The 42,759-nt window shown below is 64.1% G+C and carries 46 protein-coding genes; 20 read left to right on the plus strand and 26 right to left on the minus strand.

Translation table 11 applies throughout. From position 1 onward, the window contains the following. The 5 genes from ACOJSJ_RS03605 to ACOJSJ_RS03625 form a co-directional block, all read left to right on the plus strand. The coding region (locus ACOJSJ_RS03605; RefSeq protein WP_420143623.1) for a class I tRNA ligase family protein at nucleotides 1-928 on the plus strand (928 nt) is incomplete at its 5' end. Nucleotides 929-991: 63 nt separating this feature from the next. After that, the gene (gene lptE / locus ACOJSJ_RS03610; protein ID WP_420143624.1) at nucleotides 992-1,492 is read left to right on the plus strand and encodes an LPS assembly lipoprotein LptE; all 501 of its coding nucleotides are present in this window, start codon (nucleotides 992-994) and stop codon (nucleotides 1,490-1,492) included. Then, entirely contained in the window at nucleotides 1,489-2,529 is a 1,041-nt protein-coding gene (gene holA / locus ACOJSJ_RS03615) for a DNA polymerase III subunit delta (protein WP_420143625.1), read from the plus strand. Before lptE ends, holA begins: the two co-directional genes overlap by 4 nt. 57 nt (nucleotides 2,530-2,586) lie before the next feature. After that, on the plus strand, nucleotides 2,587-2,991 hold the full coding sequence (gene msrB / locus ACOJSJ_RS03620) for a peptide-methionine (R)-S-oxide reductase MsrB (protein ID WP_420143665.1): 405 nt from the start codon (nucleotides 2,587-2,589) through the stop codon (nucleotides 2,989-2,991). Between the two features lie 132 nt (nucleotides 2,992-3,123). Then, the gene (locus ACOJSJ_RS03625; RefSeq protein WP_420143626.1) at nucleotides 3,124-5,244 is read left to right on the plus strand and encodes a transglycosylase domain-containing protein; all 2,121 of its coding nucleotides are present in this window, start codon (nucleotides 3,124-3,126) and stop codon (nucleotides 5,242-5,244) included. 226 nt (nucleotides 5,245-5,470) lie between these two features. On the opposite strand, the gene ACOJSJ_RS03630 is transcribed toward ACOJSJ_RS03625, so the two are convergent. Then, the gene (locus tag ACOJSJ_RS03630) at nucleotides 5,471-5,734 is read right to left on the minus strand and encodes a hypothetical protein (protein WP_420143627.1); all 264 of its coding nucleotides are present in this window, start codon (nucleotides 5,732-5,734) and stop codon (nucleotides 5,471-5,473) included. A 192-nt stretch (nucleotides 5,735-5,926) separates the two neighbouring features. Continuing rightward, a complete protein-coding gene (locus ACOJSJ_RS03635; RefSeq protein ID WP_420143666.1) occupies nucleotides 5,927-6,934 on the minus strand; it encodes an aspartyl protease family protein in 1,008 nt (335 codons plus the stop codon). A gap of 316 nt (nucleotides 6,935-7,250) precedes the next feature. On the opposite strand from ACOJSJ_RS03635, the gene rho reads away from it, so the two are divergent. Then, nucleotides 7,251-8,507, plus strand: a complete 1,257-nt coding sequence (rho, locus tag ACOJSJ_RS03640) for a transcription termination factor Rho (protein WP_420143628.1) — start codon at nucleotides 7,251-7,253, stop codon at nucleotides 8,505-8,507. Between the two features lie 119 nt (nucleotides 8,508-8,626). After that, entirely contained in the window at nucleotides 8,627-9,349 is a 723-nt protein-coding gene (locus ACOJSJ_RS03645) for a YjbE family putative metal transport protein (RefSeq protein WP_420143629.1), read from the plus strand. A gap of 73 nt (nucleotides 9,350-9,422) precedes the next feature. Here the strand turns inward: ACOJSJ_RS03645 and ACOJSJ_RS03650 are convergent, their stop codons facing one another. Then, nucleotides 9,423-10,391, minus strand: coding sequence for a quinone oxidoreductase family protein (locus tag ACOJSJ_RS03650; RefSeq protein ID WP_420143630.1), 969 nt, complete (start codon nucleotides 10,389-10,391; stop codon nucleotides 9,423-9,425). Further along, complete coding sequence (locus tag ACOJSJ_RS03655; RefSeq protein ID WP_420143631.1) at nucleotides 10,391-11,092, minus strand: dienelactone hydrolase family protein; 702 nt, start codon at nucleotides 11,090-11,092, stop codon at nucleotides 10,391-10,393. Before ACOJSJ_RS03655 ends, ACOJSJ_RS03650 begins: the two co-directional genes overlap by 1 nt. A gap of 155 nt (nucleotides 11,093-11,247) precedes the next feature. Here ACOJSJ_RS03655 and ACOJSJ_RS03660 point away from each other — a divergent pair, with 155 nt between their 5' ends. From ACOJSJ_RS03660 to pepN, 7 genes are all read left to right on the plus strand, one after another. Then, on the plus strand, nucleotides 11,248-11,499 hold the full coding sequence (locus ACOJSJ_RS03660) for a DUF6489 family protein (protein WP_420143632.1): 252 nt from the start codon (nucleotides 11,248-11,250) through the stop codon (nucleotides 11,497-11,499). Nucleotides 11,500-11,504: 5 nt separating this feature from the next. Then, a complete protein-coding gene (gene mnmE, locus ACOJSJ_RS03665) occupies nucleotides 11,505-12,797 on the plus strand; it encodes a tRNA uridine-5-carboxymethylaminomethyl(34) synthesis GTPase MnmE (RefSeq protein WP_420143633.1) in 1,293 nt (430 codons plus the stop codon). A 59-nt stretch (nucleotides 12,798-12,856) separates the two neighbouring features. Further along, nucleotides 12,857-14,707, plus strand: a complete 1,851-nt coding sequence (gene mnmG / locus ACOJSJ_RS03670) for a tRNA uridine-5-carboxymethylaminomethyl(34) synthesis enzyme MnmG (RefSeq protein WP_420143634.1) — start codon at nucleotides 12,857-12,859, stop codon at nucleotides 14,705-14,707. Further along, a complete protein-coding gene (rsmG, locus tag ACOJSJ_RS03675) occupies nucleotides 14,704-15,351 on the plus strand; it encodes a 16S rRNA (guanine(527)-N(7))-methyltransferase RsmG (RefSeq protein ID WP_420143635.1) in 648 nt (215 codons plus the stop codon). The genes mnmG and rsmG overlap by 4 nt, the downstream gene beginning before the upstream one ends. Next, nucleotides 15,348-16,130 (plus strand): ParA family protein, encoded by a 783-nt coding sequence (locus ACOJSJ_RS03680; protein WP_420143636.1) that lies wholly within the window; start codon nucleotides 15,348-15,350, stop codon nucleotides 16,128-16,130. The genes rsmG and ACOJSJ_RS03680 overlap by 4 nt, the downstream gene beginning before the upstream one ends. After that, nucleotides 16,127-17,065 (plus strand): ParB/RepB/Spo0J family partition protein, encoded by a 939-nt coding sequence (locus ACOJSJ_RS03685; RefSeq protein WP_420143637.1) that lies wholly within the window; start codon nucleotides 16,127-16,129, stop codon nucleotides 17,063-17,065. Before ACOJSJ_RS03680 ends, ACOJSJ_RS03685 begins: the two co-directional genes overlap by 4 nt. 88 nt (nucleotides 17,066-17,153) lie before the next feature. After that, nucleotides 17,154-19,754, plus strand: a complete 2,601-nt coding sequence (gene pepN / locus ACOJSJ_RS03690) for an aminopeptidase N (RefSeq protein WP_420143638.1) — start codon at nucleotides 17,154-17,156, stop codon at nucleotides 19,752-19,754. A 243-nt stretch (nucleotides 19,755-19,997) separates the two neighbouring features. On the opposite strand, the gene ACOJSJ_RS03695 is transcribed toward pepN, so the two are convergent. From ACOJSJ_RS03695 to ACOJSJ_RS03710, 4 genes are read right to left on the minus strand one after another with little or no spacing between them, the layout of a single operon-like run. Further along, complete coding sequence (locus tag ACOJSJ_RS03695; RefSeq protein WP_420143667.1) at nucleotides 19,998-20,609, minus strand: ABC-type transport auxiliary lipoprotein family protein; 612 nt, start codon at nucleotides 20,607-20,609, stop codon at nucleotides 19,998-20,000. A gap of 17 nt (nucleotides 20,610-20,626) precedes the next feature. Then, a complete protein-coding gene (locus ACOJSJ_RS03700) occupies nucleotides 20,627-21,589 on the minus strand; it encodes an MlaD family protein (RefSeq protein WP_420143639.1) in 963 nt (320 codons plus the stop codon). Between the two features lie 3 nt (nucleotides 21,590-21,592). Beyond that, nucleotides 21,593-22,471, minus strand: a complete 879-nt coding sequence (locus ACOJSJ_RS03705; RefSeq protein WP_420143640.1) for an ABC transporter ATP-binding protein — start codon at nucleotides 22,469-22,471, stop codon at nucleotides 21,593-21,595. Then, nucleotides 22,471-23,580, minus strand: a complete 1,110-nt coding sequence (locus ACOJSJ_RS03710; protein ID WP_420143641.1) for an MlaE family lipid ABC transporter permease subunit — start codon at nucleotides 23,578-23,580, stop codon at nucleotides 22,471-22,473. Before ACOJSJ_RS03710 ends, ACOJSJ_RS03705 begins: the two co-directional genes overlap by 1 nt. Nucleotides 23,581-23,678: 98 nt before the next feature. Here ACOJSJ_RS03710 and ACOJSJ_RS03715 point away from each other — a divergent pair, with 98 nt between their 5' ends. Then, a complete protein-coding gene (locus ACOJSJ_RS03715) occupies nucleotides 23,679-24,356 on the plus strand; it encodes an HAD family hydrolase (protein WP_420143642.1) in 678 nt (225 codons plus the stop codon). A 49-nt stretch (nucleotides 24,357-24,405) separates the two neighbouring features. Here the strand turns inward: ACOJSJ_RS03715 and ACOJSJ_RS03720 are convergent, their stop codons facing one another. Continuing rightward, complete coding sequence (locus ACOJSJ_RS03720; protein WP_420143643.1) at nucleotides 24,406-24,984, minus strand: thiamine phosphate synthase; 579 nt, start codon at nucleotides 24,982-24,984, stop codon at nucleotides 24,406-24,408. Nucleotides 24,985-25,007: 23 nt separating this feature from the next. Between ACOJSJ_RS03720 and ACOJSJ_RS03725 the strand changes: the two genes are divergently transcribed. Continuing rightward, nucleotides 25,008-25,742 (plus strand): YggS family pyridoxal phosphate-dependent enzyme, encoded by a 735-nt coding sequence (locus ACOJSJ_RS03725; RefSeq protein WP_420143644.1) that lies wholly within the window; start codon nucleotides 25,008-25,010, stop codon nucleotides 25,740-25,742. Between the two features lie 139 nt (nucleotides 25,743-25,881). On the opposite strand, the gene ACOJSJ_RS03730 is transcribed toward ACOJSJ_RS03725, so the two are convergent. Both ACOJSJ_RS03730 and pdeM read right to left on the minus strand, forming a co-directional pair. Beyond that, nucleotides 25,882-28,698 (minus strand): TonB-dependent receptor, encoded by a 2,817-nt coding sequence (locus ACOJSJ_RS03730; protein ID WP_420143668.1) that lies wholly within the window; start codon nucleotides 28,696-28,698, stop codon nucleotides 25,882-25,884. Between the two features lie 189 nt (nucleotides 28,699-28,887). Continuing rightward, nucleotides 28,888-29,547, minus strand: a complete 660-nt coding sequence (pdeM, locus tag ACOJSJ_RS03735) for a ligase-associated DNA damage response endonuclease PdeM (protein WP_420143645.1) — start codon at nucleotides 29,545-29,547, stop codon at nucleotides 28,888-28,890. A 67-nt stretch (nucleotides 29,548-29,614) separates the two neighbouring features. On the opposite strand from pdeM, the gene ACOJSJ_RS03740 reads away from it, so the two are divergent. Further along, nucleotides 29,615-30,454 (plus strand): rhodanese-related sulfurtransferase, encoded by an 840-nt coding sequence (locus ACOJSJ_RS03740; protein ID WP_420143646.1) that lies wholly within the window; start codon nucleotides 29,615-29,617, stop codon nucleotides 30,452-30,454. A gap of 61 nt (nucleotides 30,455-30,515) precedes the next feature. On the opposite strand, the gene ACOJSJ_RS03745 is transcribed toward ACOJSJ_RS03740, so the two are convergent. Genes ACOJSJ_RS03745 through ACOJSJ_RS03760 form a run of 4 tightly spaced genes read right to left on the minus strand, consistent with a single transcriptional unit; the run spans nucleotide 30,516 to nucleotide 32,567 of the window. After that, on the minus strand, nucleotides 30,516-30,779 hold the full coding sequence (locus ACOJSJ_RS03745) for a hypothetical protein (protein WP_420143647.1): 264 nt from the start codon (nucleotides 30,777-30,779) through the stop codon (nucleotides 30,516-30,518). A 3-nt stretch (nucleotides 30,780-30,782) separates the two neighbouring features. Further along, nucleotides 30,783-31,517 carry a M48 family metallopeptidase gene (locus ACOJSJ_RS03750; protein ID WP_420143648.1) on the minus strand — a complete coding sequence of 245 codons (735 nt, stop codon included), beginning with the start codon at nucleotides 31,515-31,517 and terminating at the stop codon, nucleotides 30,783-30,785. Then, a complete protein-coding gene (locus ACOJSJ_RS03755) occupies nucleotides 31,474-31,911 on the minus strand; it encodes a YcgN family cysteine cluster protein (RefSeq protein WP_420143649.1) in 438 nt (145 codons plus the stop codon). Before ACOJSJ_RS03755 ends, ACOJSJ_RS03750 begins: the two co-directional genes overlap by 44 nt. Further along, nucleotides 31,899-32,567 (minus strand): SCO family protein, encoded by a 669-nt coding sequence (locus ACOJSJ_RS03760; RefSeq protein WP_420143650.1) that lies wholly within the window; start codon nucleotides 32,565-32,567, stop codon nucleotides 31,899-31,901. Before ACOJSJ_RS03760 ends, ACOJSJ_RS03755 begins: the two co-directional genes overlap by 13 nt. Nucleotides 32,568-32,605: 38 nt before the next feature. On the opposite strand from ACOJSJ_RS03760, the gene ACOJSJ_RS03765 reads away from it, so the two are divergent. Next, nucleotides 32,606-33,220 (plus strand): ankyrin repeat domain-containing protein, encoded by a 615-nt coding sequence (locus ACOJSJ_RS03765; protein WP_420143651.1) that lies wholly within the window; start codon nucleotides 32,606-32,608, stop codon nucleotides 33,218-33,220. 625 nt (nucleotides 33,221-33,845) lie between these two features. On the opposite strand, the gene ACOJSJ_RS03770 is transcribed toward ACOJSJ_RS03765, so the two are convergent. From ACOJSJ_RS03770 to ACOJSJ_RS03820, 11 genes are all read right to left on the minus strand, one after another. After that, nucleotides 33,846-34,340: an MmcB family DNA repair protein gene (locus tag ACOJSJ_RS03770; RefSeq protein WP_420143652.1), complete on the minus strand. Its 495-nt coding sequence runs from the start codon at nucleotides 34,338-34,340 to the stop codon at nucleotides 33,846-33,848. Between the two features lie 113 nt (nucleotides 34,341-34,453). Next, complete coding sequence (locus tag ACOJSJ_RS03775) at nucleotides 34,454-35,116, minus strand: cell wall hydrolase (RefSeq protein ID WP_420143653.1); 663 nt, start codon at nucleotides 35,114-35,116, stop codon at nucleotides 34,454-34,456. A gap of 172 nt (nucleotides 35,117-35,288) precedes the next feature. After that, a complete protein-coding gene (locus tag ACOJSJ_RS03780) occupies nucleotides 35,289-35,642 on the minus strand; it encodes a DUF1491 family protein (protein WP_420143654.1) in 354 nt (117 codons plus the stop codon). After that, on the minus strand, nucleotides 35,632-36,135 hold the full coding sequence (locus ACOJSJ_RS03785; protein WP_420143655.1) for a PaaI family thioesterase: 504 nt from the start codon (nucleotides 36,133-36,135) through the stop codon (nucleotides 35,632-35,634). The genes ACOJSJ_RS03780 and ACOJSJ_RS03785 overlap by 11 nt, the downstream gene beginning before the upstream one ends. Then, nucleotides 36,095-36,562: a PTS sugar transporter subunit IIA gene (locus tag ACOJSJ_RS03790; RefSeq protein ID WP_420143656.1), complete on the minus strand. Its 468-nt coding sequence runs from the start codon at nucleotides 36,560-36,562 to the stop codon at nucleotides 36,095-36,097. The genes ACOJSJ_RS03785 and ACOJSJ_RS03790 overlap by 41 nt, the downstream gene beginning before the upstream one ends. 290 nt (nucleotides 36,563-36,852) lie before the next feature. Next, nucleotides 36,853-37,449 (minus strand): ribosome hibernation-promoting factor, HPF/YfiA family, encoded by a 597-nt coding sequence (gene hpf, locus ACOJSJ_RS03795; RefSeq protein WP_420143657.1) that lies wholly within the window; start codon nucleotides 37,447-37,449, stop codon nucleotides 36,853-36,855. A 71-nt stretch (nucleotides 37,450-37,520) separates the two neighbouring features. Then, nucleotides 37,521-38,213, minus strand: a complete 693-nt coding sequence (gene dnaQ, locus ACOJSJ_RS03800) for a DNA polymerase III subunit epsilon (RefSeq protein ID WP_420143658.1) — start codon at nucleotides 38,211-38,213, stop codon at nucleotides 37,521-37,523. A gap of 32 nt (nucleotides 38,214-38,245) precedes the next feature. Beyond that, a complete protein-coding gene (coaE, locus tag ACOJSJ_RS03805; protein WP_420143659.1) occupies nucleotides 38,246-38,839 on the minus strand; it encodes a dephospho-CoA kinase in 594 nt (197 codons plus the stop codon). Beyond that, nucleotides 38,839-39,678, minus strand: coding sequence for a shikimate dehydrogenase family protein (locus tag ACOJSJ_RS03810; protein WP_420143660.1), 840 nt, complete (start codon nucleotides 39,676-39,678; stop codon nucleotides 38,839-38,841). The genes coaE and ACOJSJ_RS03810 overlap by 1 nt, the downstream gene beginning before the upstream one ends. Next, nucleotides 39,675-40,292: a Maf family protein gene (locus ACOJSJ_RS03815; protein WP_420143661.1), complete on the minus strand. Its 618-nt coding sequence runs from the start codon at nucleotides 40,290-40,292 to the stop codon at nucleotides 39,675-39,677. Before ACOJSJ_RS03815 ends, ACOJSJ_RS03810 begins: the two co-directional genes overlap by 4 nt. Next, entirely contained in the window at nucleotides 40,289-41,116 is an 828-nt protein-coding gene (locus tag ACOJSJ_RS03820; RefSeq protein WP_420143662.1) for a pyruvate, water dikinase regulatory protein, read from the minus strand. Before ACOJSJ_RS03820 ends, ACOJSJ_RS03815 begins: the two co-directional genes overlap by 4 nt. A 289-nt stretch (nucleotides 41,117-41,405) precedes the next feature. On the opposite strand from ACOJSJ_RS03820, the gene hemE reads away from it, so the two are divergent. Both hemE and ACOJSJ_RS03830 read left to right on the plus strand, forming a co-directional pair. Then, nucleotides 41,406-42,476 carry a uroporphyrinogen decarboxylase gene (hemE, locus tag ACOJSJ_RS03825; protein WP_420143663.1) on the plus strand — a complete coding sequence of 357 codons (1,071 nt, stop codon included), beginning with the start codon at nucleotides 41,406-41,408 and terminating at the stop codon, nucleotides 42,474-42,476. Beyond that, a partial coding sequence (locus tag ACOJSJ_RS03830) for a CopD family protein (protein WP_420143664.1) occupies nucleotides 42,476-42,759 on the plus strand: 284 nt, incomplete at its 3' end. The genes hemE and ACOJSJ_RS03830, both read left to right, overlap by 1 nt.

The following is a 42,759-nucleotide window of genomic DNA, read 5'->3' on the forward strand; positions in this document are numbered from 1 at the left end:
ATATATTGGCGGCGTGGAACATGCGATCCTGCATCTGCTCTACGCCCGTTTCTGGACCCGTGCGCTCCAGCATATGGGGCAGCTGGACTTTGCCGAACCCTTCACCGGCCTGTTCACGCAGGGCATGGTGACGCATGAGACCTACAAATCGCCCGAAGGCGCATGGCTCGCCCCGCAGGATGTGGTGCGCCAGGGCGACAGCCTGATCATGGTCGAAGGCGGCGCGCCCGTCACCATCGGCCGGGTCGAGAAAATGTCCAAGTCCAAGAAGAATGTCGTCGATCCCGACGACATCATCGCCCAATATGGCGCGGACGCGGTGCGCTGGTTCATGCTGTCGGACAGCCCGCCCGAACGCGACCTGCCCTGGACAGAAGCGGGGATCGAAGGATCGTGGCGCTTCGTCAACCGCGTCTGGCGCCTGTTCGGCGAAGCGGATGCGTCGGCCGAGGGGCAAGACAAGGTGCTCGACCGCAAGCTGCACCAGACCATCGACGGCGTGGCGAAGGATATCGAGGCGCTGGGCTTCAACAAGGCCGTCGCCAAGATATATGAATTGGTGAACGCCATCGAAAAGGCAAAGCCGTCCGCATCGCGCACCGCCGCCATCCGTGGCCTTGCCCTGCTGGTCGCGCCGATGACGCCGCATCTGGCCGAAGAAGGCTGGGCGGAAATCGGCGGGGAAGGGCTGATCGCCGATGCCGCTTGGCCTGCGGTCGACCCGGCGCTGCTGGTGGAGGATGAAGTGACCATCGCCTGTCAGGTGATGGGCAAGCTGCGTGACACCATCACCGTGGCAAAGGATACGCCCAAGGACGAGCTGGAGAAACTCGCTCTGGCCGCGCCCAATGTCGTGCGCACGCTGGACGGGGCAACGCCTAAGAAGATCATCGTGGTTCCCGGCCGTCTGGTGAACATCGTCATCTAAATCCGTCGGAGGGGCGGGAAGGGGCTTCGACAAGCGCGGCCCGAACCGCTAAAGGTCTGATCCATGAAGCGCATCCTGCCCCTCCTCGCTGTTCCGTTGCTCCTCACCGCCTGCGGGCTGCGCCCCGTCTATGGCGGCGGTGGGCATGGCGCGGTGGCGCAGGCGCTGGGTAATGTCACGGTCGAACCGATCGAGGGCAAGGCGGGCTGGCTGATGCGCAATGCGCTCAACGATCGCCTTGCCGCCATGCAGGGCGGCTCCGGCCCGCGTTACAAACTGGTGGTGAAGCTGGACGATAATATCAGCGGCTTTGGCCTGCGCGCCGACGCCGCCATCACCCGCGAGCGGCGCACGCTGCGCGCCCGTTACCAGCTGGTCGACGAAAGCACCGGCACGCAGTTGCTGGACGACACCGCCGGGTCGGACGCCGGCATCGACGTTACCTCCAGCGAATATGCCACCATCGCGGCCGAAGACACGGCGCTCGAACGGCTGTCGCAAACGGTCGCGGATCAGATCGTCACCCGGCTGGCGCTCTATTCGCGCAAGGCGGCCAATCCTTGAAGGCCAATCGCGGCCAGATCGAACGGGCGCTGGACGCCCCAGGTCAAGGCGCTTCGGCTGACATCCGTTTCTTCCTGCTCTACGGTCCTGACGAAGCGGGCAGCCAGTCGCTGGCCAAGCGCCTGGAACGCGCCATGGGACCGCAGGCGGAACGGGTGGACCTGGACGGCGCGACGCTGAAGGATGATCCTGCCCGCCTGTCCGACGAAGCGGCGTCCTTTTCCATGTTCGGCGACAGGCGCTGGATTCGCATCAGCGGCATGGGCGATGAATCGGTGCCCGCGCTCACCGCGCTGCTGGAAGCGGAAACGGCGGGCAATCCCGCCATCGCGGTGGCGGGCGCGCTCAAGGCCACATCGAAACTGGTCAAGCTGGCGCTGGAGCATAAGGGCGTCATGGCCTGTATCTCCTATCAGCCTGATGCCCGGGAATCGGAACAGATCGCCATCGGCATCGCCCGCGACGGCGGCCTGCGCCTGTCCACCGATCTGGCCCGGCGGATCGTGGCGCTGGCCAATGGCGACCGGGCGCTGATGACGGGCGAGATCGAAAAGCTGATCCTCTATCTGGACGCCGCGCCCGACCGTCCACGCGAAGCGACCGCCGAAGCGCTGGACGCGCTGTCCGCCGACAATCCGGATACCGAAGTCGCCCCGCTGGTCAATGCCGTGCTGGGCGGCGACCTTAAGGGCATGCATCGCGAACTGACCGGCATGGCGGAAACCGGCGCGGCGATGGCATCGGTCATCCGCCCGCTGCTGACCCGCGCCATGCTGATCGCCAATATCCGCACCGATTTCGACACCAGCGGTCGATTGGAAGGCGCGGTGGAGGCCGCGGGCAAAGCCGTGTTCTGGAAGGAAAAGGGGCTGGTGTCGCGCCAGGTACGGACATGGGATGCGCCGGGCATAGCCCGCGTGATCCAGCGCCTGCTGGAGGCGGAACGGGCCACGCGCTCCGGCCGGGGCACAGGCGACCTGATGGTGCGCCACGAACTGCTCGCCATCGCCCGGCAGGCGGCGCGCGAACGGGCGTGAAAAACGGGCATGGACCACGGACTTGATACGGCCGTCGCGCAACGCCATATTGCGCCCATGGACAAGCTGACCCTGAGCGAAGCCGAATGGCGCGATCGCCTTTCCCCCGAACAATATCATGTGCTGCGCGAAGCGGGCACCGAACGGGCCTTCACCGGCAAGTATAACGGGAACAAGGCCGACGGCGTCTATTATTGCGCCGGATGCGGCGCCGAACTGTTCGATGCAGACGAAAAATATGACAGCGGGTCGGGCTGGCCCAGCTTCACCGCCCCGGTGGACATCGACGCGGTGGAAGAAATTCGGGACGCCAGCCACGGCATGATCCGCACCGAAGTCCGCTGCGCCACCTGCGAGGGGCATCTGGGCCATGTCTTTCCCGATGGTCCCGGCGTCAATGGCATGCGCTATTGCATGAACAGCGCCAGCCTGGACTTCAAGCCACGCGACGGGGCGGAATAAGGCGCGGGACAGCCCCTGTTCATCGCCGGTAAAGCGCCGTTCCGCATGGACGGCGCGACGGTCTTTTTCCGCGCCGATTGCATGATTTGCGCTGGCCGGGGCCGGGAATAGCGCGTATCCGGGGCGGCACAGATGGCAGGATCAAGCAAGAAAAAGAGCGCGCCGCGTGGCCGCGCGAAAATATGGGCGCTGCGTGGGCTGAAGATCGGCCTGGCGGCGGCGGTGGCGGGCCTTCTGGCGGTGGTGATCGCCGTCGTGATCGCGCTGCAATCGCTGCCCGATTATGACAGCCTGAAATCGTCCCCCAATGGTCAGATGATCCGCGTCCACGCCGCCGACGGCAGCGTGATCGTGTCCTTGGGGCCAAGCTTTGGCCAGTGGCTGAGCTACGACCAGATTCCCGAAGTCATGGTCGACGCGATGGTGTCGACCGAAGACAAACGCTTCTACCTTCATCCCGGCGTCGATCCCATCGGCATGCTACGCGCCGCATGGGTCGCGTTGGAACGGCGCGGCACCGGCCGCCGCTGGCAGGGCGCGTCCACCATCACGCAACAGGTAACGCGCAACATCTTCCTCAACAACAGCTACAGTTTCGGGCGCAAGATCCGCGAAATGGTGCTGGCGATGGCGCTGGAACGCAAATTTTCCAAGCGCCAGATCCTCGAACTTTACCTTAACAAGGTCTATTTTGGCGGCGGCGCCTATGGCATCGATGCCGCCAGCCGCAAATTTTTCGGCCATCCCGCCACGCGGCTAAGCCTGCCCGAAGCGGCGATCATCGCGGGTCTGGTCAAGGCCCCGTCCAGCTATTCCCCCACCGCCGACGCTGATGCCGCCATCGGCCGCGCGGGCGTGGTGCTGGACCTGATGCAGGAAAATGAGGCGATTTCGGCGTCCGAACATGCGGCGGCCGACCTGTCGAGCGTCAGGATGGCGCCCGAACCGCCGCAGAACAGCGTGCGTTACTTCACCGACTGGGCCTTGCCGCAGCTCGACCTGCTGATCGATGAGCCGAACGAACCGCTGGAAGTCTATACCACCATCGACCTTGGCATGCAGAATGCCGCGACCGCCGCGATCAAGGCCAATGTGCCCGGCGGCACGCAGGGCGCTCTGGTCAGCCTCGACCGCGATGGCGCGGTGCGGGCGATGGTCGGCGGTCTCGATTATGTGACGTCCAACTATAATCGCGCCACCACCGCCACGCGCCAGCCGGGTTCGGCATGGAAGATCTTCGTCTACATGGCCGCGCTGGAGGCGGGCTACACGCCTGATACCGGCGTCACCGACGAACCGGTGACGATCAATGGATGGTCGCCGCGCAACGCCAATGGCCGGTTCGCCGGGGACATCGACGTGCGCACCGCCTTTGCCTATTCGATCAACACCGTCGCGGCCAAGCTGGGCGTGGAGGTCGGCTTCCCGACCGTTGCCGACATGGCGCGCCGGTTCGGCATCACCACGCCGGTCAACACCCATCCTTCGATGGTGTTGGGCCCGTCGGACGTGCGCCTGATCGACATGACCCGCGCCGCCGCCTCGATCGCGCGCAAGGGCATCGCCGTCACGCCCTATGGCATTACGAAGGTCACGACGGCGGACGGCCGGATGCTTTACCAGCATCAGGATGACACCAGCCGCGTGCTGGTCGCCCCATGGGTCGCGGCGGGCATGACCGATCTGATGCAGACGGCGGTCAGTACCGGCACGGGCAAGGCCGCGCAGATCGGCCGCCCGGTCGCGGGCAAAACCGGCACGACGACCAGCAACAAGGATGGCTATTTCCTCGGCTTTTCCAGCGGCATCACCACTGGCGTGTGGATGGGCCGCGACGATGCGAAGGCCGTTGGCGGGTTGCAGGGCGGTCGCGCCCCGGCCCGCGCCTTCGCCGATTATATGAAGGTGGCGGTGTCCAAACGCCCGGTCGAACAATTCGAAACGCAGGTGACCCTGCCCGAATGGCAGTTGGAACCGGATGAGGAAAGCTATTATGGCAGCCCGGACAGCGGCGCCGATCCGGGCATGATGGTCGATGAAAATGGCCTGCCGATCGAACGGCCCCGGCCCCAGGCCAATGATGGATCGTCACCCGACGATCAGCAGATGGAGGTCGATCCCGACGACCGGCCGCAACAGGACCGGCCACAACCGCCGCGTATCGACCAGCAATGGATCGACAATGTGCTGGGCCGCGATCGCAATCGTCAGCAGCAACAACAGCCTGCAACGCGCCCCACGCCCAATCCCTAGAGCATGATGAAGTCGGCTGGGACAGCCGACGGCTCGCATCGTCCCAAAAACAAAGGACGTTTAAAGCCTGATCCGATTCGATCCAACCGGATCAGGCTCTAACGGCGATCGGGGTTGCCGGACGGATCAGGCCGCGCCTTCGCCGCCCCCATCTCCATCCCGCTCCCCGATGCGGCCCGGCTGGACCGACAGGGAAGGGGACGGAAAGCCGGGCCAGCCCATGGCATCAGCGGCGGGCCAGCTGAACAGCGAGCTTGTCGTGGTGGATGGTCAGGCCATTCTGCGCCCATTCGTCCTTCGACTGGCACTGGGTGACGGGCACGAGCGATCCGGTGACGGTTTCACGGAAGCAATAGCGGTCGGTCTTGTCGTCATAGGTCACCTTGGCGCTGCCAAACTTGCCCTGGGGCTGCGCGAAAGCGGGCGTGCTGGATGCCGAAACGGCGACGGTGGCAACGGCGACGGCGGCGATGAAAGCGATGGTCTTCATGATGTTGGTCGTTCCCTTGGATGTCAGCGATGACCCGTCATGGATCATGCTGACAACATTGCAGGGGGCGTGCCAACTCTCGAAAAGCCTAGAAATCCGTGGCTATTCCAACATCATGTCAAATGATACCGCGCGGATATTCCATTCATTTGGCGTTAATCACCAAATCATGTGAATTAATTCGCATCAAATTCAACCCTCGCTCTGCCTTTTCCCAGCGAAGCGCATTTTTTCGATCGCGCTGGCATCCGGCAGCAGGAAATCGACCTTTCCCCGTCCAAAATCGATCGCCACCCGATCGAACAGCCGCAACGCGCTGATCCCCAGCAACAGCGCCGGTTTGTCCCGCATGCCCAGTTCCGCAAAGGGGCTGGCATCGGCAAACAGCACCGGCACCTGCGTCAGGTTGACGCGCCCCATGCGCACCGCCTCTATCCGCCCCACCTGTCCCGTCAGGGCGCCGCCGGTCACGCTGGTCACCGTCGCCTCCAGCATCGCGGGCGCGCGCTTCTTCGTCATCAGCCGGTCGCGCAGCGCCAAATTGCCGATGCTGAAATTGGTGCCGGTATCCAGCATGACATTGACCCGCATGCCGTTGACCTCGCAATCCAGCAGGATCAGCTGGCCCCGTCGGCGCCGCGCCTCCACCACGATGGCGTCGGGATCGGTTGTCAGGCGACGCCGCGCTCCGCTGCGGGCGATTTCCATTTGCCCTGTCCGGAAATTCAGCGTCACCCGCTTGGCATGCAGGCTGTCCAGCCCCAACAGCCCCGGCCCGCCCAGATCCTCGCCCTCCAGCACCGGCGCTTCGATGTCGTCGATCATCGTCCCGCCGAAACCCAGCCGGGGCAGGGCGACCGTCGTCGCTTCCGCCCGGCCGGTCATGCTGATGATGGTGACGCTGGACCACGACGGCAGCGCCAGCCGCTGCGCCAGATCGCGGGCGATGACGGTGCGCTGCGCCCCGGTATCGATGATGAAGTTCCACGGCCCCTTGCCGTCGATCATGATGGGAATGGTCACCCGGTCGTCCAGCGCCGGTCCCGTCCGCACCAGCACCGGCGGCACATCCGGATCGAGCGAAGGGGGGAGGAACGAGGGCGGGTCGGTCGCGCTGTCATCGCCCGCAACCCTCTGCGCGACGCCCGCTGGCGTCTGTCCCTGCATCATCGTCTGCACGGTCGAAGGTGGCGCGCCCATCGCCAGCGCAAAGCCAAGCACGGGCGCCCATGAGACGACAAGCGGTCCCATATCCTCATCCTTACATTATAGGCGCATGTTATAGCATGAAAGGCCATCGTCGCACCAGCGGCACAGCCCGTCCTGCGGGGGTGGACGACCCGCGATTTTCCGCCATGATTGCTGCTGTTCCCGCCTTGACTTGAGCATAGTCCCATCGCTAAACGCGCAATATCTGCACCCGCCCGTCCGGAGCGGGATTCGACCGGCAAAGCGGCCGGTTTCCTTCCTTCCTTTTCCGGCGCACTTCACCCTCTCGCCATCGGACCGACTCGCAATGCATCTTAAGGACCTCAAAAAGACAGCCCCTGCCGACCTCGTACAGCTGGCGGAAGAACTGGGCGTCGAAAGCGCATCGACCTTGCGCAAGCAGGACCTGATGTTCGCGATCCTCAAGGCGGAGGCGGAAAATGGCGAACAGATCATGGGCGAAGGCACGATCGAGGTGCTGCCGGACGGTTTCGGTTTCCTGCGCAGCCCCGAAGCGAATTTTCTCGCCGGCCCTGACGACATCTACGTCTCCCCCAATCAGGTCCGCAAATTCGGCCTGCGCACCGGCGATACGGTGGACGGCGAAATCCGCGCGCCCAAGGATGGCGAACGCTATTTCGCCCTCACCAAGCTGGTGTCGGTCAATTTCGACGATCCCGAAGCCGTCCGCCATCGCGTCAATTTCGACAATCTGACGCCGCTCTATCCCGAACAGAAGCTGACGCTCGATCCGGGCGACCCGACCCAGAAGGACAAGTCGGCCCGCGTCATCGACATCGTATCGCCGCAGGGCAAGGGCCAGCGCACGCTGATCGTCGCGCCGCCCCGCGTCGGCAAGACGGTGATGCTCCAGAATATCGCCAAGGCGATCACCGACAATCATCCCGAAGTCTTCCTGATCGTCCTGCTGATCGACGAACGGCCGGAAGAAGTCACCGACATGCAGCGCAGCGTGAAGGGTGAGGTCGTTTCGTCCACCTTCGACGAGCCTGCCACCCGCCACGTTCAGGTCGCCGAAATGGTGATCGAAAAGGCCAAGCGCCTGGTCGAGCACAAGAAGGACGTCGTCATCCTGCTCGACTCCATCACACGCCTCGGCCGCGCCTACAACACCGTCGTCCCTTCGTCGGGCAAGGTGCTGACCGGCGGTGTGGACGCCAATGCGCTCCAGCGGCCCAAGCGCTTCTTCGGCGCGGCGCGTAATATTGAGGAAGGCGGTTCGCTGTCCATCATCGCCACCGCGCTGATCGACACCGGCAGCCGCATGGACGAAGTCATTTTCGAAGAATTCAAGGGCACCGGCAACTCGGAAATCGTGTTGGACCGCAAGGTCGCGGACAAGCGCATCTTCCCGGCGCTGGACGTCGGCAAGTCCGGCACCCGCAAGGAAGAATTGCTGGTCGACAAGCCCAAGCTCAGCAAGATGTGGGTGCTGCGCCGCATCCTGATGCAGATGGGCACCATCGACGCCATGGAATTCCTGCTGGACAAGATGAAGGACAGCAAGACCAACGAAGATTTCTTCGATTCCATGAATCAGTGACAGGGGTGGCGATCCTTCCGGTCGCCCGTCCATCCATCATAAATTTTGCCGCGACAGCCGGGCCATGTATATGGTCCGGCTTTCTTCTTTCCTACACATAGGGACGCTCGCAGCCCGCCATGTTCGATTTACTCGCCACCGCCGCCTCGGCCGCGCACAGTATCGGCTCTCCGGCTGAAATCTGGCAGCATATCATCAATGATTTCAGCAATATAGGATCGGCCAGCGCCCTTTCCGCCTTCGGTCAGGTGCTGATGATCGACATATTGCTGGCGGGCGACAATGCCATCGTCGTCGGCGCGCTGGCGGCGGGCCTGCCCGCGGCCCAGCGTCAAAAGGTCATTCTGATCGGCATTCTCGCCGCGCTGGTGCTGCGCATCGGCTTTGCGCTGGTGGTCAGTCAACTGATGCAGATCGTCGGCCTGATCCTCGCCGGTGGCCTGCTACTGCTGTGGGTCAGCTGGAAAATGTGGCGGGAACTGCACCCCGCGCGCGGTGCCGACACGCCCGACGATCCGACCGACGATGACGTATCGGGCGTGCGCCCGGCCAAAAGCTTCGCAGCCGCCGCCTGGGCCGTCGCCGTCGCCGACGTGTCGATGAGCCTCGACAATGTGCTGGCCGTCGCGGGCGCGGCGCGGGAACATCCCGGCATCCTCATCATCGGGCTGATCCTGTCGGTCGCACTGATGGGTATCGCCGCCAACATCATCGCCAAATATATCGAACGCTATCGCTGGATCGCCTATATCGGCCTTGCCGTCATCGTCTATGTCGCGATCAAGATGATCTATGAAGGCGTGATCGATCAACAGGTGGGCATTCTCACCCTGTTCGGCTGAACCGGCACAGCGACACGAAAAGGGGAGCGGAACCGCATGGTTCCGCTCCCCTTTTTCATGCCGGACATTGCCGTCACGGTATCAGGATCGTCGATCCCGTCGTCTTGCGCGCCTCCAGCGCCCGGTGCGCGTCGGCCGCATCCGCCAGTGCGAACCGCTGCCCGATCACCGCCTTCACCACGCCGCGCTGCATCCGGTCGAACAGTCGTTCGGCCGTATGCGCCAGATCATCCGCCGTCGCGATATAGTCGAACAGGGTGGGGCGGCTGACATAGAGCGACCCATTGCGGCTGAGGTCCAGCAGGCTGATCGGCGGCACCGCGCCCGACGCATTGCCATAGCTGATCAGCAGGCCGCGCCGCTTCAGGCTCGCCAGCGACGCGGCCCAGCTATCCTTGCCCACGCCGTCATAGACCACTTCGACCCCCGCGCCGTCGGTCAGGTCGCGTACCGCCTTTGCCAGATCGTCGAACGATCCGTGCAGGCTATGGTCGGCCTCCACGCTGGCTGCCTTCTCCGCCGATCCGCTGTGCGCGATCACGATCACGCCCTTGTCGCGCAGCCATGGGACCAGCACCGAACCCACGCCACCCGCCGCCGCATGGACCAGCGCGACCTGCCCGGCCTTCAGCGCGATCATGTCTTCCGCCAGATAGCAGGCGGTCATGCCCTTCAGCATCATGGCTGCGGCATCCTGCGTCGACACGCCTTGCGGAATCCGCACCACCCGGTCGGCGGGCACGATCCTGTGCGTGGCATAGGAACCAAGCCCGCTGGCGCATCCCACCACATCGCCCACGGCGAAATCGGTCACGCCCGGTCCCACCGCCTCGACCCGGCCAGCGCCCTCCGACCCCAATGGCGTCGGGAGCGGCGCAGGGTACAGGCCGGTGCGATAATAGGTGTCGATAAAGTTCAGGCCGATCGCATCCTGCGCGATCAGGATTTCGCCTTCACCCGGTCGGCCCGGATCGAAATCCTCCCGCGCGATAACCTCCGGCCCGCCATGGCTCTGGGCCACCATCCGCCATGCGCCCGACATCAGGCAAGATGCTCGGCAAAGAAATCGGCGGTGCGCCGGTCTGCCAGCTGTGCGGCATCCTCGACCCGGCGATTGCCCATTTCAGCGGCAAAGCCATGGTCCAGCCCCTCATAATCATACAAGGTGACATGGGCATTATCCTTCAGCCCCTCATGCATCTTCGCCTGTGTTTCGGCGGGCACGAATCCGTCCTGCGTCGGGATATGCAACATGGTCGGCTTGCCGATCGCATGTTGTTCGTTCAGCAGCCCGTCGATGCCCACGCCATAATAGCCGACAAAGGCGTCGCCATCGGTCCGGCATGCGGTCATGAAAGCCACCCGGCCACCCAGACAATAGCCGACCAGCCCGACCTTCGCCCCGCCGGTCAGCTTCGCCCGCGCCGCCTTGATGGTGGCTTCCAGATCGCGAACACCCTGATCCTGATCGAAGCGGGGAATATAATCCAGCGCCTGCTGCATCTCTTCGGGCACGTCGGCATCCAGTTCGATATGCGGCGCGATCCGCCAGAACAGGTCCGGCGCGATCGCCAGATAGCCTGCCTTGGCCCAGCTGTCGCACTTGCGGCGAATGCCTTCATTCACGCCGAAGATTTCCTGGATAACGATGATGGCCGCGGTCGCTTCGCCCTCTGGCTGCGCGACATAGGCGTCGAACCGCCCGTCGCCCTCTAACGTGTTGATAGGGGTGAAATCGCCCATGCCGGATTCCTTTTTGCTGGAAAGATGTTGCGCATATTGGCCGTTCCCAGACGGGGTGCAACCGCTTGTGTCGTTTAAAAATTTGCGTTTCGACGGCCATTTGCGGCATGACGACGCAAGCCAGCATGGATATGCCGAACAGGGAAGGCCAGGACATGAAAGTAACCGTCGATGTGGACTGCACCCCGGCCGAAGCGCGCGCCTTTCTAGGCCTGCCCGACGTCACGCCCATCCATGACAAATATATCAAGACCATGCTCGACAGCTTCGATGGGGTGGGCAGCGTCGAGCAGATGGAAACCCTGTTCAAGAGCTTCTCGCCCCTTGGCGATGCTGGCATGCGCCTGTTCCAGCAAATGATGAATGTCGGCCTGTCCGGCATGTCCGGCGGCAGCGACAAGAAATAAGCTGCGTGACCGACCTGCGCGGCGATACGATCTTCGCCCTTTCCAGCGGCGCGCCGCCCGCCGGGATCGGCGTGATAAGAGTCAGCGGTCCGGCCGCTGGTTCGGCGCTGCATGCGCTGGCCCGCCGCCTGCCCGCGCCGCGCACCGCCAGCCTCGCCCTGTTGAAAGATCCGCGCGACGGCGGTCCGCTCGACCGTGCTCTGCTGCTATGGCTGCCCGGACCCGCGACCGTGACGGGGGAGGATATGGCCGAACTCCATTGCCATGGCGGCCGCGCCGTGATCGCCGCGGTGGAGGATGCGCTGGCCGCGATGCCGGGTCTGCGCCGCGCCGAAGCGGGGGAATTCACCCGTCGCGCCTTCGCCTTTGGCCGCATGGATCTGAACGCGGTGGAGGGGCTGTCCGATCTGCTCGCCGCCGAAACGCAGGGACAGCGGCGGGCCGCTCTGTTGATGGCGGAGGGGCATTTTTCCCGTCGCATTGATGGCTGGCGCGACACGCTCTTGAGCCTATCCGCCATGGCCGAAGCGGCCCTCGATTTCTCCGATGAGGATGACGTCCCCGACGCCGCGATAGAAGGGCGGATCGGCACGGGCATAGCCGACCTCGCCCGCGACGTGGCGACCATCCTGTCCGCGCCGGCGGCCGAACGGTTGCGCGATGGCGTCCGCGTCGTGCTGGCCGGGCCGCCCAATGCGGGCAAATCGACCCTGCTCAACGCGCTGGTTGGCAGAGATGCCGCTATCGTATCCGACATTGCGGGCACGACCCGCGATCGGATTGAGGTGCCGGCGGCGATCGGCGGCACAGCTTTCCTCTTCACGGACACGGCGGGCCTGCGTGACGACACTGCCGACGCCATCGAAGCCATCGGTATGGATCGCGCCCGCGCGGCGCTGGATGCCGCCGACATCATATTATGGCTGGGCGACCCCGACGATCTGCCGCGCGCCGACGCCATATTGATCGCGGCTCAGAGTGATCGCGCGGATGCCGATCGGCCCGGCCTTGCTCTGTCCGCCCGGACGGGGCAGGGCATCGGCGCCCTCATCGCCCTGTTGCAGGATCGCGCCGCGTCGCGGCTGCCGGGGGAGGGCGACTATGCCCTTCACGCCCGGCAACGGCATCATGTGGGCCAGCTGCTCACCCATCTTCAGGCCGCCGGTTCGACCACCGACCTGCTCGTCATTGCCGAAGATCTGCGCCTTGCCCGCCACGCCATCGACGCGCTCACCGGACAGGCCGGGACGGAGGATATGCTCGACCGTCTCTTTTCGGGCTTCTGCATCGGCAAATAGCCGCTGTTCCACGTGGAACGCTTTTGACCACACCCCCCTGAATCTGTTAAGGGGCGGCCATGCAAAAACGCTATGATGTGATCGTGGTCGGTGGCGGCCATGCCGGCTGCGAGGCCGCAGCGGCGGCTGCGCGCAAGGGCGCGTCGGTCGCGCTCCTGACCTTCGCGCGCGACACGGTCGGCGCCATGTCCTGCAACCCGGCGATCGGCGGTCTGGGCAAGGGGCATCTCGTCCGCGAGGTCGATGCGCTGGACGGACTGATCGGCCGCGCCGCCGATGCCGCTGCCATCCATTATCGCATGCTCAACAGCAGCAAGGGCGCCGCCGTTCAGGGGCCACGCGTCCAGGCCGACCGCAAACGCTATCGCGCCGCCATCCATCGGATGCTGGATGCGCAATCCGGCCTCGACATCGTAGAGGGCGAAGCCGCCAGCCTGTTGATCGAACAGGGCGCCGTCGCCGGTGTCGCTCTGGCCGACGGCCGTACCATCGCCACCGCATCGGTCGTGCTGGCGACCGGCACCTTCCTGGGCGGCAAACTCTTCCGTGGCGACGAACGCGAAACTGGCGGCCGGGTCGGCGAACGCGCCGCCACCACGCTTGGCGTCCAGCTGCGCGACATCGGCCTGCCGATCGCCCGGCTCAAGACCGGCACCCCGCCGCGTCTCGACGGCCGCACCATCGACTGGGCACGACTGGAAACGCAGCCGTCGGATGGCGAAGGCTGGACCATGTCTCCGCTCACCGCTGCCCGCATACTGCCTCAGCTCGCCTGCGCCATCACCCGCACCAATGATGCGACCCACGCCATCATCCGCGATGGCCTTGGCCGATCGCCCCTGTTCAGCGGCGCGATAGAGGGCAGGGGCCCACGCTATTGCCCCTCGATCGAGGACAAGGTGCTGCGCTTTGGCGATCGCGACGGCCACCAGATTTTTCTGGAGCCGGAGGGGCTGGACGATCACCTCGTCTATCCCAACGGGATCAGCACCTCGCTCCCCACCGATGTTCAGGTCGCGATGGTCCGCTCCATGCCCGGACTGGAGCAGGTGGAAATCGCCGTGCCCGGCTATGCGGTGGAATATGATCATGTCGATCCGCGCGCGCTCGACGCCTCGCTGGAGGTGCGTCAGCTGCCCGGCCTCTTCTGCGCGGGTCAGATAAACGGCACGACCGGTTATGAGGAAGCCGCGGCGCAGGGCCTGATCGCCGGGATCAATGCCGCCGCCCGCGCCCGCAACGAAGCGCCGATGATCCTCGATCGCGCCAGCTCCTATATCGGCGTGATGATCGACGATCTCGTCCTTCAGGGCGTCACCGAACCCTATCGCATGCTCACAGCGCGCGCCGAATATCGCCTGCGCCTGCGCGCCGACAATGCGGAAACACGGCTCGGTCCTATCGGCCTTGCCCATGGCGTCATCGGCATTGATCGCGCCGCCCGCTTCGCGCACCGGCATGAACTGCGTATGCAGATCGAATCCGAATTGGCCGTTGTTAAAACCGCCAGCGAAATGGCGCGCGCCGGTGCCGCCGTGCGACAGGATGGCGCCCGCCGCAGCCTGTTCGAATGGGCGCGCTTCCCCGAAGTCGACCGCAACCTGATCTGCACCCTCGCGCCCACTCTGCTGGCCGCCCCGGCAGACCTGCGCGCGGAGATACTGGAAGATGCGCATTACGCGCCCTATCTCCAGCGGCAGGATGCGGAGATCGCCGAACTGCGCCGCAAAGAACGGGTCATCATCCCGGCCGATTTCGATTTTCACGCCATTGGGGGTCTTTCCACCGAAATGATCGAACGACTGGACGCCTCCCGTCCCGATACGCTCGCCGCTGCCAGCCGTATTCGTGGCATTACGCCGGCCGCGCTCGCCGCCATTCTCGTTCATGTCCGCCGGGTGGCTGCGTGACCGAAGACGAAGCCCGCGCCTGGCTTCAGGCGCAGTTCGATGTGTCGCCCGACAGCTGGGCGAAGCTGGAACGCTATGTCGCAACCCTGCTGTCCGCCATGGATGAGCAGAATCTGATCGCGGAATCGACCCGCCCGCATATCTGGGTGCGCCATATCGTCGATTCCGCTCAGCTGCTGATCCATGCCAGCGACGATGACGGCCGCGACTGGATCGACCTCGGTTCCGGGGCTGGCCTGCCCGGCATCGTCATCGCCTGTCTGGTCGATCGGCCGATGATGATGGTGGAATCGCGGCGCAAGCGGATCGATTTTCTCAACCATGTCATCGCCGATCTTGGCCTTGGCCATGCCCGCATTTTCGGCGGCCGGGTAGAAACGGTGCCAGCGACGAAGGCTGCGGTCATCAGCGCCCGCGCCTATGCGCCCTTGCCCAAATTGCTGACGTCCGCGCTGCACCTGTCGGATAAAAGGACCGTCTGGGTGCTGCCAAAAGGACGAAATGCGCAAAATGAACTGGAGGCGGCGCGCCCGGCATGGCAAGGTGTGTTTCACGTGGAACCGAGCGTAACGGACGCCGATAGCGCCCTGATCATCGCAAGGGGCCTGACACCCGCCGCTGGCAAGAAGAAAGGTCGAGGATGATCCGCATCGCCATCGCCAATCAGAAGGGCGGCGTGGGTAAGACCACGACGGCCATCAACCTTGCCACCGGCCTTGCGGCGACCGGGCTGCGCGTGTTGCTGGTCGATCTCGATCCGCAAGGCAACGCCTCTACTGGCCTTGGCGTCGCCCATGCCGACCGTGCCCAGTCGAGCTACGACCTCTTGGTCGGCAATTGCGCACTGGACGACACGATCATTTCGACCCGCGTCCCCAAACTCGATCTGGTTCCCGCCACGCAGGATCTGTCCGGGGCGGAAATCGAACTGATCGAATATGAAGAACGCACCCATCGCCTCGCTCGCGTGCTGGATGAAGCCCAGCCGGGCCGCTGGGACATCTGCCTGATCGACTGCCCGCCGTCGCTGGGCCTGCTGACCATCAATGCCATGGTGGCGGCGCAATCGCTGCTCGTCCCGCTCCAGTGCGAATTTTTCGCGCTCGAAGGGCTGTCGCAGCTGCTCCAGACGGTGGAGCGCATTCGCGGTCGCTTCAACCCCGGCCTGTCGATCATGGGCGTGGCGCTCACCATGTATGACCGCCGCAATCGCCTGACCGATCAGGTGGCCGACGATGTGCGCGCCTGCCTTGGCGATCTGGTCTTTTCCACCGTCATTCCGCGCAATGTGCGCCTGTCCGAAGCGCCCAGCCATGGCGTGCCGGCCCTCATCTACGACTTCCGTTGTCCGGGGTCCGAAGCCTATATGCGTCTGGCGCGCGAACTGATTGCGCGCCTGCCCCGACAGGAGGTTGCCGCTTGAGCGACGAAACGACCGATAAGCCGAAAATGGCCGCCAAGCGTCCCCATGGTCTGGGCCGTGGCCTGTCCGCCCTGTTGGGCGATGTCCCGCGCGAAGAAGCCGCAGCCCCCGCGACGCCCGTCGCCAATGGCAAGGCGGTACAGAGCATCGAAGTCGCCCTGATCCAGCCCCATCCCGAACAGCCACGCCGCCATTTCGACGACGGCGCGCTTCAGGAACTGGCGGAAAGCATTGCCAAGCGCGGCGTCATCCAGCCAATCATCGTGCGGGCCCACGGCGGCGGGTTTCAGATCATCGCGGGTGAGCGCCGCTGGCGCGCGGCGCAACGCGCACAGTTGCACCGCATCCCTGCCATCGTCCGCGATTTTGATGAACAGGAAACGCTGGAAGTCGCGCTCATCGAAAATATCCAGCGCGAAGACCTCAATCCGATCGAAGAAGCGGAAGCCTATCGCAAGCTGATCGCTGAATTTCACCATAGCCAGGAAGCGCTCGGCCGCATCGTCGGCAAGTCGCGCAGCCATGTGGCCAATCTGATGCGCCTGCTCGACCTGCCGAAACCGGTGCAGCAGCAGGTGATGGAAAGCCGGATCAGCATGGGCCATGCCCGTGCCCTGATCGGTGTGCCAGACTGTGAAAAGCTGGCGCAGCAGGTGGAGGATAGGGGGCTGTCGGTCCGCGATACCGAACAGCTAGTCCGCCGCGTGAAAACGGGGGCGGGTGTTCCGACTGCCCGCAGTGGCGCCAGCCGCCCTGCATCAGGGGACAAAGACCCCGACATTGCGGCCCTGGAACAGCATCTGGCCGATATTTTGGGCCTGCGCGTCGACATCACCCATGAAGGCGGATCGTCAGGGGGCACGTTGTCGCTGCGCTACTCCAACCTCGATCAGCTGGACATGCTGTGTCAGCGTCTGTCGGGCGAGCGCATCTGAACTTGCTGCGCTCACACGCGTGAAGTTAGAGACTTTACCGTCTCAACTACCGCTGGTCTTTTTATCCCATGCTCCTTAATTTGGGGGCATGGCCGATATGCTTTCCACCAATGCCGCTGCACCTGCCGTCATCCATCGTCAGGACTATCGTCCGCCCGACTGGCTGGTCCCCGACATTGCGCTGGACTTCGATCTCGATCCTGCACGCACCACCGTTCGCGCCACCCTGTCGGTTAGCCGAAATGGCGATCATGACCGGCCGCTGCGTCTGGACGGCGACGGCATCGTGCCGCTGGCCGTATGTGTCGATGGCCGTTCGCTGGCGCAGGACGAATGGCATCTGGAGGCAGGCGCGCTGATCGTTGCACTTCCCGGCACCGCCCACAGCGTCGAAACGCTGGTGGAGCTGACGCCCGAAGGCAATAGCAAGCTGATGGGCCTCTATGCCAGCGGCGGCCTGCTTTGCACCCAATGTGAAGCGGAAGGGTTCCGCCGCATCACCTTCTTCCCTGATCGGCCTGACGTTCTGTCCCGCTACAGCGTGCGCATGACGACGGACAAGGCGCGCTTTCCGATCCTGCTGGCAAATGGCGATCCGATCGAACAGGGCGACCTTGACGATGGTCGCCACTGGGCGCTCTGGAACGATCCCTTTCCCAAGCCCTGCTATCTCTTCGCGCTGGTAGCGGGCGACCTGTCCTGCAATGCCGACCGTTTTGTCACGATGAGCGGACGGGACGTCGCACTCGGCATCTGGGTCCGCGAATCCGATCTGCCCCGCACCGATCATGCGATGCAGGCGCTCAAGAACAGCATGGCTTGGGACGAGCGTGTCTATGGCCGCGAATATGATCTGGACGTGTTCAATATCGTCGCCGTGGCCGATTTCAATTTCGGTGCGATGGAGAATAAAGGCCTCAACATATTCAATTCACGCTATATTTTAGCCGACCCTGAAACCGCGACCGACATCGATTATGACGGTGTGGAAGGGGTGGTGGCGCATGAATATTTCCACAACTGGTCGGGCAATCGCGTCACCTGTCGCGACTGGTTCCAGCTGAGTCTGAAGGAAGGCTTCACCGTATTCCGCGATCAGAATTTCTCCGCCGACATGGGCAGCCATGCGGTGAAGCGGATAGAGGATGTCCGCATCCTGCGCGCTGGCCAGTTTCAGGAGGACAGCGGACCGCTCGCCCATCCCGTCCGCCCTGAATCCTATATGGAAATCAGCAACTTCTATACCGCGACCATCTATAATAAGGGCGCGGAACTGATTCGCATGATGGCCCTGATGCTCGGCGCCGAACGATTTCGGGCGGGCACCGACCTGTATTTCGACCGGCACGATGGGGAAGCTGCCACCTGCGAGGATTTCGTGCTGGCGATGGAGGAGGGCGGGGCGATCGACCTTACCCAGTTCCGCCGCTGGTACGAACAGGCGGGCACGCCTCAGGTCCGCGCATTGATGCGCCACGATCCGGCCACTCAGACGGTCGAACTGACGCTGGAACAGACCATCCCGCCCACGCCCGGCCAGCCCGACAAATATCCCATGGCCATCCCGCTGCGCACCGCGCTGTTCGATGCCAGCACCGGCGCGCATCATGGCGATGAACTGCTGATGCTGACGGACGCGCAGCAGAGCTTCACCTTCACCGGTTTCGCCCAGCCGCCCATCCTGTCGATCAACCGCGGATTTTCCGCCCCGGTCATCATGGAAACCAACCGCAGTCAGGCCGATCTCGCCTTTCTTTCAGTCCATGACGATGATCCCTTCGCCCGTTATGAAGCGATGCAGCAGCTGATGGTCAATGTGCTGATCGGCCGCATCGCCGGGCAGCAGGTGGACGACGGCGCCGTCATCGACGCCGTGCGCAACACGATCGGCGATCCGTCGCTCGATCCCGCCTTCGTCGCGGAAGCTATCCGCCTGCCCAGCGAAGCTTATCTGGGCGATCAGATGCGCGTCGTCGATCCTGACGCCATTCACGCCGCCCGCGACGCGCTCCAGCATCGGATCGGCGCGGAACTGGAGCCGTTCTGGCGTGACATCCATGCCAGGACGAAGGCCAACGCCTTCGCCCTGTCGCCCAGCGCGAAGGGCGCGCGTAAATTGCGCAACACCGCGCTTCACTATCTGGTCGCATCGGGCGCGCCGGACGGCCCCGCCATTGCCTTCGCCCAGTTTGACGAAGCCGATAATATGACGGAGCGTCAGGCTGCGCTGGGCACATTGGCCAACGGCACCAGCCCGGAACGGGAGGCTGCGCTCGACATTTTCTATAACCGCTACAGCGCCGACGCACTGACTTTGGACAAATGGTTCCAGACGCAGGCCTTCGCTTTCCATCCCGATACCGTCGGATTGGTGGAGCAGCTGGGTCAGCATAAGGATTTCACGCTGGCCAATCCCAACCGTGTGCGTTCGCTCTTCGGTGCCTTTGCCGGCAATCAGTGGGCTTTCCACCATAGATCGGGGAAGGGCTATCGCCTGATCGCCGACATCATCATCGCGCTGGACAAGCTGAACCCGCAGACCGCCGCACGCCTCGTCCCGCCGCTGGGTCGCTGGAAACGTTTTGAGGAAGGACACGCCACGATGATGCGCACCGAACTTCAGCGCATTCTGTCCGAACCGGGCCTGTCGAAAGACGTGACCGAACAGGCCAGCAAGAGCCTGAACTAGAGCACGATGCGCAAAAGTGGGAACTGGTTTTGCGCATATAACGATGCGGTAACAAACAACTGGAGCACGCATAGTGCGTTAGATTCAACGCAGCATGCTCTGGAGCATTTTCACAGCGGATGGCGTCATCTGCTGGCTTTGGAAAACGCGAAAAAAATAGAGAATGATCCGATTCATTGTGAACGGATCATGCTCTAATCGAAAAGGCCTGCCCTGGCCCGGTGCCGGGGGGAGGCGGAAGTCCTATTCCTTGACCGCCGCGGCCCATGCCGCAACGTCCGCTGCAACCTTGTTGGCCGCCGCATTGATCGGCGCGCCCACGGTCGTCGCCTCGATCTTTCCATTCACCGGCGCGCTGGCGGTAAAACGCTGCCGCGCCAGCGCCACGCCGTTAGGCGTAGTCAGCACCGCGTCATAGGTCACAACGGCGCTATGGCTTGCCTCATCCACCATAAACGCGACCAGCTCACCACCCAGCCGCTGCCCGCCATCGCCCGAAAACTGGCCCGCATCCAGTACCACCCGGTCGGTCGTCGCCGAAATGGTTTCGGCCAGCAGGCGACGGAACAGGTGTCGCGGCGTATCGGCCCATTGCACTTTCGTCACATAGGCGACCGATGTCGGCCCGGTCTGCACCGGCACCCGCACCGTATCCAGCATCTTGGGCGCTTCGGGGTCGGCGATGACCAGCGTGCGCCCATCGCCTGCGACCCGTGCCGCACCGGAGGGCACCTTCTGCGCCGCGTCCAGCGTCAGCAACTGCGTCGGCGGCTTGGCCCCGAATGACACGCAACCAGGCAGCATCACAATAGCCGCCAGCGCCATCAGCGCGCTCTTATGTTTCACATGGAACATGGTCCGCATCTTTCCCATCATGGCTTATAGTCCGGCAGCTTGGGCGATCCGACCAGCGATCCGGCGCCCTGCTGATCCAGTTTTTCGGCAACGCCGCGGAAGGATCGGGACATCTCGCGCAGATCCTTCACCAGCTGATTGACCTCCGGCATGGTCTGCGTGCTGAACGCCTTCACGCCCGGCTGGGCTTCGCCGATGGTCTTGTCCAGCGTCTCGATGCTGTGGGTCGCGGCCTGCACGCTCTTGCGCAGGTCGGCCATCAACGGCTTGCCTTCGTCGTTCAGCATGGCGTCGGTGGTCGCGGCCAGCTTGCCGATCTGTTCGACGGCAACGCCGGTGCGCTGCACGGCGATCCGCGCTTCGGCCAGCGTCGCAGCGATTTCAGGGCTGCGATCGGCCAGTGCGCCCGACACCCGCTCGACATTGGCCAGTATGCCCGCGATCGACTGCTGATTCTTGTCGTTCAGCAATTCGGTCAGCCGTTCGGTCAGCGTCGACAGACGTTCCAGCAGCTGCGGCGCATTGTTCAACAATTCGCCCAGCGCACCCGGCTTGGTCGGGATCACGGGCACCCCATCGGGGCAGGCGGCCAGCGGATTTTCAGCGGGGCAGGCGATGGGCGGCGCGCCCTTGACCGCGCCGTCCAGCACCACTTCGCTCACCCCGGTAAAGCCGACGCCCGCGATCGTCGCGGTCGTACCCTGCAATACCGGCGTGCCGTCCTTCACCGAAATGCGGACCTTCACGAAACTGGGATCGCGCTTCCACAGCTCGATCTTTTCGACCTTGCCCGATGGCACGCCCGAATAATTGACGCTCGACCCCTTTGCCAGCCCGTTGACCGACTGTTTGAAGAAGATGTCATATTCCTTGTTCTCACCATCGGAAATGCGTGAGAACCAGAAGGCGGCGGCCATGATCGCGGCCAGCAGCAACAATGTGACTGCGCCCACCAGCACATGATTGGAGCGGGTTTCCATATCCTATCGCCTTCCGTCCGACGGCCCCTGCGCCGCCTCTGCATGGTCACGACCCTTTTCGCGCGATACCGCCGCTGTGGCGGCCCGGCCGCGCGGGCCGTTGAAATATTCCTGAATCCACGGATGATCGGTGGCCAGCAATTCGTCGATGGTGCCCACCGCCGTCACCTTTTTGTCCGCCAGCACCGCCACCCGATCACAGATGGAATACAGCGTATCGAGATCATGGGTGATGAGGAAGACGGTCAGGCCCAGCGTCTGCTGCAACTTGCGCGTCTGATCGTCGAACGCCGCCGCACCGATGGGGTCCAGACCCGCCGTCGGCTCGTCCAGAAACAGCAGGTCCGGGTCCAGCGCCAGCGCACGGGCCAGACCGGCGCGCTTCTTCATCCCGCCTGACAGTTCGGCCGGATATTTGGGACCGGCTTCGGTCGGCAGGCCGGTCATGCGGATCTTGTACGCGGCGATTTCATCGCGCAGTTCCGCGCCGATATTGGGATAATATTCGCGGATCGGCACTTCGACATTTTCCGCCACCGTCAGCGTCGAAAACAGCGCGCCGCCCTGAAACAGCACGCCCCACCGCTTGCGGATCGCCAGCGCCTCGTCATCCAGCCGCCCGACCATCGATTCGCCGAACACGTGAATATCGCCTGCGTCCGGCGTCTGAAGGCCGATGATCGTGCGCATCAGTACCGACTTGCCGGTGCCCGATCCGCCGACCACGCCCAATATCTCACCCTTGCGCACATCCAGATCCAGCCCGTCATGGATGATCTGGTCGCCGAAACTGTTGCGCAGCCCACGCACGGAAATGGCGATGTCGCCGCGTTCCACGGCGGCATCGACACGTTCTTCCTCGCGAATCTCCTCTTCGCTCATCAGTTCCACCCCACCCAGGTAAAGAACACCGCGAAAAAGGCGTCGATCACGATGACAAGGAAGATCGCCTGCACCACCGCAGCCGTCGTGCGCAGCCCGACTTCCTCGGCATTGGCCTTGACCTGCATCCCCTGGAAACAGCCCGACAGGGCGATGATGATGCCGAATACCGGCGCCTTGATCAGGCCGACCCACAGGTCGGTGATCGGCACCACTTCGCGCAGCCGCTGGACGAAGGTGATGGGCGGAATTTCCAGCGCCACCGCGCACAGGAATCCGCCGCCGATCACCGCCACGATGGAGGAATAGAATCCCAGCAACGGCATCATCACAACGACTGCCAAGGTACGCGGGAGCACCAGCGCCTCCATTGGCGACACGCCGATGGTCCGCATGGCGTCGACCTCTTCGGTCAGCTTCATCGTGCCCAGCTGCGCGGCAAAGGCGGAACCGGACCGACCCGCCACCATGATCGCGGTCATCAGCACGCCCAGTTCGCGGAAAGTCAGGCGACCGACCAGATTGATCGTCAGCATCTCCATACCGAACTGGCGCAGCTGCACCGAACCTTGCTGGGCGATAACGATGCCGATCAGGAAACTCATCAGGCCGATAATGCCCAGCGCCGACACGCCCACCACTTCGAACCGCTGCACCACCGCGTTCAGGCGGAAACGGTGCGGTTGGCGAATGACGCTCCAGCTGGCGGACAGGGTCGCGCCAAAGAAACCGAGCAGCCCGACCAGCGTCGTGCCCGATGCGCAGACCGCTTCGCCGATCTGCCCGACCACGCGGCGCATGGGGTGGACATGATCGGGCCGGATCGGCACGGGTTCGTCCAGCTCTGCCACCGCGTCGATCAGGCGGCGGGCGTCATCGCTCGCGCCGCTGATGTCGCATTTCAGCCGCTTGACCGCACGATGCACGGTCCATGCCCCGATCGTGTCCATATGATCGACCCCGGCCAGGTCGATGGCATCGACCGGGCCGTAAATGGCATCCAGCCGTTCGGGCAGCGTGCCAAGGCAGGCGATGGCAAGCGATCCGGAAAGCCGGACCACATTGCTGCCGTCGCGATTATCCTCTGTCAGATCGGCGGCTTTGTTCATGCGATGGGATTACTGGTCCATTATCGGTTGCACGGCAAGCCGAAACGGCCCATCGCCAAGCCAGAACGAAGGGCACGGGCAAAAGTTTCGGATACGGCATGACAGAATATAGGCTGGCCATCTACGACATGGACCGCACGGTGACGTTCAGCGGCACCTATACCGGCTTCCTGATGCATGTCGCGCGCCGCATGGCCCCTTGGCGGCTGGTGCTTTTCCCCTGCGTCATCCTGTTGATGCTCGCCTATGTGATGAAGCTCATCACGCGCCAGCGGCTGAAGGAACTCAATCAGGCGCTGATGATCGGCTTCAATGTCGAACGGGCGAAACTGATGCCCCATGTCGAAAGCTATGCGGACAAGGTGATCGCAAACAACCTGCGCGCAGGGGCCGTGGCGCAAATAGCGCAGGACCGCACCGACGGTTATCGCCTCGTCCTCGCCACCGCCTCCTATCGCCTGTATGTGGAACCGATCGCCCGGCGGCTGGGTTTCGACGCGGTCATCGCGACCGATCATCTCAGTCAGGATCTGCGCTATGTCCGCGCCAAAATCGCGGGCGAAAATTGCTATGACACCGGCAAGCTGCGCATGATCAAGGCGTGGATGGCGGCCGAGGCGATCGACCGGACACAGGCGCATATTCGCGCCTATTCGGACCATGTGTCGGATGCGCCGATGCTGGAATTTGCCGACATCGCCTTTGCCAGCAACCCGCATAAGCCGCTGGCGAAACTGGCGGCGCAGCGCGGCTGGACGCGGGTCGACTGGAACTGATCCCAGGCCGTTCGGGTCGCGCCTGTCGAGAATCGAACAGACTGGTTTATCAGGTCAATCCGTCGATCGCCGCCCAGCCCGCCGCGCCCATGCCCCGCAGCGACCGCCGATGCCCGCGCCGGACGCCGCCCAGCGCCATCACCGGCGCATCGACCCGCCGCGCAAGCGCCGCAAAACGCACCCGGCCCAGCGCCCCCGCACCCGGATGCGACCGCGTCGGGAACAGTGGCGATACGAAGCAGAGGTCGGCGCCGCTCGCCGCCACGGCTTCGCGCGCATCATGCACGGCGCGGCTGCGCAGCAACGGCCGTGTGACCCGATACCCGTCGCCATGCACCCCATCGGCCCTCCACGCCGCCGCCATCCGCGCATCACCCGCCAGCACCAGCACCAGCCGCCGTCGCCGCGCAATCGCCAGCAACCCGTCGAACAGCGCGCGCCGCACATCCGGCGCGCTGCGATAATGGCGAAACACGATGCCAGCCCTCCCCTTGGGCAGCCGCGCGGCCGCCGCCAGCAACGCCGCGTCCGTCACCCGCTCATCGGTCATCAGCCACAGCAGGGGCAGGGTCAGAGGCAGAGGACGCGCCATCTTTCGCGGCAGCTTTTTGCGGTGGCGATTGGACATGGCCATCGCCTATAGCAGCGCGCATGACCACAGACAGCCTTATCGAAGCGGCGGCCCGTCTCGCCGACCTGCGCGAACAGATCGGCCGCGCCGCCCGCCTGACGAATCGCGGCGCGGACGACATCAACCTGATCGCCGTGTCGAAAACCCATGATGCCGATGCCATCAGCCCGTTGCTCCACGCCGGGCAGCGCGTCTTCGGCGAAAATCGCGTGCAGGAGGCTGAGGGCAAATGGCCCGCCCTGCGCGAAGAATTTTCAGGGGTGGAACTGCATCTGGTCGGCCAGCTGCAATCGAACAAGGCCGCCGACGCGGTCGGCCTGTTCGACGTGATCCACAGCCTCGACCGCCCGTCGCTGCTGACTGCGCTGGCCAAGGCGATGGACGCGGCGGGCAAGCGCATTCCCTGCTTCATTCAGGTCAATATCGGGGCGGAAGATCAGAAGGGTGGCTGCGCCATTGCCGACACGCCTGCGCTGATCGCCGCCGCGCGCGCCGCCGACATTCCGCTGCTGGGCCTGATGTGCGTGCCCCCCGCCGATGTGGAGGCCGCGCCCTTCTTTGCCCTGCTCGCAAAAATGGCGCGGGAAGAGGGCCTCCCGCGCCTGTCGATGGGCATGTCTGGCGATTATGAAACCGCCATCATGCTGGGCGCGACCGATATTCGCGTCGGCACGGCCCTGTTCGGGGAAAGGCCATCCCCCGCTCGCCCCGTTCCGGCGAGCGGGCGCGGTATGCTCCGCAATTCTTCAAACTAGGGCGGATCGCCATTCAGGAGATGGCGTGACGAAAGTGGTGCTTTTGTGTGACCCGGAGTGCAGCCTACTAAAAGTAGGTGAGCACCGGAAGCACGCAAAAGCGCCATTTGCAGGCCGCCAGAACGGAATGGCGACCGTCCTAGAAACTCCCGCGCAAAGTGATGCCATAGGTGCGCGGTTCGGCCAGATAGGCCGAAATCAGCTGGTTCGCCATCGGCGCGCCCAGTGCGAACTGCCCGGTGGTCGACGTCGCCGGGCTGCTCGACTGGAGCGGACTGGAGAAGGCGACCTGGGTATAATCCTGATTGAAGATATTCTGGCCCCAGAATTCCAGCGACCAGCGCTGCTGCGGTCCGCGAATGCCGACGCGGGCGTTGAACACGGCAAACCCGTCCTGCTTCTTTTCGGGGAACAGGTCAGACCCGGTGTTGAAGTCGCTGGTCATGCGCCCGTCCACGTAGAAGAGCGCGGACAGGCCTGTCGACCCGATGTCCGGCGTCCATGCCATGCTGGCGGTCGTCACCATCTTGGGCGCGTTGCTGTTGATGGAACCGGGCAGCAGGAACAGCGCCGGGTCCAACGGCACGCTGCCGTCGCCGCTGCCGACCAGCCGGTTGGCGAATTTGGCGCGGGCATAGGTCGCGCCGCCCGAAACGCGGAAATTGCGCGCCGGGCTGACGCTCGCTTCCAGTTCCACGCCCTGACTGATCAGGCCCGGTCCCACATCGCCGCTGGCGCAGGTGCGCGCCGCCGACAACGCGCTGTCGCATCCGTTGATGTTCTGCACGACGAAGCTGGTGCCGTTGAAGGTGTTCAGCTGGAAATTCTTGAACTCCTGACGGAAAGCGGCGACGTTGACGCTCCATTTGGGCTGCACATATTTCAGGCCGACTTCGAAACTGTCGACCTTTTCGGCGGCGAAGCGCAGGCTGGCGACGTCGGCATTCGTGCGCGGCGCATAAACGGCCGGCACCGTATTCAGGCCGGTCGACCCCAGCTGGAACCGGTCCAGATTGTAACCGCCCGCCTTATAGCCCTTGGAATAGCTGCCATAGACCAGCACTTCGTCGATCGGCTTCCACGACAATACGGCCGTGCCGGTAAATTCGCCGTCGCTGATCCTGTCGTTCAGGTCCAGCGCGTTCAGGCTGGTCGATCCATTGCCCAGGCACCCCAGCGTCAATATGCCGCCAGCCAGCGCTGCCGCGCTGCCCAGCGCCGCATTGCTGGCAATCGGCGCCAGCCCCGGCTGCAATGCCGCGCAGGTCGCGTTATTATTGTTGAAGTCGGACGAAAAACGCTTGCTTTCATGCGTGTAGCGCAGGCCCAGCGTCAGATCGAGCCGCTTGGTCAGATGCACGATATTATGGGTGAACAGCGCCCAATTCTCGCTCTTCTGGCGATAGAGCGATGCGACGTCGCCCGTACCGGCGGGGATGGCCGCCAATGCGCGCAGCCCGTTGCCCAGCCCGGTCGAAATCGCCGAAGCCTGCGCATTGGCGACCGCCGTAGCCTGCGCCGCGGGCACGCCCTGCGCGATCAGGCTGGCGCGGATGGCCGGGGCCAGCCCGGCATTCAGCTGCGCCTGCGTCCCCGTGATCAGCGCCCCGGTCGCAGCGCCGCTGCCGCACGCCATCAGCTGTTGCTGCGTGAAATTGCTGTTCACGCCCGCACCCGCCATCAGGCGGCAGGCCGCAAAGCGCCCATAATCGGCGCCGAACCGGATATTGTCCTGCAAGGTCAGCCGTTCATTGGCGTAATAGCCGCCGACCAGCCAGTCCAGCTTGTCGCTGAACGCCGAACCCTGCAACCGCAATTCCTGAGTGAAGGTCTTGAACTGGCGATAGGTGTTGGGATCGCGATAGAGAAGATCGGCGCGATTATAGTCATAATCCCCATAATCGCGGGACTTGTAGTCGCGATAGGCGGTGATGCTGGTCAGCTTCGCGCCGCCGAAATCATAATTGATTTCGCCCGACACGCCCCAGTCCTTGAGCTTGCTCACATAGTCACGGCCCGGCGTCACATGCAATTCGCGATCATAGGGGTCGGCGGGAATGACGCTGCCCTGACCCGCCAGGATCGCCGCGATCCGGTTGAACGGAGCCGTGTCATAGCCCGCACCGGCCGGACGCCGCTCCCGCGCCTCGATATAGGCCGCGCCGCAACAGCTTTCGTCACGATTGGTATAATCGCCGATCAGCCGGATCGACAGCGCATCGGTCGGTTCGATCAACGCCTGTCCGCGCAGGAAATAGCGGTTCCGGTCGTTGGTATCGCCCACTTTGTTGCCCGTGCCGTCGACCAGCGTGTAGAAACCGTCGCGCTTGCTCCACACGCCGTCCAGCGACAGGGCGACGCCGTCCGCGATCGGCCCGGTGACCCGGCCCGACAGGCGCCAGAAATCATAATTGCCGTATGTTGTTTCGGTATTGAGGTGGAATGTATTTTCCGGCGCCTTGCTGATGATGTTGATCAGGCCCGCCGACGCATTGCGGCCGAACAGGGTGCCCTGCGGCCCGCGCAGCACTTCGACCCGCTCGATTTCACCCAGTTCGTTGAGGCCCGCGCCGGTGCGCGAACGATAGACGCCGTCGATGAACACCGCGACGGAGCTTTCCAGCCCCGGATTGTCGCCCACCGTGCCGATGCCGCGGATACGGGCCGACGCATTGGCTTCGGACCCGGTAGAGGACACCAGCAGCGAAGGCGCCAGCTGGTTCAGCGTGCGTATGTCGCTCGCCCCGCTATTCTGCATCGCCTGCGCGCCCACGGCGGACACGGCGATCGGCACGTCGGACAGGGGGCTGGCACGGCGGGTGGCGGTAACGATGATATTGGTGCTGTTATCGTCCGCAACCGGTTGCGGCGCGGCTTCATCCTGAGCATGGGCGGCGGACGCCCCCAAAGCCAGTGCGATCACGGCGGTGGACACCCACAGACTCTTGTCAGTCATCATGCTCTGATCCTCTCCTGGTCCGCACGGCTTTTTGCCGCGTCGGAACTGTGATTGATTATGCTGCCACAGCAGGGCGATGGCAAGACAGCCCAGCTTTTCTGCGATTTTTGATGATGCAGGTGGCCGAATGATCATGTCATGTGACCTATCGGCAACAGCTTAATAACTGCTTTCCGTAGCGTTACCTTACGATAACGGAAAGCGCAGCAATCGGTCCGCGACCGGCACCAGAGCCGCCGCGTCCGGCCCCACCGCCTTGCGAATCTCGCCATGGCCCGCATCCAGCCCTCCGGTCAGCGCACCCAGCGCGGGCAGGATCAGCTTCGTCGCCGATCCCACGAAGCACCGCCGCGACACATGCCGCCCGCGCAGCGACAGGCGCAGCTTGGGGTGGAAATGGCCGGAAATTTCGGGGGCGGATTCGTTCGCCTCCGCCTCATGCCGCAACCAGATTCCCTCGACCTGCGCCTGTGCCACCCGGCGTCCGCCCGGCATGTGCGTGACGGCGACATCATGATTGCCGGTGATCCAGACCCAGTCCATTTTTTCCGTCAGGGAAAACAACCGTCTACGCGCGCCGTCGTCCAGCCGTGCGGCGCCGTCCGCATCGTGGAAACTGTCGCCCAGACACCAGACCGCCTGCGCCCCCGTCCGCGCCACCAGCGTTTCGATCACGTCCAGCGTGGCATGGCTGTCATGCGGCGGCAGGAACTGCCCGAACCGCGCATACCAGCTCGCCTTTTCGAAATGCAGGTCGGCCACCAGCAAGGCCCGCTGCGCCGGCCAGTAAAGCGCGGCTTCGGGCAACGCCATAAAGACATGTCCTGCGAACGAAAGGGGAACCATATCCCGCCTATGCGCCCGTCCGCCCGCTCTTTCAAGAGCAGGCGGACATGACTATAGGGGCATGATCATGTCCGCCATCCCGCCTGCCTATACCGTCGCCGCGCTTTACTGCTTTGCCCGTTTTACCGATCCGGCCGCCATCGCCGCCGATCTGCGCGGCCTGTGCGGCGATCTGGAAACCTGCGGCACGCTGATCCTGGCGGGGGAGGGGATCAATGGCACCGTCGCGGGCCATGCGCAGGCTATCGCCACGCTCATCGCCCATATCCGCACCCTGCCGGGCTGCGCCGGCATGGACGTCAAATATGCCCACGCCCATGAAGCCCCCTTCGCCCGCATGAAGGTGAAGGTGAAGGCGGAAATCGTCACGCTGGGCGCGGGCGATCTCGACCCCGCCAATCGGGCGGGCACCCATCTCGACCCGGCGGACTGGAACGCGCTGATCGCCGATCCCGACACGGTCGTCATCGATACGCGCAACGCCTATGAAGTCGCCGTCGGCACGTTCGAAGGGGCGATCGACCCGGAAACCCGGTCCTTCCGCGAATTTCCCGAATGGTTCGACGCCTTCGCCGCAGACCTGAAGGCGCAGGGGCGTCAGCCCAAAATCGCGATGTTCTGCACCGGCGGCATCCGCTGCGAAAAATCGACCGCCTTCGTCAAGGCGCGCGGCTTCGACGATGTCTATCATCTCAAGGGCGGCATCCTGCGCTATCTGGAGGAAATGCCGGAAGCCGACAGCCGCTGGCAGGGCGACTGCTATGTCTTCGATGAACGGGTGGCGGTCGGCCACGGCCTGAAGATCGGCGACTATGTCACCTGCCGCACCTGTGGCCTGCCGCACCAGCGCGACGCGGCGCATGACTGCCCCGGCGACGCATCGGGCGCCTGGCCGCACCGGGGCTAAACGCGCCTTCCAATCTCCGTTCGCCCTGATCCTGTCGAAGAGCCTCCCTTCTTCCAAAGGGTCAGACCGGCTCTTCCACCAGTTCGGCAATTTCGAAGACATAGCTTGTCCAGCCGCGCATCTTCGCTCCGTCCGCCGCCGGGCCTTTCAGCTTCTTCGCCTCCGCCAGCGACCGCGTATGGCCCCAGAATACCTCGGTCTTGCCATTTTCCAGCACGGCGACGATCCGCCAATAATGGGTCAAGGGGTCCGCCGTCGGCCCGATCCGCTTCACATAGCCATCGGGCATGGTCGCGCTCAGATACCGTTTCTTCTGCCGCGCCATGTTTCAGGCTCGGTATCGGTGCAGGCCACCGCCATGCACGCGCAGCCATTCGCGCGCAGGCCGGGGATCGGCGCCATAGATGCGCCGGTGCGCCGCATGAAAGGCGGGACTGTGGTCCATATGCAGCAGATGCGCCAGTTCATGCGCCACGGTTGCCCGGCGCACCGCTGGCGGCGCCATGATCAGCCGCCAGCTATAGCGGATCGCACCCGAAGACGCGCAACTGCCCCATCGGCTGCGCGTATCGCCCACGCCCACCGACGCCACGATCAGCCCATGTTCGCGCGCCAGTGCATGGCTTTCGGTTTCCAGCACCGCCCGCGCCCGCGCCACCAGCCATCTTTGCACCCGCGCGCCCACCGATTCCGCCGCGCCGCCCAGCATCAGCCGGTCGCCGTCCAGGCGGATCGTCCGCGTCGCCCCTGCAACCCACTGGATGGTGACATCGCGCCCCTCCAGCGGGAAAGTCGCGCCATGGTCCAGCATCGTGACGGCGGGCTGCTTCGCCATCTGCGCGCGCACCCAGCCTTCATGATCCTGCGCCCAGCCCAGCGCCTTTTTCAGGTTCGCCCGCGTGGGCAGCGACAGGCGCAATGCCCCGCGCGCGGCGTCGATCGTCAGTCGATAGGATCGCGCCCGCGCCGAACGGCGCACCAGCACCGGCATCGGCACGCCGTCGATCAGGATCGCGGCGTCACAATTCCCGGTCGACAAGATGATGTTCCCAATCGCCCGCATCCGCTTCCGCCACGGTCCATCCGCGCACCGATTCCCCCGCGCGATGCACCGCTTCGCGATCGCCGCAGATCAGATAATGCCAATCGGGCAGCGGCAGCCCCTCGCCACGCAGCCGATAGGCACAGGTGCGCGGCAGCCAGCCGATCTGCTTCACCTTGGCCGGGGTCAGCCGCACGCAATCGGGCACGAATTTGCGCCGGTCCTTGTAATTGCTGCATTGCCCGCTCTGCCGGTCGAGCAGGCGGCAGGCGACATTGGTGGGATAGATGCGCCCCGTATCCTCATCCTCCGCCTTGTGCAGACAGCATTTCCCGCATCCGTCGCACAGCGCCTCCCACTGGGCGCGGTCCAGCTGATCGAGCGGTTTTTCCCAGAAATCCGTCACTTGACCCATTTTTCAAGAAAGGCGGTCACCTTGTCCGGCGCGCCTTCATCCACGTCCGGCGTTGCCGGGTCGTCCACCGGCACCAGCGCGACGGGCTTGCCGTCGCCATCAAACAGATAGGGCGTCCGGCTGTGGCTGACCAGATAGTCGGTCGTGCCCTTGGCCTGTTCCGGGTTATAGATCACCACGAAATCCTTGGCGACCTTTGCAATCTCGTCCTTCGTGCCGGTCAGGCCGATCAGGCGGGGATGGAACGCGGCGACATAGGTTTTCAGGACGGCGGGGGTGTCCCGTTCCGGATCGACGCTGATCAGCATCGGCTGCACCTTCGCCGCCAGCGCGGGCTTTGCCTTTTCGAACTTCGCGAAACCCTGCATGATGCGTTGCAGGTCGACCGGGCAGACGTCGGGGCAATAGGTATAGCCGAAATAGACCAGCCGATATTGCCCCTTATAATCGTCCCATCGGGTCGGCTTGCCATCCTGATTGGTCAGGATGAAGGGCGCACCGATCCGCGCGCCGGTCAATTCACCCTGTACGCTGTCTCCGCTTGATGCGTCGCCCGCGCCCCCCATATTGCATGCGGCCAATATTGCCAGAAAAGGCAGGGCCAGAAAGGGCAGAATGGGGGCGGCGACGTCTTTGTTCATGGCATGGCCAGCCATGCCCTGCTAGGACGCGATTTGCAATGCAACGGGGCGCGATGATGAAGACCAAATTTGTTTCCTTCTTCCTGGGTTCCATGGCGCTGGCGCTGTTGACGCCTGGCCCCGCACAGGCCCAGTTTTCGGACAATTATAATTTTCTGAAGGCGGTAAAAGACAAGGACGGACAGAAAGTCACCGACCTGATCCAGAAACCCGGCTCCACCGTCATCAACAGCCGCGACGTCACCAGCGGCGAAAATGCGCTGCACATCATCGTCGCGCGCCGCGACAGCACATGGCTGACCTTCCTATTGTCAAAGGGCGCCAATCCCAATCTGGCCGACAATGACGGCAACACCCCCCTGATGGACGCGGTGCAGGGCCGGTTCGAAGAAGGCGTCCGCACGCTGCTCACCTACAAGGCGCAGGTCGACAAGGTGAATGACAGCGGCGAAACCCCGCTGATCCGGGCGGTACAGCTGCGCGACGTCGGCATCGTCCGCCTGCTGGTGGCGCAGGGCGCGAACCCGGAAAAGCGCGACAGCATCGCTGGCATGTCCGCCCGCGATTATGCCGCCCGCGACAGCCGCACCCCCGGCCTTACCGAAGCGCTCGATGCGGCAAAGACCAACGCCAAACCCGCAGGCGCGGTACAGGGCCCGGTCTTCTGATCGCCGTTTAGAGGATATCTAACCTTCGATAAAATCCGTTTGGGTTGAGCCTGTCGAAGCCCGTCCTGTTTCCGGCGCACGCGATTCAGGGAAGTAAGGCCCTTCCATTCCCCGCCAGAACAGGCCGCATCAGGCGCAAAACGAACGGATCAGCCATCATCGCGATCCAACGCATGATGCGCGACATGCGCGGGGCGGGGATCACGCCCGTCCTTCTTCCACCTCATCCTCGCTCCACCAGCGCAGATGATGGGCGACCCCGCTGCGCAGGATACAGGCTTCCAGCGCATCGGCCAGTCGCTGCAGGGTCGGCACCATGTTCACCCGCCCGTACCAGTTCCACACGCGCGGCCGCGACGGCTGGATGAAACATAGATCACCGTCGATGCGCGGCCAGCGTCCCGCATCCGATCGACAGCGCAAAACGCCGGTTGGTTATGGGAATGCACCATCCAGGTCGGCCTTGACCCCAATCTTCGGGAATGGCCCGCTGCGCTTCAAACTCCAGCGCGGGCAGCGCGATCGGCAATTGCCGCGCCACCAATTCGCCACGCGGCCGTGTTCCGGGCGGGTCGCACAAGGCTCCGGACCGAATTTTCAGATGCGACCACTTATGCCTCCACTTTTACCAGCCCAGTTCGGCAGCATGATCCGGATCGTTCAGCGCCGTCAACCGTCGCGCGGCGCGCCGGGCAAAGCGCAGCGTTTCGGCCTTGCGCCGCGCTGCCGCCAACGGCTCGACCGGGGCAGGGCGCACCAGTTCGGCATCATATTGGTCCGCAACGATCAGGCCGGTGCGCGTCGGCCATAGGGCTTCGCTGTCGAACAGGGACAGATCGAACCCGGCGGGCACCGCCCAGTAAAATCGGTCGCAATAATCGAAATAGTCGGGCCATTTCATGTCACCGATCAGGTCGGCGCGGCTGCATTTGATCTCCACGATGGTCAGCCGCCCCGCACCATCGATCGCCATGATGTCCGCGCGCCGCCCGTTGGGCAGCGGCACTTCCAATATGCCGCTCATGTCATGGCGAAAAAACAGCCGCAACGTCCCCCGCGCCACCGCCAGCGCTGTGCCGTCGATCAGGGGGGAACAGGCATCGGTGGGCATGCTACTCATCCCGCGATCTTAGAACAATTGGGGAACAAAAGAAAAGGCCGATTCGGACATCCGAACCGGCCTTGCCATGAAATCATCCTGTCGGACGCGCGCGATGCCCGCGCCGTCGGTCTTCAGCGATAGAAGACGTGATTGTCGATCGACGCCAGACGGGGCTTGCCCCAGCCAGGCGATACGCGACGGGCGTGGAAGAACAGGGCGCCTTCGGCCACGCTGTCCCAGCTGTCGTCCATCGCGATCTGGGCGATGGCGACGGCTTCGCGCCAGCTGCGGCTGGCTTCGCGCACCGGCGGCATGCCATTGCCGCGTACAAAACTGAACTGGCTCGGCTGATACACCACGCCGCACAGGCTGTCGGCAAAGCGGCCGGACTTGGCGCGATTGATGATCACGCGCGCCACGGCCAGCTGGCCTTCCAGGCTTTCGCCCTTGGCTTCGAAATAGACCGCTCCGGCCAGGCACTTCATATCGCCGTCAAGCTCCTCCGGTGCGCCTTGGGCGTCGACCAGAGCAGCGAGGCTGGATGCCTGCACATCGTCGGTGGAAATGGCGTTCTGGGCCTTGGCGGCCGATTCCAGCGGCTGCGACACTTCGCGCGGCTTGGAAAAGATGACGGCGGATTCATCGCCAGTCGGGGTAGTGGCAGGGAAAGCCTGCGGAAGCGACGTAACCGAAGCGAGGGATTCACCCGCGATCGACATGTCGGAAGCCGAGACCGCAGCGGCGGCGGACAGGGCAAAGGCTGCCACGATGGCAGCTCTCAGACGAAAACTCATTACGGCTCAAAATCGTGCGGTTCTTGGCCGGAAACGTCGTTTAACCATATTCCATGACGTTCGGCCGCCCCCCGTCTGCGTGTTTACCGGCCCCGCCCCCCTTCGGGCGAATTCGGCAACCTGCGCGTTGGCGTCGGGGGCCTGTGCCCAAACCATGACGCAGTGTCAACGATCAGCAGAGTGTTTCCACGGCAAAGCGTTCCGCTTGCGGGATGTCGAGTTCGACGACCCACAGGTCCGGGTCGGACCTGCGCCGTCGCGCCAGATAGGCGTCGATCGCCTGCACCCCTTCGCCAACATCGGGACCACAGCGCAATAACGCATGACCACCGGCAAAGTTCGACACCCGTTCGAAAAGGCCGGATAATTCCCCCTTTTCAAGCGTCTGGATTAATATCACGCCGCTGATCTCGTCGCCCTTAACGATCACCGTCGCAAATCCGCCCGCCGCCGCCACCCGCCGCCGCAGCGCACCCACCAGCATCGCACTGGTAAGCCGCGCGGTCGGCCCGGCGTCAGGCGCCATAGCCCGGCAGAGACGACAGCGGAAATTGCGACCGCATGAACGTGCCGGTGCCCCGGCCGACCTCTTCGCCATCCGAATCGATCAGACTCGCCTCGGCGACATAGACGCGTCGCTTGCCGCTGATCCACCGGCCTTCGGCCCGGATTCGCCCCGGCCCGATCGGCCGCGTGAACAGCAGGTTGAACGCCGTGGTCAGCAGGAATCGGTCGCTGACCAGGCTGTTGGCGGCATAGAAGGCCGCATCGTCCAGCATCTTGAAATAGACGGTGCCATGCACCGCGCCCGCAGCGTGGAACTGGCTTTCGTCGACATCGAATGCGATAACCGACCGGCCCGCTTCGCTGATGGTCAGTTCGGACCGGAACAGCCGGTTGATCGGTGCGGACCGATAGAGATTCTCCAGCGCCCGGAAATGGGCCGCCTCGCCGCTGGCCACCTGCGCGGGATCGGCCTCAGGCAGCGTCACGCGCCCCGCCGCCCGCCAGCAGCGCATGCAGCGCCTCCGTCGATTGTGCGCCGCGCAGCCGGGCGACCTGCGCATCGTCGCGCAGGTAACGTGACACCCGCGCCAGTGTCTTGAGATGTTCCGCGCCGCTATCGACCGGCGACAACAGGGCAAAGACGACATCGACCGGCGCTTCGTCCACCGCATCGAACGGCACCGCCGGGTCCAGCAGCACCACGACGCCGCACATCGCCTTCAGGCCCGGAATCTTCGCATGGGGAATGGCGACCCCGCCGCCAAAGCCGGTGGACCCCAGCCGCTCGCGTTCGAACAGCGCATCGCCCACGTCGTCCGCATCCAGATCATAGGCGCAGGCGGCCAGCGTCGCGATCTTCTGGAACAGCTGTTTCTTGCCGTTGGTCGACAGGCCCGTGGCAAGCGCTTCGGGCGCAACGATGTCGTTGAAGTTAACCATGGTCAATCCGAACCGGCCGGGGCGCGCGGGCGAAAAATTCGCGCAAATCCTCGGGCAATGAAAGCCCGGCCCCATAAGCCGCCTGCACCATCAGGTCAACAGGCGGCCCATGCCCGAACCATGTCCGGGCGGGGTCAGGGGTCGGGTGTCTGCGCGACCAGACCACCTCTCACAAACCCCGGCGACGGACTATGTTCCCGCCGCCGGCATGGACGTCAGCGGCGACGTTTCCGTTCGCCGCCACGCATGGGCTTCAGGCGCGAGGTTCCACCCGGCCATGATGCGCGGCGTCAGCCACGCGGTTCGACCCAACCGATCGTCCCGTCATGGCGGCGATAGACCATGTTGTAGGCCGACGTGCCTGCATTCATGAACAACAGCGCGTTGGTGTTGCGCAGGTCCAGCATCATCACCGCGTCCGACACGCTGGCTTCGGGAATGTCGACCCGCGTTTCCGCGACGATCAGGGGCGCGTCGGCGGCGTCTTCCTCATCCTCACCGCCACCGGCGAAGATGGTGTAGCCCGCGCCGTCGATGTCATCGACGCTATAGCCATTGGCCCGCTGCGCTTCGGCGGCGGCGGCCTGCACGCTGCGATCCTTCAACCGGCGCATATAGCGGCGCAGCTGCTTTTCGATGCGGTCGGCCGCCTGATCGAAACCGGGATGCGCATCCTGCGCCTCGCCCGCGCCCTTCAGGATCAGGCCGGTCATCACATGGCAGACGATGTCGCAATGGAATGCCCCGTGCGGTGCCTTGCGAAAGGTCACCTGAGCGGAAAGCGTGCGGGAAAAATATTTCTCGGCCATCGCCTCCAGACGATCGGTGACATGGCTTTTCAGCGCATCACCCGTTTCGACCTGATGTCCGGAAATACGAATATCCATATGCCTTCTCCTTGTTTTTGCCGGATGCTGGAACGGGCATCCGGTGGGCATGGCGGCACAGGCCTTTCGGTCTATGCCCCCTGGTGCCAGAGCGGGTCTTTCAGCGTCGCGACGAACGCTGCATGCCGCTCCAGCTCCGCCGCGCTGGCGGTAAACACCCGCGCGGGACGAACAGGGCGAACCACGGCCGCAGCCGTCAGTTCCGCCCCGACAATGTCTTTGGCTTCCTCCTGTGCCAGACTCAGGCCGATCTGACGGCCACCGTTCAGTTCGATATAAAGCTGCGCCAGCAATTCGGCGTCGAGCAGCGCGCCATGCTTGATGCGATGGCTGCGATCGATGCCGTAACGGGTGCAGAGCGCGTCCAGGCTGTGCTTCGCGCCGGGGTGCAGCGTGCGGGCGATGGCGACAGTATCGATCATCCGGTCCATCGACACTTCGGCATGGCCGCACAGCCGCAGTTCGTGATTGAGGAATCCGAAATCGAACCGCGCATTATGCGCGACCAGCGGGCTGTCTTCCAGAAACGCCAGCAGCTCCGCCACGCCGCTGGCAAACAGCGGCTTGTCGGACAGGAATGTGCTGGACAGGCCATGCACCGCTTCGGCGGCGGCGGGCATGTCGCGCTGCGGATTGTAATAAGCGTGGAAGGTCCGGCCGCTCGCCACGCGATTGATGAGTTCGATACAGCCGATCTCGACCAGCCTGTCGCCGGATGCCGGATCGAATCCCGTCGTTTCGGTATCGAAAATAATCTCGCGCATCGCCCTCTTCATTCGACTCTGTGGGCCAACCCTTATCTGCCTGTCTTCGCGCCAAGGCAAGCAACCAGAAGCCTGACCTGTGCGCGGGTAGCGGCAAATGTCGTACCCGTATGGATGATATAGTCCGCCCGTCGCCGCTTTTCAGCATCGGGGGTCTGCAGATGGACGATTTGGCGAAATTTAGCCGCGCGCATGCCCGGCCGCGCCAGCACCCGCCTGCGCTGTTTCCATGCGGGCGCGGTCACCACGATCACCCCGTCCAGCCTTTTCTGCCCGCCCGTCTCGAACAGCAGGGGAATGTCCAGAATGACGAACCTGCGCGACCGGTGTCGGCGCAGGAACATGCGCCGCGCCGCCTGTACCGCCGGATGGACGATCGCCTCCAGCGCGCGCCGTTCGCCCGGATCGCCGAATACCGCCGCGCCCAGCCTGGCCCGGTCCACGCCCTGCGGCCCGGTGGTGCCGGGAAAGCGCGCCTCGATCGCCGGGATCAACGCGCCGCCCGGTCCCTGCAACCGGTGCACCTCGCCATCCGCATCGAACAGCGGCACGCCCATCTTGCGAAACATCGCCGCGACCGCCGACTTGCCCATGCCGATGGAACCGGTCAGGCCATAGACCTTCATCAGTCGCCGGCCGCGATCAGCATCGCCCGCAATTCCGCGTCCAGTTCGCGCGGCGCTTGCGCATCGAAAAATATGTCGAACGCCAGCGCCGCCTGCCCGATCAGCATCTCAAGCCCGTCCAGTATATTCAGACCCCGCGCCCGCGCCGCCTTCAGCAGCCCGGTTTCCAGCGGGGCATAGACGATGTCATAGACGGTCGCGCCATCGGGCAGGGGGGCAAGGTCGATGTCCAGCACCGGCTGCCCCACCATGCCCAGCGCGGTTGCGTTGACCAGCAGGTCGGCGGCGGGCAGCGCGTCGCCCATGCGGATTGCCCGGCCGTTCGTCCCGCTGCCGGCGCCCACGGAATCCAGCAGCGCCTGCCCCTTCGCCGGATCGCGCGCCATGACCGTGATGTCCGGCACGCCAAGGCTGGTCAGCGCGAACAGGATCGCGCGCGCCGCCCCGCCCGAACCGAGGACGACGGCGCTCTTCCCCTTCCATTTATCGCGCAGCAACGGTTGCAGGAACCCGCCCGCATCGGTGTTGGTGCCGATCAGCGGCCCGCCGGTTTCGCTGGCGATGGTGTTGACCGCGCCGATGCGTTCGCGCACGCCGCCCGGATCGTCGACATAATCCAGCACCGCGATCTTGTGCGGGATGGTGACGTTGCACCCCAGCCAGTCCGGGTCGGACCGCCGTTGCAGAAAATAGGCGCCCAATCCCCCCGTCGGCACATGAGTCTTGCGATATTCCGCCTCTATATCCAGCGCGTTCAGCCAGAAGTTATGGATCAGGGGCGATTTGCTATGGCCGATCGGGTCGCCGATAACCTCTGCATAGGGGAGTGCGTCGCTCATGCCGCCAAAACGCCCCGCACGCGCAGAAAGTCAAGCAGCGGCAGCAGCGGCAACCCCTGAATCGCGAACTGGCTGCCTTCCACCCTGCTGAATATCTGCACGCCCGGCCCTTCGATCCGGTAACATCCCACGCACCAGCGCAGCGCGTCCCAGTCGGCATCCAGATAGGACTGGATAAACGTATCGGACAACGGCCGCACCGTCATCCGCACCCGCTCGACATGGCGCCAGATCGCTTCGCCGTTCAGTGCGATCACCGCCGCGCTGTGCAGATGATGGACCCGGCCCGACAACAGGCGCAGGATTCGCTCCGCATCCGCCCGGTCGACCGCCTTGTCGATCATCGCGCCGCGCTCTTCGCCCTCCCCGACATTGTCCGCCAGACTGAGTGTCTGGTCGCACCCCAGCACCAGCGCGCCGGGCACCCGCCGCGAAACCTTCAGCGCCTTCAGTTCCGCCAGCGCATCGGCCAGCCCGCGCGCGTCCAGCCCGTCGGCGCGCAACGCTTCCTTCGCCGCATCCTCGTCCACGCCGGGCGACAGCGCCTCGAACGGCACCTGCGCCGCGTTCAGCAACGCCCTGCGGCTCTCGCTCTGCGAAGCCAATATGATCATGCGTCATGCCCTTCCGCCAGTTCGCGGTCGTTGAACAGGTTGATGATGGCGGCGGCCGCTTCCTCGATCGACCGGCGCGTCATGTCGATCACCGGCCATCCATTGTCGGCGAACATCCGCCGGGCGAAGGCCAGTTCCGCCTGCACCTTCTCGCTGTCGACATAGGCGGTTTCGGGCGCCTGATTGAGCGACAGCAGACGGTTGCGCCTTATCTGGATCAGCCGTTCGGGGCTGACGGTCAGCCCCACGACCATCGGATGCCGCAGGCTGTACAGGCTGCGCGGCGGCGGCGATTCCGGCACCAGCGGGATATTGGCGGTCTTATACCCCCGGTTGGCAAGGTAGATGGACGTCGGCGTCTTGGACGCGCGCGACACGCCCGCCAGCACGATGTCCGCCTCCTCCCAATTTTCATGGCCGACCCCATCGTCATGGGCGATGGTGAACTGGATCGCCTCGATCCGCGCGAAATAGGCTTCGTCCAATATATGTTTGCGCCCCGGCCGGGTCCGCGTTTCCTGCCCCAATATGTTGGACAGGGCGTCGGCCACGCTGTCCAGCGCCGCGACATGGGGCAGGCCCAGCGCGCGGCACCGCGTTTCCAGCCGCCGCCGCAACATGTGATTGGTCAGCGTGAACAGCACCAGCCCCGGATTGGCGCTGATTTCCTCCATGATCCGGTCCAGATGCAGTTCGGACCGCACCATGGGCCAGAAATGGCGGATCGCCTCGACATTTTCGAACAGGCCGATCGCCGCCTTGGCGATATTTTCCAGCGTTTCGCCGGTAGAGTCGGACAGAAGATGCAGGTGGATGCGCGCCATGGGGACATCTGTGTTGGAGGGCTGTGGATAAAGCAAGGGATGAAATTGTGGATAAGTTCAGGGCTTTTTCCCGTCCCCGACTCCCGAAAATCTATCCACAGCTCGCCCACAGACCCCGGATTCGATCCACAGCCTGTGGATAACGGGGATGAAGTGACTGACTCGCGGCCCTATCCGTGACTCTACGGAGTCAAGTTGTTGGCAAAATCGGGCACAGCGCATAAACCCCGCTGCCAACGGACCAACTATCTCCATCATCCCTTGAATCTAAATAATAAGAGAGAATGTGATGCGCGAAGACGCTCCGGCGAGCCTTTCCGAAAAGCCCTTGCTCGCCGTCCTGAAAGGGGATCACCCCGCCGCCCCGACCGGTGGGCCGCCCATGTGGCTGATGCGCCAGGCGGGACGTTATCTCCCCGAATATCGCGCGTTGCGGGCGGACAAGGGCGGTTTCCTCGAACTGGTCTATGACAGCACCGCCGCCGCCGAAGTCACGCTCCAGCCGCTGCGCCGCTTCGGTTTCGACGGCGCGATCCTCTTTTCCGACATTTTGATCGTTCCCTATGCGATGGGGCAGGATCTGTGGTTCGAAGCGGGGGAGGGGCCACGCCTTGCCCCCGTCATCGCGGATACGGATCTGTCGGCGCTGACGCCCGATTTCACCCGCTTCGACGCCATCTACGACACCGTGCGACAGGTGAAGGCCGCGCTGGACCCCTCGGTCACCTTTCTGGGCTTTGCGGGCAGCCCCTGGACCATCGCGACCTACATGGTGGCGGGGCAGGGCAGCAAGGATCACGCCCTTGCCCGTCGCATGGCCTATAATGAACCCGATCGCTTCGCCGCGCTGATCGATGCCATCGTGGACGCGACGGTCATCTATCTGAGTGGTCAGATCGATGCGGGCGTGGACGCGGTGCAGCTGTTCGACAGCTGGGCGGGCAGCCTGTCTCCGCTGCAATTCCGCCGCTGGGTGATCGAACCCAATCAACGCATCGTGGCGCACCTCAAGGCCATCCACCCGGCCATTCCCGTCATCGGTTTCCCCAAGGGCGCGGGCGCGAAGCTCGCCGACTATGCGGCGCAGACGGGCGTGGATGCGGTGGGGGTTGATGAAACCATCGATCCGCACTGGGCCAATGCGGCGCTGCCTGCGGGCATGCCGGTGCAGGGCAATCTCGATCCGCTCGCCCTCATCGCGGGCGGCGCGGCGGTGGAGGAGGCGGTCGACATGATCCGCGCGGCCTTTGCCGACCGGCCCCATATCTTCAACCTTGGCCATGGCATATTGCCCGACACGCCCATTGCACATGTCGAAGCACTCATTAGCTATGTGCGCAGGGAAGGAGTTCGTAGCTGATGGCCTATCTTGGCGCCGCCTATCTATGGGTGAAGGCCGCCCATGTCATCTTCGTCATCTTTCTGATGGCGGGGCTGTTCATGATGCCGCGCTTCTTCGTCTATCATCAGGAAACCGCGCCCGGATCGGCGGAGGATCGGCGCTGGATCGAACGCGAAACCCGGCTGCTCAAGATCATCCTGAACCCTTCGCTGGTCCTCACCTGGCTGTTCGGCCTGATGCTGATGGTCGAAATCGGGGCGTGGAGTTTCGGCTGGTTTCATCTGAAACTGCTCTTCGTCCT

This window comes from Sphingobium sp. (assembly GCF_048594625.1).
Taxonomy (GTDB): Bacteria; Pseudomonadota; Alphaproteobacteria; order Sphingomonadales; family Sphingomonadaceae; genus Sphingobium.

Excerpts from the sequence above, each read along its gene's own strand:
- lptE (WP_420143624.1), top strand. The coding sequence starts at position 992 with ATGAAGCGCATCCTGCCCCTCCTCGCTGTTCCGTTGCTCCTCACCGCC.
- msrB (WP_420143665.1), top strand. The coding sequence starts at position 2,587 with ATGGACAAGCTGACCCTGAGCGAAGCCGAATGGCGCGATCGCCTTTCC.
- ACOJSJ_RS03625 (WP_420143626.1), top strand. The coding sequence starts at position 3,124 with ATGGCAGGATCAAGCAAGAAAAAGAGCGCGCCGCGTGGCCGCGCGAAA.
- ACOJSJ_RS03630 (WP_420143627.1), bottom strand. The coding sequence starts at position 5,734 with ATGAAGACCATCGCTTTCATCGCCGCCGTCGCCGTTGCCACCGTCGCC.
- ACOJSJ_RS03635 (WP_420143666.1), bottom strand. The coding sequence starts at position 6,934 with ATGGGCGCGCCACCTTCGACCGTGCAGACGATGATGCAGGGACAGACG.
- rho (WP_420143628.1), top strand. The coding sequence starts at position 7,251 with ATGCATCTTAAGGACCTCAAAAAGACAGCCCCTGCCGACCTCGTACAG.
- ACOJSJ_RS03645 (WP_420143629.1), top strand. The coding sequence starts at position 8,627 with ATGTTCGATTTACTCGCCACCGCCGCCTCGGCCGCGCACAGTATCGGC.
- ACOJSJ_RS03650 (WP_420143630.1), bottom strand. The coding sequence starts at position 10,391 with ATGTCGGGCGCATGGCGGATGGTGGCCCAGAGCCATGGCGGGCCGGAG.
- ACOJSJ_RS03655 (WP_420143631.1), bottom strand. The coding sequence starts at position 11,092 with ATGGGCGATTTCACCCCTATCAACACGTTAGAGGGCGACGGGCGGTTC.
- ACOJSJ_RS03660 (WP_420143632.1), top strand. The coding sequence starts at position 11,248 with ATGAAAGTAACCGTCGATGTGGACTGCACCCCGGCCGAAGCGCGCGCC.
- mnmG (WP_420143634.1), top strand. The coding sequence starts at position 12,857 with ATGCAAAAACGCTATGATGTGATCGTGGTCGGTGGCGGCCATGCCGGC.
- ACOJSJ_RS03680 (WP_420143636.1), top strand. The coding sequence starts at position 15,348 with ATGATCCGCATCGCCATCGCCAATCAGAAGGGCGGCGTGGGTAAGACC.
- pepN (WP_420143638.1), top strand. The coding sequence starts at position 17,154 with ATGGCCGATATGCTTTCCACCAATGCCGCTGCACCTGCCGTCATCCAT.
- ACOJSJ_RS03695 (WP_420143667.1), bottom strand. The coding sequence starts at position 20,609 with ATGTTCCATGTGAAACATAAGAGCGCGCTGATGGCGCTGGCGGCTATT.
- ACOJSJ_RS03700 (WP_420143639.1), bottom strand. The coding sequence starts at position 21,589 with ATGGAAACCCGCTCCAATCATGTGCTGGTGGGCGCAGTCACATTGTTG.
- ACOJSJ_RS03705 (WP_420143640.1), bottom strand. The coding sequence starts at position 22,471 with ATGAGCGAAGAGGAGATTCGCGAGGAAGAACGTGTCGATGCCGCCGTG.
- ACOJSJ_RS03710 (WP_420143641.1), bottom strand. The coding sequence starts at position 23,580 with ATGAACAAAGCCGCCGATCTGACAGAGGATAATCGCGACGGCAGCAAT.
- ACOJSJ_RS03715 (WP_420143642.1), top strand. The coding sequence starts at position 23,679 with ATGACAGAATATAGGCTGGCCATCTACGACATGGACCGCACGGTGACG.
- ACOJSJ_RS03720 (WP_420143643.1), bottom strand. The coding sequence starts at position 24,984 with ATGTCCAATCGCCACCGCAAAAAGCTGCCGCGAAAGATGGCGCGTCCT.
- ACOJSJ_RS03725 (WP_420143644.1), top strand. The coding sequence starts at position 25,008 with ATGACCACAGACAGCCTTATCGAAGCGGCGGCCCGTCTCGCCGACCTG.
- ACOJSJ_RS03730 (WP_420143668.1), bottom strand. The coding sequence starts at position 28,698 with ATGACTGACAAGAGTCTGTGGGTGTCCACCGCCGTGATCGCACTGGCT.
- pdeM (WP_420143645.1), bottom strand. The coding sequence starts at position 29,547 with ATGGTTCCCCTTTCGTTCGCAGGACATGTCTTTATGGCGTTGCCCGAA.
- ACOJSJ_RS03740 (WP_420143646.1), top strand. The coding sequence starts at position 29,615 with ATGTCCGCCATCCCGCCTGCCTATACCGTCGCCGCGCTTTACTGCTTT.
- ACOJSJ_RS03745 (WP_420143647.1), bottom strand. The coding sequence starts at position 30,779 with ATGGCGCGGCAGAAGAAACGGTATCTGAGCGCGACCATGCCCGATGGC.
- ACOJSJ_RS03750 (WP_420143648.1), bottom strand. The coding sequence starts at position 31,517 with ATGCGGGCGATTGGGAACATCATCTTGTCGACCGGGAATTGTGACGCC.
- ACOJSJ_RS03755 (WP_420143649.1), bottom strand. The coding sequence starts at position 31,911 with ATGGGTCAAGTGACGGATTTCTGGGAAAAACCGCTCGATCAGCTGGAC.
- ACOJSJ_RS03760 (WP_420143650.1), bottom strand. The coding sequence starts at position 32,567 with ATGGCTGGCCATGCCATGAACAAAGACGTCGCCGCCCCCATTCTGCCC.
- ACOJSJ_RS03765 (WP_420143651.1), top strand. The coding sequence starts at position 32,606 with ATGATGAAGACCAAATTTGTTTCCTTCTTCCTGGGTTCCATGGCGCTG.
- ACOJSJ_RS03770 (WP_420143652.1), bottom strand. The coding sequence starts at position 34,340 with ATGAGTAGCATGCCCACCGATGCCTGTTCCCCCCTGATCGACGGCACA.
- ACOJSJ_RS03775 (WP_420143653.1), bottom strand. The coding sequence starts at position 35,116 with ATGAGTTTTCGTCTGAGAGCTGCCATCGTGGCAGCCTTTGCCCTGTCC.
- ACOJSJ_RS03780 (WP_420143654.1), bottom strand. The coding sequence starts at position 35,642 with ATGGCGCCTGACGCCGGGCCGACCGCGCGGCTTACCAGTGCGATGCTG.
- ACOJSJ_RS03785 (WP_420143655.1), bottom strand. The coding sequence starts at position 36,135 with ATGCGCTGCTGGCGGGCGGCGGGGCGCGTGACGCTGCCTGAGGCCGAT.
- ACOJSJ_RS03790 (WP_420143656.1), bottom strand. The coding sequence starts at position 36,562 with ATGGTTAACTTCAACGACATCGTTGCGCCCGAAGCGCTTGCCACGGGC.
- hpf (WP_420143657.1), bottom strand. The coding sequence starts at position 37,449 with ATGGATATTCGTATTTCCGGACATCAGGTCGAAACGGGTGATGCGCTG.
- dnaQ (WP_420143658.1), bottom strand. The coding sequence starts at position 38,213 with ATGCGCGAGATTATTTTCGATACCGAAACGACGGGATTCGATCCGGCA.
- coaE (WP_420143659.1), bottom strand. The coding sequence starts at position 38,839 with ATGAAGGTCTATGGCCTGACCGGTTCCATCGGCATGGGCAAGTCGGCG.
- ACOJSJ_RS03810 (WP_420143660.1), bottom strand. The coding sequence starts at position 39,678 with ATGAGCGACGCACTCCCCTATGCAGAGGTTATCGGCGACCCGATCGGC.
- ACOJSJ_RS03815 (WP_420143661.1), bottom strand. The coding sequence starts at position 40,292 with ATGATCATATTGGCTTCGCAGAGCGAGAGCCGCAGGGCGTTGCTGAAC.
- ACOJSJ_RS03820 (WP_420143662.1), bottom strand. The coding sequence starts at position 41,116 with ATGGCGCGCATCCACCTGCATCTTCTGTCCGACTCTACCGGCGAAACG.
- hemE (WP_420143663.1), top strand. The coding sequence starts at position 41,406 with ATGCGCGAAGACGCTCCGGCGAGCCTTTCCGAAAAGCCCTTGCTCGCC.